The organism is Kribbibacterium absianum, from assembly GCF_030067705.1.
GTDB lineage: Bacteria > Actinomycetota > Coriobacteriia > Coriobacteriales > Atopobiaceae > Kribbibacterium > Kribbibacterium absianum.
Genome location: NZ_JASJEX010000003.1, coordinates 1 through 56,810, shown reverse-complemented (window position 1 = coordinate 56,810; position 56,810 = coordinate 1). Strand labels below are relative to the sequence as shown.

Here is a 56,810-nt window from a genome sequence, read left to right as displayed (position 1 = left end):
GTAGGGGCTGTCCCTGCGGGCATAGCGGCGGAAGAGCTCCGGGGTGATGGTGCGGTGCCGGTGCACCATGCGCATGCCGCGCTGGATGGCGAGGTCGTCGAACGCGAGGACGTCCGGGCGCCCCAGCGAGAAGAGCAAGAGCATCTCCGCCGTCCAGCGGCCGATGCCCTTGAGCTGGGTGAGCCGCTCCACCACGTCCTCGTCCGACAGCCCTGCGAGCGCATCGAGGTCCAACCGTCCGGACGCCACCTCGTCGGCGACGCCGAGCAGGTACGAGGCCTTACGTCCCGAGAGGCCGACTTCGCGAAGGCCCTCCTCGCCGAGCGCGAGCACCGTCCGAGGCGCGACCGCACCGTCGCAGGCCTCCTGCAGGCGCCCCCAGACAGTGGCGAGCGCCGCATTGGACACCTGCTGGGCCGTGATGTTCCTCGCGATGCCGCGGAAGAGGTCCGGCTCCATCTCGCGCTCGAGGGGGCCCAGGCGCTCGATGATCGGCGCCAGGTGCTTGTCGGATGCGGAGAGGGCGGCCATGGCCTCGGGCGACGTGCGGAACGTGACGGACATGGCGACCTCCGCGAAAAGGAAAGGGGCGCCGTTGCCGGCGCCCCTGAACAGTCCTGGTCGGGTTGACTGGATTTGAACCAGCGACCTCTCGGTCCCGAACCGAGCGCTCTACCAAGCTGAGCCACAACCCGGACAGAGCGGAATTCTAGCACGGTTGCGGCGAATGGGAAGCGACGACTTGGAATCCGTCCACGAAGCCCCCAAGCGATGGAGCGGAGACGCCCCCCTGCGTCCCTACAACGTGCGGACGGCCTCGGACCACCATCCCTGGGACCGCGCGGCGGCGGCCACGGCGGCCGCGTCCTCGTCGCAGGCGCAGAGGGCCGCCACGCAGCTACCAGAACCGCACAGCAGCGGCTTCACCACGCGCGGCTGTGTGGCGAGCCACGCGAACGCCTCCCCCACCGCCGGACAACACCGCTCGGCTGCCTCCGTGAGGTTGTTGGCCGTGGCCGCGATGACCGCAGGCGCATCGAGCGCCTCCAAAGCCGAGACGAGCGGCTCCAAGGGCGCGGCCTGGCGGGGCTCCTCGTCGAACGCGCGGTAGCACTCCTTGGTGGGCGCCCCGGGCCCGGGTGCGCGCACGAGCGCCATGGCCAGCTCCGGGCACTCGAAGGACCGCTCGGGCACGTCGCCGTAGCCTCCCAGCAGGAGCGTCTCCCCTCCCGTGAGGAAGAACGGCACGTCGGCGCCGAGACTTCGCGCCACCTCTTGGGCATCCGGGCCCAGCGGGTCCTTGCCCCACAGTGTGCAGAGCCCGCGAATCACGGCTGCCGCATCGCTCGAGCCACCGCCGAGCCCGGCCTCGCTGGGAATCCGCTTGTCGAGCACGATGGACACCTTGAGCCGGCGCCTGAACGTCTCCGCCATGGCCTCGGCGGCCCGCCAGGCGAGGTTCTGCGCCTGGGGGCACGGGGCGTCCGGCGTGCAGGTCAGCGACGGCTCCTTGGTCTCCTGGATGGTCACCGTGTCATGGAGGGAGAGCCCCGCCATCAGCGACGTGGCCAGGTGCTTGCCGCGCTCGGTCCTCGGCGAGACGCCCAAATAGAGGTTCACTTTCGCCGGCGCAGTGACGCGGATCAAACGGCCCATGGCGGCTCCTTCTCGGATGGGACGGTTCCCGAGGCTAACGATACCCGTCGCACAGAAAACGGCCCCGGGACAAGTCCCGGGGCCGGTCCCTGACGCTCTCTGGTCTGGGCTACTCTTCCGTGGCGAAATCGAAGAGGGGCTCGCCGGACTCGGTATCGAAGAGCTCGACGGTGCCGGTCAGCACGTCCACGTACTGGTAGCTCTGGCGCGCCTTGCGGCCACGGCGCTCTTCCACCTCGACCATGAAGAGCGACGGGTGGGCGCTCACCACAACGCCGGTGCGCTCAACGATGCGCGAGCGGCCCATGTTGGCGCGGACGCGCACGCGAGAGCCCGTGAGCCCCCGCAGCTCCTCGTGAATCTGGTCGACGCGGTTGACGGAGGGGATCTCGTTCTCCAATTGCCTCAACTCCCATCGCCGGCGTAAAATCCGGCCAATGATGAATATGCAACGCACTACGTTACACCCTTTTTGTCCGAAAGAAAAGCCCCGAGCGGAGGACGGAGGGATCCCGGCGGCTCTGCGGTCGCGAGAGCAACGGCTGCGAGCCTCGGGCGCGGCGTCCCGTGACCCCAGCGAGGTCGCGTGGCACCATTCGAGGGACGCGAACGAGAGGAGCGAGATGCACGAGGAACGACAGGCGCGCGTGCGGAAGAACCTGCAGGCGATGGGACTGACCCAGATGCTGGTGGTGGACCCGGCCGCCGTGATGTACCTGACCGGATACGAGAACGACCCGATGGAGCGGTTCCAGGCGCTGTTTGTGCCCGTCGAGGGCGAGCCCACGCTGATCTTGAACCGGCTGTTCCCCGACCCGAATGCCTGGGAGCATCCGGTGACAGTGCTGGCGGACACCGACGACGTGGTGGCACCGGTCGCCAAGCTGTGCGACGCGGACGCGCCCTTGGGCGTGGACAAGGCGCTGCCGGCCAAGTGGCTGCTGCCCCTGATGGACGCGCAGGCCGCCTCGGGGTACGTGCTCGCCTCCTCCGCCGTCGACGACGCCCGCGCGCTCAAGTCGCCGGCGGAGCAGGACGCGATGCGCCGCGCGAGCGCGCTCAACGACCAAGGGATGGCATGGCTGCGCGAGCAGGTGCGCCCCGGTGTGACCGAGCGCGAGGTGGCGGCGGCACTCGAAGGCCGGTACCAAGAGCTTGGCGCGGAGGGCAACTCCTTCGCGCCCATCGTGAGCTTTGGCGCCAACGCGGCCGACCCGCACCACGAGCCGGACGACACGGTGCTGGAGCCGGGCATGTGCGCGCTCTTCGACGTGGGCTGCCGCGCCGATGGCTACTGCGCGGACATGACCCGCACGTTCCACCTCGGCGAGCCGGACGAGGAGTTCCGCCGCGTGTACGAGCTAGTGCGCGAGGCCAACGAGGCCGCCGAGGCCCTCGTGGCCCCCGGCGTGGAGCTGGCCAAGCTGGACCGGGCCGCGCGCGACGTGATCGAGCGGGGCGGCTACGGCGAGCACTTCACGCACCGGCTCGGGCATTTCATCGGCGCCGAGGTTCACGAGCCGGGCGACGTGTCGTCGAACAACCACGCCGTGTGCGAGCCGGGCATGTGTTTCTCCATCGAGCCGGGCGTATACCTGCCGGGGCGCTTCGGCGTGCGCATCGAGGACCTCGTGCTCGTGACGGACGACGGCTGCGAGGTGCTCAACCGCTACCCCAAGGAGCTCCAGGTCGTCCAACCATTGGTCCCTTGATTGGCACCACCTGCCAACAATCGAAATCAGTACCGTAAGAAATACTTCATCATCTGGTTCGAACGCCATCCCATTGCTGTGGGTTAGCGCCTCCGTGCGGAGACGCGCCGAGCGGCGCGTCGACCTTGGGCGGTATCGGCCCGTAACGGTGCATACGAGACCTGGTGGGTGAAATGGAGAATCACGCGATACGGAAGTCGGCGCTCACGGGTGCCTGCGCCCTCGTTGTCATGGGCTCGTTGAGCTTCGCGCGGTCATGGCTCCTCGGCTCGTGGATCGGCGGCGCGGGCGCTGCGAATCCCATCGCATCGGCCTTCTCTCCAGGAAACGCGTCGCTGTCCACATCGGGGGCCGCCCTCCTGGTCCTCCTCGTCCTCCCGTTCTCCTCCCTGCTCTTTGGTTACGAGGCGGGGCGTCTTGCGCGCAATGCCCTGCACAGGGGGGCGCTCAGGCGTCCATGGGCCGCAGTCCTGGCTCCGGCGTCGGTCGTGCCCTGGCTTGTGGTGGTCGGCCTGGCCTGGGCAGGGGGAATCGGATGCGACCCCGTCATCCAGGTGGCCACGGGAATACCCCTTGCCTTCCCCTGGCTCTTCGTCCTGGTCGGAGTCAGTCTCGGCATGGCCGCGCGCGAACAGCGCTAGACAGTGAAGGAGCGGGGCGCTCGGGTTTTCCGAGCGCCCCGCTCCGTTGTGCAACCTCAGGGAGAAGAAACGGCCGAGAGGGCCGTCGCTCTCGTCACTCCCCCTGGCAGAGGGAGAGGGCCTCGGCGTCCGCCACCACCCAGCAGTTGGTGTGCAGCTGCAGGATCGACGCCGGGCACTGCGGCGTCACGGCGCCCTCGATCATGTCATGGACGGCCTGGGCCTTGTCGGCGCCGGTGGCCGCCACCACGATCATGCGGGCCTGCATGATCGTCTGGACGCCCATCGTGTAGGCCTGGCGCGGCACGTCGTCCGGGTTGTCGAACAGGCGGCTGTTGGCCTCGATGGTGGAGGGCGTCAGGTCCACGCACTGCGTGCCCTTGGAGAAGGCGTCGGCCGGCTCGTTGAAGCCGATGTGGCCGTTGCGACCGATGCCGAGCAGCTGCAGGTCCACGTAGCCGGCGTCCTTCACCAGCTGGTCGTAGCTCTTGCAGGCGTGCTCGACGTCCAGGTCGGTGCCGTCGGGGACATGGGTGTTGTCCTTGTCGATGTCGATGTGGTCGAAGAACTGGTGGTTCATGAAGTAGCGGTAGCTCTGGGGGTCGTCCCCGGAGAGGCCGCGGTACTCGTCCAGGTTGTAGGTGGAGACCTCGGCGAAGTCCACGTCGCCCTTGTGGTACCAGTCGATGAGCTGCTTGTAGGCGCCGATGGGCGTGGTGCCCGTGGCGAGGCCCAGCACGCTCTTGGGCTTCAAGATCACCTGAGCAGAGATAAGGTTGGCAACCTTACGGCTCATGTCGTCGTAGTCCTTCGCGTGGATGATCTTCATGGCGTCCTCTCCTGTGGCCGTGTTCCGTTGTGCCGTCTCGTTCACAGTAGGCCCGGACAGCGACGCGGCACGGCGACGAGTGGCCCCCGCCGCCGAAAAGCCACGGACAACGGCCAAAAGACATACCAAAGTCGCAGGTAGTCAGTGGTTTCTGTGGCCGGAGCGCTAGTCTGCCAGCTGTGCCGCCAGGGCCTCGAGCGCATGGAAGCGATGGCTGATGGCGTTCTTCTCGCCGGGTGTGAGCTGGGCCATGGTCTTGCCGGGCGCGTCGTCGGGCAGGAAGAGCGGGTCGTAGCCAAAGCCGCCGGTGCCCCGGGGCTCAAAGCCGACGGAGCCCTCGCAGTCGCCCTCGCCCGCGAGCACGGGCCCCGCGTTGTCCACGAGCACCACACAGCTGTGGAAGCGAGCGCGGCGCCCCTCCGCAGGGACGTCCCGCAGCTGGTCGAGGAGCTTGGCGTTGTTGGCCGCGTCGTCGCCGTGGACGCCCGCCCATCGGGCCGAGAGCACGCCGGGGGCGCCGTCGAGCGCGTCCACCACGAGGCCGGAGTCGTCGGCCACCGCTGTGAGGCCGGTCGCGTCCGCGGCAGCCGCCGCTTTGATGAGCGCGTTGTCATAGAACGTGGCGCCGTTCTCCTCGGGGTCCTCGTAGCCGGGCAGGTCGAGGTCGCCGAGCGCGACAAAGGTCACGTCCTCCATCACAGGGCCGAGGATGGCCTCGATCTCGGTGACCTTGTGGGCGTTGCCGGTGGCGACGACGACGGTGGACTCGGGGTCGAGCGTCTCGACGGAGATCTTCTGAGACATACAGATCCAATCAAACGAGGAATGGGACAGCAAGGGGTTCCAGCGTCGTGCCGCTACTTGGGGAAATGGGTCACCTGCCGCTGGAGGTCGCAGAGGGTCTCGATGCCGCCCTGGCCGAGGTCGAGCAGCCGGTCGAGCTGTTGGCGGTCGAACGTGATCCGCTCGCCGGTCCCCTGCACCTCGACGATGCGCCCGTCGGCCGTGCCCACGAGGTTGAGGTCCACCTCCGCGTGGCTGTCCTCCGGGTAGTCCAGGTCGAGGAGCGCCCGTCCGTCCACGATGCCGATGGACACGGCCGCCACCTGGCCCGTCAGGGGCATGCGGTCGATGCGGCCGGCGTCGCGCCACGCGGCCAGCGCGTCATAGAGAGCGACCCAGGCGCCCGTGATCGAGGCGGTGCGCGTGCCGCCGTCGGCCTGGATCACGTCGCAGTCCACGGTCACCGTGACCTCGCCCAGCGACTTCATGTCCACGACGGCGCGGAGCGAGCGGCCGACAAGGCGCTCGATCTCCATGGAGCGCCCCTTGCGGCGCAGGCCCTCGCGCTTCTCGCGGCGCCCCGTGGCGGCGGGCAGCATCGCGTACTCGGCGGTGACCCACCCGAGGTGCGACGCCTTGCGCCAGCCGGGCACTCCCTCCTCGATGGTGGCGGCGCAGAGCACCTTGGTGTCGCCGAACTCGGCCATGCAACTGCCGAGGGCGTTCTTCATGACCCGGCGGGTGAGGGTGACGGGGCGGAGCTTGTCCGGCGATCGGCCGTCGTGGCGAAGATCGGAGAAGGGCATGGGGGTTCCTCTCGATGGCGTGTGGTCTCGCATGATACGCCCGGAGACGGGGCTGCTTTTGGTGACGATGCGTCTCCGCAGAGCGCCGTGCGGCACATGCCAGCCTTGCGGCGAGCGCCTATACTGGGCGGACCGAGCGAGAGAGGAGGCCCCGTGCCGAGCAAGCCCGCGCCCATGGACCCGTCGCAACAGGCTGCACTGGACTCCATTCTCTCCGGCGAGAACGTCTTTCTGACGGGAGGCGCCGGCGCGGGCAAGTCCCATGTGATCGACGAGGCGCGCCGGCAGCTCAAGCGCCACGGCAAGAGCGTCGTGGTCTGCGCCCCCACCGGCGTGGCCGCACTGAACGTGCGCGGCTCCACCGTGCACCGGGCGTTCCAACTGGGGCTCGGCGTGCGCCAACCGGGGCGCGCCCGCGTGGTGCCCACGCTGGAGAACGCCGACGCCGTCATCATCGACGAGGTGTCGATGCTGCGCGTGGACGCGTTCGACGCCGTCTGCGAGAGCCTTGAGAAGATGCGCCGAACCCCACAGCTCGTGGTGGTGGGAGACCTCTGCCAGCTGCCGCCGGTGGTGACGGGCGCGGACCGCGACGCGCTCCTCGACGCCTACGAGGCCCTGTGGCGCGGCCCCTACTGCTTCCAGGGGCTTCACTGGGACGCCTGGGGCTTCCACCCGCACGTGCTGCGGGAACAGCACCGCCAGTCCGACGGCGGGTTCCTCCGGGCGCTCAACCAGGTGCGCCACGGCAACGAGCTGGGCCTGGGGTGGATCGCGCAGGAGTCGTCGCCGGACGAGCTGGAGGGCGCGCCCTACCTCGCCGCCTACAACAAGGTGGTCGACGCCAAGAACGCGGCGGAACTCCGACGGTTGCCCGGACGCGAGCGCACCTACGAGGCCGTGCGCAAGGGCTCGGTGGGCAAGGTGGGCCCCGCGGCGGACGTCCTGACCCTCAAGGTGGGCGCGCGCGTGGTCTTCCTCAAGAACGACCCCGAAGGCCGGTGGGTGAACGGCACGCTGGGGACCGTCGCAAACCTGGGGCCGAAGTCCGTGACCGTGGACAAGGACGACGGCGAGACCGTGCGCGTGGAGGTCGCCACCTGGGAGTCCATCGACTACGAGAAGGAGCCCGGCACCGGCAAGCTCAAGGAGCGCGTCGCCGGCACGTTCAAGCAGCTGCCGCTGCGGCTCGCCTGGGCCATGACCATCCACAAGGCCCAGGGGCTCACCTTGGACAAGATGAACCTCGACCCCGCCTGCTTCGAGACCGGCCAGCTCTACGTGGCGCTCTCGCGCGTGCGCGAGGCGGGCGACCTGCATCTCGTGCGCCCGCTGCAGCCCAGCTACCTGCGCTTCGACCCGGCCGTGGAGGCGTTCCACCAGCAGGTCTGGCAGCAATGCCGCGACTGGCCGGACGGCGACCGCGCGACACGGCGCCCCAGCTGGCCCGAGGTGCGAGGGTCCATCGAGACGAGGAGAGCCGCCGCGACGCTGGGGCAGGCCGGGTTGCTGTAGTCGGTTTTGGAATTCGGTTTTTGCCTCAGATGACACGAATTATCGTAGAATCGTGTCACTTCCGTCATGAATCGAGCAATGGGAGCGCCCATGAAACGAAAACTCATGACCGTGGTGCGCCGCTGGAAGGAAGAGGGCTGCTCGCGCCCGCTGCTCATCAAAGGGGTGCGCCGCTGCGGCAAGACCTACCTTGCCGAGGAGGCCGGGCGCTCCCTCTTCGACGACGACTGGGTCAAGCTGGACTTCCAGACGGACCTCGCACGGATGGACGCCGTTTTCGCTGGTCCGACCAGCGACGTCGAGGGTATCCTGCGCAGAATCAGCGATTATGCCGGCCGCGCCGTCACCCCTGCGACGCTCCTCATCTTCGACGAGGTCCAGCTGTCGGAGCGCGCCCTCAACTCGCTGCGGTTCTTCTCCGGAACCGGGCAGCCAATCATCGCCACGGGCAGCCTCTTTGGCGTGACCCTCAAGAGGCGCGAGCTGCCGTTCCCCTCCGGTGTGCAGCAAGAGGAGCTCCATCCTCTGGATTTCGAGGAGTTCCTCTGGGCCTACGACCAGTGCCCCATGGCAGAGGCCATCCGCGAGCATGCCCGGAGTCTCGAGCCCTACGTCCTCCATGACCGAGCCCTGGAGCTCTTCGACCGCTGGACCGTCGTGGGGGGCATGCCCCGCCCGGTCCTCGCCTCCCTCAGCAACCAAGGCTTTGAGCCCGTGCGGGAACAGCAACGGGAAATCGTCGACACCTACGTTTCGGACATGACGGACCCCGAGAACGGCATCAGCGGAGCCGCCGCGCTCCGGGTCTGGAAGAGTGCCCCCCAACAACTCGTGCGCTCCTCCACGAAGAAGTTCAAGTACGCCGATGTGGAGCGGGGAGGACGTCGCTCCCGCCTCTTGGAGCCTCTGGAGTGGCTCGAGGCCGCCGGCATCGTGAGCCAGCAGAACCTGACACATGACACCTCGGCGCCGCTCACGCCGGCCGGCGATGAGGACGGGTCGTTCTTCAAAGTGTTCGTCGCGGACACGGGCATCATGTTCCACCAGTTCGGGATCGGGGCCGAGACCTACCTGGACCCCAACGTGCGCCCGTTGCTCTCTGCGGACTTCCGAGGGGGGCTGGCGGAGAATGCGACCATGCAGGCCTTCGAGGCCAACGGCATCGAAACGTTCTACTGGACCCCAGGAAAGTCCGGCGGTTCGGGAGAGCTGGATTTCGTGTATCAGGACCGGCTCGCACGCGTTGTGCCCGTGGAGGTCAAGTCCGGGCGCAATGTGGGCGCGCGGACGCTGAAGCGCTTCATGACAGAGGCGCGCTCTCCCTACGCCGTGCGGCTCTCGACGAAGCAGTTCGGACGCTCCGTCGACGAGAAGACCGGCATGGAGCTCCGGTCGCTCCCGCTGTACGCCGCCTTTTGCCTCGGCACGGACGCCGTCTGACCCTACTCCCCCACGCGCTCTAGGAACGCGCGGGTGCGCTCCTCGCGCGGGTGGTTGATGACCTGGTCAGCGGGGCCCTGCTCCACGATGACGCCGCCGTCCATGAAGACGACGCGGTCGGCCACGTCGCGGGCGAACGCCATCTCGTGGGTCACGATCACCATCGTCATGTCCTCGGCAGCGAGGCCGCGGATGACCTTGAGCACCTCGGCCGTGAGCTCCGGGTCCAGGGCGCTCGTGGGCTCGTCGAAGAAGAGCACGTCCGGGTGCAGCGCGAGGGCCCGGGCGATGGCCACGCGTTGCTGCTGGCCGCCGGAGAGCTCGCAGGGCACCTTCCCCTCCTCGGCCGCCAGCCCCATCTTCGCAAGAAGCGCCCGTGCCTCTTGCTCGGCCTCGGTCTTGTCGCGGCCCTGCACGGCCACGGGGGCGTCCGCCACGTTGCGCAGCACCGTCCAGTGCGGGAACAGGTTGAAGTTCTGGAACACGAGGCCGAAGCGGGAGCGGGCGTCCTTCAGCACCGAGGGGCCGGCGTACACGGCGACGCCCCGCTCGTCCTGCTCGGCGACGGCGAGGTCCCCGAAGGCCAAAGAGCCCCCGTCGAGACGTTCCAGCAGCGTGCAGCAGCGCAGCAGGGTGGACTTGCCGCCACCGGATGGTCCGATGACGGCAACCACCTCGCCCTTCTTCACGTCGAGCGAGATGTCCCGCAGCACCTCGTTGTCGCCGAAGCTCTTGCGCGCGTTGCCGAGCGAGAGGAGCGTGGGGTTCTCGGCCATGGGTCCCTCCAGACAGGACGGGGCGGGGACGCCGTGCCCCCGCCCCGAGCAAGTTCTAATCGTGATAATAGGCCAGCTGCTTCTCCACCCGGGTGAGCGCCATCTCCACGATGAAGTTGAACACCCAGTAGATGAGGGCGGCGATGGCGTAGGGCACCATCGACACCTGGCTCGCGGCAAGGGCCTTGGCCTGGCTGAACATCTCCATGATGCCGAGGACGAACGCCAGGGAGGTGTCCTTCACGAGCGTGATGACCTCGTTGCCGATGGCCGGCAGGACGCGCTTGACCACCTGCGGCAGCACGATGCGCGTGAAGGCCTGGGCCCGGGTGTAGCCGAGCACCTCGGCGGCCTCGTGCTGGCCGCGCGCGATGGACTGGAGGCCGGAGCGGTAGATCTCCGCGAAGTACGCCGCATAGTTGATGATGAAGCCGATGCCGCAGGCCCAGTACTTCCAGTCCGGCCCCATGTTGAGGTGGAACAGGTAGTAGGGCCCGAACATGATGGCCATGAGCTGCAGCATGAGCGGCGTGCCGCGCATGACCGAGATGTAGATCCGGGCGATCCAGGCGAGCCACTTGTGCTTGCTCATGCGCGCGAGCGCCACCGGGACGCCGAGGGGCAGCGCGCCCACCAGCGTCACGACAAAGATCTCGAGCGTGAAGAGCAGGCCCGAGAACAGGAGCTCGAGCATCACGGAGAATTCCACTGGATCGCCCTCCTTAAGGCCGCGCTACTCGAGCACCCAGTTGTCGTAGGACATGCCCTGGTCGGCGTACTTCTCGCAGAGCTCCTTGACGGTGCCGTCGCGGTCGAGCTCCTTGAGCGCGGCGTTGACGGCGTCGGCGGTCGCGGTGTCGCCCTTGGCGAAGCCCACGGCGTAGTGCTCGCTGGAGAGGGCGCCGAGCGTGCGGAACTCGTCCGGCTTGGCGGCCATCTGATAGTCCGCGATGGAGAGGTCGCAGGCCACGGCGTCGACCATGCCGCTCTCCAGCTGCATGAACGCGTTGTTGTAGTCGCCGATGGTCTGCAGCTCCTTGAAGGTGCCGGCGAGGTCCGCCTGGTCGCCCTGCAGCACGTCGAGGGCGGCGGAGTCCACCTGGGTGAGCACCGTCTTGCCGGCGAGGTCCTCCATGGACTTGATGTCGCTGTCGGCCTTCACGACCACGACCTGCTCGTTGAGCATGTAGGGCTCCGAGAAAGTGTAGTCGTCCTCGCGGCCCTCCATCGTGAAGCCGTTCCAGATGCAGTTGATCTGCCCGGAGCCGAGCAGCGCGTCCTTGGCGTCCCAGTCGATGGGCTCCAGCTGGACCTCCCATCCGTTCTTGTCGCAGACGGCCTGAGCCAGATCCAGGTCGAAGCCGGTGTAGGAGCCGTCGTCGCCCACGTAGCCGTAGGGCGGGTAGCCGGCGTCGAAGCCCACGATCAGCGTCCCGGTGGAGGCGGCGCCGGTCGCGCCGTCGCTCGACGCGGAGTCACTGGCGCCGGTGGTCTTGGCATCCGTCGAGGCGCCGGTGGTGCCGCCGCAACCGGCGAGCAACGCGGTCAGGGCGAAGGCGGACGTGGCACCAAAGAACTGACGACGGGTCTGCATGGTTCCCCCTTTGTGTCGGGTGCCCCGGACCGCTCTCCTCGGTTCGGGGCACTTTAGCGCGCTAAATCGCTTGCGGTCTCCTATTGTGGGGTGTGCAGGCACCCGCTTTCGGCCGTTGCAGGATTGTTTTATGGGGACGAAATCTCGGTGCCCGGCGAGAGGCCCCCGAACGAGCCCTCGGCTGCGCCAACGTCGAAAGGAACCCCATGGACCTCCTCCCCCTCCTCCGCGACCGCTACTCCGTGCGCGCGTTCTCCGACCGCCCCGTCGAGCCGGAGACGCTCGACCGTGTGCTTTCGGTCGCCGGCATCTCCCCCACCGCCCGCAACAAGCAGCCCCAGCGCCTCTACGTGCTGGAGAGCGACGAGGCGCGCGCGAAGATCGCCGAGCTGTCGCCCTGCACCTTTGGCGCGCCGGTGGTGCTCATGATGTGCTTCGACCGCTCGGAGGCCTCCGACTCTAAGCTCAACCCTGGCTACGATTTCGGCGAGATGGACGCCTCCATCTGCCTGGACCAGGTCATGCTGGCCGCGTGGGCCGAGGGCCTCGGCAGCTGCTGGGTGGGGATGTTCTCGCAGGAAGAGGTGCGCGTCGCGTTCGACCTGCCGGAGTCCTACCATGTGGCAGCGCTGATGCCGCTCGGTTACCCGGCCGAGGACGCCCACCCCGGCCCGATGCACGAGAAGAGCCGTCCGCTGGGCGAGCTGGTCACACGGCTGTAGGGGGCGAGACGTCCCCCGCACCGGCCGGGCGTCGTCGCCGGGACGGGATGTCATCGCCGAGGAGAAGGGGCACGGGCACGCGGGCCCGGCGTATCCTGTGCGCGCTCAGCGACCAAGGAGGCATCCCATGTCCGTGACCCACGGGGTTCCCGGCACGATCGTCTACCGCGTGGGCGACGGCGCCTACGTCAACCTCACCAACCGCTGCCCAAGCGCGTGCACCTTCTGCCTCCGACAGACCTGCGACGCGGTGGGGCGGGCCGACAGCCTGTGGCTCACGCGAGACGTGACGGCCGAGGAGGCCGTCCAGGCGTTGGACGCCTTTGACGACGAGGGCTTCACGGTGGCCGACGCCTCCGAGGTGGTCTTCTGTGGGTTCGGAGAGCCCACGGAGAACCTTTCGTCACTCCTGGCGGCGGCCGCCCACGTGAAGGAACGCTGGCACAAGCGCGTGCGCGTGAACACGAACGGCCAAGGCTCGCTCGTCAACGGTCGGGACATCACACCCGAGCTGGCGACCTGCGTCGACGAGGTCTCGGTGAGCCTCAACCATCCGGACCCGGCCCGGTACCAAGAGCTCGTCCGCAGCTCGTTCGGCGACGAGGCCTTCCCGGCACTGCTCGAGTTCGTCCGTCGCGCTCGCGAGAACGGCATGGAGGCCACCCTCACCACCGTCGCCACCACGATCACTGCCGAGGAGGAGGCCCGGTGCGCCGAGCCCTGCGCCGAGCTCGGGGCCCGCCACCGTATCCACCCGTTCGTGGACTGACCTCCCCCAACGCCGAAAACTAGGAACCGACCGCCTCCGGCGCCTCCGCGCCGCTCACCCGACGAGGCCGCCACAAGCGCCCCTCTCGGAAGGCCGTCCCCTCCAGCGTCAACAGCGCCCGCTTGTGAGCCAGCCCGCCGCTGTAGCCGGTGATGTCCCCGTGGGACCCCAGGACGCGATGACAGGGAACCACGATGCAGACCGGGTTCCTCCCCAGCGCTTGCCCCACAGCCTGCGCTGCCATGCGCGGAATGCCCCGGCGCTCCGCGAGCGTCCGTGCGATGTCCCCATAGGTTCGCGTCTCCCCGTAAGGAATCGCGAGCAGCTCCTCCCACACCTCCTGCTGGAACGGCGTCCCCACAAGGTCAAGGGCCGGCGTGAAGCCCGGATCGGCCCCTGCGCAATAGGCGTCGAGCCATGCGACCACGTCCGCCAGCACCGGGTCCTCAATCGTGGCCGGATCCACCGCCTGTGCGTCGCCCCAGTGGTCGCAGCCCTCCCACGGGTCTTCTCCCGGCTCGCCGCGGGCCAGGAACCAGAGCGCCTCGAGCCCACGCTCCGTGCACCGAATCCCCAGTGGCCCCAGAGGAGACTGGTACACCCACGTGGGCACGGTCCTCTCGGCCCCTTGCTCCACCGGTGCCCACACCCGCGCGAGGCGCTGCCCCCACACCGGCGGGGCGGCCGGCGCCAAGAAGCCGGGGCGCGCGCCCTCCATCAGTTCCTGCAGGTCCTCCAGGTACTCCCGCTCGAACGTCGTGGCCTCGTACTCCAGCGTCCCCTCCATGCCGTGCTCCTCCGGTCGTGTGCCCTGTGTCCCTAGAATACACAAACACATGTTCTTTTGCCCTCGTGGTAAAGGCAGAACTAGTGTTTCATAATCCCCTCACAGAACGACCGGGGCCGACGCGTCGCGTCACGAAAAAAGGCCGCCGGGCAACCCCGACGGCCTTCGAGCGACCCGCCCCCGTCACAACAGGTACGTGGCCACGCCGGCCCAAATGACCAGACCGAGCAGTGCGAGGCACACCGTGTTCGAGAGCCACGCGGGCATCTTCTCGAGCGCCCAATCGACCGCCGGATAGATCAGGTAGAGGTAGACGACGGCGACCACGGCGATGACCAGGTCGTTCACGAGCCATCCCTGACCAAGGATGTTGAGCGGCAGCACCGAGTTGTCCCAATAGGGGTAGACGCCCAGCTCGTTGGGCTGGTTGATGATGAGGCCGATGACCGTCTCGAGCACGGCGGCGATGACCGTCGCGTACACGAACACCTCGGCGAGCGCGCCGGCCTTGGTCTTGCTCCGGCTCGCGATCGCGTCCTTGAACGGCTCCAGCACGAAGGTCATGGCCACGGCGCCGATGCCGTAGACCCAGTAGGGCGTGAACCACGGCTCGTGCCAGACGGAGTAGTCCGGGTCGACGATGCCGAACTGGCTCATGAACGTGCAGTAGGGGATCTCGAGCCAATGGCCGATCCAGGCGCAGACGCAGAAGCACACCACCATGCAGCGCCAGAACTCCCAGGTGAGAACCGAGATGCGCCCCTCCTTGTCATGGACAAGGAGGTTCGTCCATCGCCAGCGGGGCCGGATGCCGAGCGAGCGCTCGGTGGCCTCCTCGGCCTCATGGGCCTCCTCGCGCTCCTGGATGGCGTCGATCCGGGCCGCCCACCCGGCAAAGACGCGAAGAACCGCGTCGACCTTGTCGGCGAGCCAGCTCAAGGCCCGCGCGACCACGTTTTCCTGTTGAACCGCATGCGCCATGGTGCCGCTTCCCTCCGGAGCCACTTCGATTTCTGTCTATGCCCAGAAGGACTCCTTAGTAATGAGCGGCCGTGGCCTCAAGAGGACTTCGCACGCGATCAACTTCTGTCCGATAAGGCTGAAAACGCGACGATTCGATCCCTATTGTTTCACTTTATGAACGAAAAAGCACCGTCCCTTCCTTTCGTCGAACCACACTGGGGTGATGGGTCCGGCCTGAAATCGATGGCACCCGCCGGGAATCACACGGTAATACGCATTGGCACAAGTCGATTCAGCCTGGCTCCACACTTTCGCTCTTACCGTTCACGGACGTGTTTTGACCATTCGCCGACGCGGTATAGACTCCTCCGTAAGCTCACGACAACGAGGAGGTTTCGTCATGCTGAGCATTTACGTCAAGGGCATCATCGCCGGCCTCATCTCCATCGAGGAGGTCCCGCCCATGCTGCGCGACAAGGTCGAGCACCTGCTGCAGGCCTGCGCGATCTAGCCCGCCCCATGCGGTCCCGCGCCCTCACGACGCGCGGCGACCCCGTTCTTGCATCCCACCGAGGCCCCGGACGAGTCGGCGTCCGGGGCCTTTTCTATGGACGCCCGCAAGGTCGCTCCGTTTTGGCCCCTCGCTCGCACGCGTCCACGGTTTTCAGACACGGTCAAAAGAACCCCTATCATAGGAAGTCCCCAAGACGCTAAGAGAAAGGCTCCCATTCATGGTCCAGAGGGTCTACGTGGAGAAGAAGCCCGGCCACGACGTGCACGCTCGGGCGCTCGCCGAGGAGCTGCGCGAGGTGGTGGGCATCACGGGGCTGGAAACGCTGCGCGTGTTCAACCGCTACGACGTGGAGGGCATCGACGAGGGGCTCTTCTCGGAGTGCGTCCCCTGCGTCTTTGCCGAGCCGCAGACCGACCGCGCGACGGCCGAGCTCCCCGACCTGGGCGGCGCGGCCGTCTTTGCTGTGGAGCCGCTACCCGGGCAGTTCGACCAGCGGGCGGACTCAGCGGCACAGTGCGTGCAGCTCATCAGCCAGGGCGAGCTGCCCACCGTCCTGACGGCCACGGTGTACGCCTTGGACGGTGACCTCTCCGAGCAGGACGTCGACACCGTCAAGGCCTACGTGATCAACCCCGTGGAGTGTCGCGAGGCGTCGCTCGAGAAGCCCGAGACACTCGCCGTCGACTATCCCGAGCCCGAGGCGGTCGAGGTGCTCGAGGGCTTCCGCGACCTCGACGACGCAGGCCTGGCGGCGCTCCTTGCCGACCGCGGGCTCGCGATGGACCTCGACGACCTGCGCTTCTGCCAGGCGCACTTCCGTGACGAGGGGCGCGACCCCACCATCACCGAGGTGCGCGTCGCGGACACCTATTGGTCCGACCACTGCCGCCACACCACCTTTGGCACCGAGCTGGACGCGGTGACCTTCGACGACCCTGGCCTGCAGAAGGCCTGGGACCGCTACCTGCAGCTTCGCCGCGAGCTCGGCCGCGAGGACAAGCCCGTGACCCTCATGGACCTCGGGACGCTCGGCGCGCGCTACCTCAAGGCGACGGGACGGCTCTCGGACCTCGACGAGTCCGACGAGATCAACGCCTGCACCATCCGCTGCACGGTGGACGTGGACGGCGAGGACCAGGACTGGCTCTACCTCTTCAAGAACGAGACCCACAACCACCCGACGGAGATCGAGCCCTTCGGCGGCGCAGCCACCTGCATCGGCGGCGCGATCCGCGACCCGCTCTCGGGTCGCAGCTACGTGTACCAGGCCATGCGCGTGACCGGCGCGGCGGACCCAACGGTGCCCGTCTCGGAGACCCTTCCGGACAAGCTGCCCCAGCGCAAGCTCGTGACCGGCGCGGCCGAGGGGTACTCCAGCTACGGCAACCAGATCGGGTTGGCCACGGGACAGGTGTCGGAGCTGTACCACCCCGGCTATGCGGCCAAGCGCATGGAGATCGGCGCCGTGGTGGGCGCCGCCCCCGCCGCGAACGTGCGCCGCGAGGAGCCCGCGCCCGGCGACGTCGTCGTGCTGCTGGGCGGGCGCACGGGACGCGACGGCATCGGAGGCGCCACCGGCAGCTCCAAGGCCCATAGCCACGAGTCACTCGACACCTGCGGCGCAGAGGTGCAGAAGGGCAACGCGCCGGTGGAGCGCAAGCTGCAGCGGCTGTTCCGGCGCCCCGAGGCCTGCCGCCTCATCAAGCGGTGCAACGACTTCGGCGCCGGCGGCGTCGCGGTAGCGATCGGCGAGCTGGCCGACGGCCTTGCGATCGACCTCGACCGCGTGCCCAAGAAGTACGAGGGGCTCGACGGCACCGAGCTGGCCATCTCCGAGAGCCAGGAGCGGATGGCCGTGGCGCTCGCGCCGGAGGACGTGGACGCGTTCTGCGCGCTGGCGGCCGAGGAGAACCTCGAGGCCACGCCCGTCGCGACCGTCACGGGCGACTCGCCCGCGAACGCCGGCGCCCCGTACGTCACGATGACCTGGCGCGGCGAGCCCATCGTGCGGCTGTCCCGCGCGTTCCTCGCGTCCAACGGCGCGCCGAAGCACCAGGTGGCGCACGTGGAGGCCGGCTCGGCCTACGAGCCGGACGCGCCGTGGGCCGACCGCTCGCTGGGGTTCCCGGACCGCATGGCGGCGCTCGTTAGCGACCTCAACGTGGCCTGCAACCGCGGGCTGGCCGAGCGGTTCGACTCCACGATCGGCGCCGGCACCGTCGTGATGCCCTTCGGCGGCGCCGAGCAGCTCACCCCGCCCATGGCCATGGTGGCGAAGCTGCCGGTGGACGGCGAGACCGAGACCTGCTCGGCGATGGCCTGGGGCTTCAACCCGTTCCTGACCGAGGCCGACCCCTACACGGGCGCGTACCTCGCCGTGGTGGAGTCGCTCGCACGCCTCGTAGCCGCCGGCTTCCGCCGCGAGGACGCGCACCTCACGTTCCAGGAGTACTTCGAGCGGCTGCGCGACGTCCCCGAGCGCTGGGGCAAGCCGGTGGCGGCGGTGCTCGGCGCGCTGATGGCACAGGTTGACCTCGGCGTGGGCGCCATCGGCGGCAAGGACTCCATGAGCGGGTCCTTCGAGGAGCTGGACGTGCCGCCGACGCTCGTCTCGTTCGCGACGGCGCTCGGGCCGATCGGGCGTGTGACGTCCCCCGAGTTCAAGGGGGCCGGTCACCGGGTGCTCTCCGTGACGCCGGCCCGGCATCACGAGGGCGCTGGCTCGCAGGGGCTTATCGCCGAGCCGGCCGACCAGATCGCGGCCATGGCGTACGTGGAGCAGCTCGTGGGCGACGGCGCGGCGCTCGCCGTCGCGACCCCCGGCTATGGCGGCACCGCCGAGGCGGTCTTCAAGATGTGCCTCGGCAACGGCGTCGGGATCGAGTTCTCGCCGGAGTTCGCCGCGTCGCACGGAATCGACGCGCTGTTCGCGCCCGCATACGGCACGTTCATGGTGGAGCTGGCACCGGGCGCGGAGCTTCCCGAAGCGCCCGACGGCGTCTTGACCGGCGTCATTGCGACCACGACCGAGCGCCCCGCCATCGTCTTGGGCGACGACCAGGTGGAGCTGGGCGCCCTCCGCGAGGCCTGGGAGCGGCCGCTCGAAGGCGTGTTCCCCTACCGCACCGCCGCAGACGAGGCGCTGCCGGACGACCCGCTCGTCACGTACACGGGCGGCGTCGGCGCCACCTATCATGGCCCCGCGCTGCTCGGCGAGAACGGCGGCAAGCCCCGAGTGGCCATTCCGGCCTTCCCGGGCACCAACTGCGAGCTGGACTCCGCCCGGGCCTTCGAGCGGGCCGGCGCCGTGGCCGAGACGCTCGTGATTCGCAACCTGACGGCCGCGGACGTGACCGCCAGCGCACAGGCCCTCGTGGACCTCATCGACCGCTCCCAGATCCTCATGCTGCCGGGGGGCTTCTCGGGAGGCGATGAGCCGGACGGCTCTGCGAAGTTCATCACGGCGTTCTTCCGCGCCCCCGAGGTCACCGAGGCCGTTCGGCGCCTGCTCAACGAGCGCGATGGCCTCATCCTCGGCATTTGCAACGGGTTCCAGGCGCTCGTGAAGCTGGGGCTCGTCCCCTACGGTGACATTCGCCCGATGGACGAGACGTGCCCCACGCTCACGCACAACGACATCGGCCGGCACCAGAGCCGCCTCGTGCGCACGCGCGTCGACTCCAACCTGTCACCGTGGCTGTCCCGGTGCGAGGTGGGCGACGTGCACACCGTGGCGATCAGCCACGGCGAGGGCCGGTTCGTTGCGCCGGAGCCGTTGCTGCAACAGATGGCCGAGCGCGGCCAGGTCTGCACGCAGTACGTGGGCGCCGACGGGCTCCCGTCCCAGGACCTGGCGGTCAACCCCAACGGCAGCGCCTGGGCCATCGAGGGCATCTGCAGCCCGGACGGCCGCGTGTTCGGCAAGATGGGCCACAGCGAGCGTTCGGGCGCGGGCCTGTACAAGAACGTGCCCGGTGCCCGGTACCAGCCCATCTTCGAGGGCGGCGTGGCCTACTTCGCGTGACACAAAAAGGCCTCGGGGGCCGGGACGCGGCGAGACCGTCGCCGTCCCGGCCCCCAGGCCTTCGATGCCGTCACTCGTTGCTGCCGGGCCGTATCTCGGCCGCGAAGTCGCTGATGAACCTGAGGCCGTTCTCCGGCGCCGGCGTCTGCGGGAACCAGTACTTCCACGCGCCCCACCGATGGGCGCCCGAGACGTCGCGCACGTCCGCGAACGCGTCACGCGGCACAAAGGTCCTGCTCGGACGTCCGTCCCGGTCCAGAAGCGCGACGCCGCCCTCGCCCAAGGCCTGCTCACAGAAGCTCAGGCAGTTGTAGGTGATGAGGTCGTACTCGCCCGGGTCGGCCTTCTTGGCCTCGGCGAACGCGCGGATGGGCTCGTAGGCGGCCCGGTCGCACCACATCGCGAGCGCCACGTCCATGTGCTCGTTCCAATAGTTGCCCGGGTTGCCGTGGACGATCCAGCCGCTGTCCCGCACGATGCGCTCGAACGGTTCCGGCGCCTCCAGGCACGCCATAAGACCTGGGCCCTTAAGCGCGTTGCCGTGGCGATAGTAGGAGTAGGTCATGATGTCGCCGCCCACGGGCCCCAGGCCGAGCACCGCATGGCCCTCGTCGTAGGCGGCCTGCTCGTTGAAGAACACGAACAGGTTGTAGGAGCCGGCAGGGGCGGGCACCTGGAGCTCCGGCGGGATCGTGTCCTTGAGCTGCGCCGCGTGGGCGCGGTCGAGCGCGACGCGCGTGGTCTCCTTCATGAGCTCGTTCACGGACTCCCCCTTCGTGGCGACCCCCTGTTTGACGGAGAGGTCTATGCCCGTTGAAAAGGGCGCGAACCCGGAACACGGCCACTGCCATGCCTGTCGATTCGGGACCGGGGCACGACCAGCGCGCATAGAGAACGCCCGGGCCGCGAAACCTCGCGACCCGGGCGTCGGCACATGCCCTGAGAGAGCGGCTACTCGGTGACGGCGGCCTCCACCGCGGCCTCCTCGGCCTCGGCGTTCAAGACCTCGGCGGTCGCCTCGGCGGCCTCAGCGGTGCCCTGGGCGGCGGCCAGCTCGGCCTCCTTCTTGGCAGCCTCAGCAGCGGCCTTCTTGGCGTATGCCTCGGCCTTGGCGGCCTTCTTGGCGGCCTTCTCGGCGGCCTTGGCCTCGTGGGCGGCCCGCTGCTCGGCGTCCTTCTTGGCGCGCGCCTCCTTCTTCTTGGCCTCGCGCTCGAGCTGAGCCTGGGCGGCGCCACCGAACTTGTCAGCGAAGCGCTGGACACGGCCGCCGGTGTCGACGAGCTTCTGGGTGCCGGTGTAGAACGGGTGGCACTGGTCGCAGAGGTCGAGCGTCATGGTCGGGACCGTGGCGCGGGTGGTCCAGGTGTTGCCGCAGGAGCAGCGAACCGTGCACTCCATGTACTCAGGATGGATGTTCTTCTTCATGCAGGACTCCTCTTGTAGGCCCTGGTTTCCGACCAGGGCAAGGGGCGCCTCGGTTTCCGACCGAGACGAAACAGCCTTTGCATGATAGCACGGCTCATCCGTCGGGCCGAGAAGACCCGAACGCCCTGCACTCCTGTGGTCCTGTGATGAAGTGGCGGCGCCGAACGCCGGCTCGCGGCACCCTAAAGGGGCTGAGTTCGCAGACTCTCGATCCCACCGGAGGAGCCATGTTCCTGTCCGTCGATGTGGGCAACACCCAGACCACGCTCGGCCTCGTGAACGAGGACGGCTGCGTCGTGCACCACTGGCGCACCAAGACCGACCGTCTCGACACGGCCGACGAGATCACTGCCCGGCTGCTCGGCCTCTTCACCGCAAGCGGCCGGGACTTCGACGACGTGGACGCCGTGGCCGTCGCCTGCGTGGTGCCGGACCTGCTCCACGCCTGGCGCACCTGCCTCACGCGCCTCGACCGCGCGCCCCTCATGGTGTCGTCCGGAGCCGGCGCGCCCATCCCCGTCGCCCTCCCCCACCCCGAGGCAGTGGGCGCGGACCGCATCGCCAACGCCGTCGAGGCGCGGCGGCTGTACGGGGCGCCGGCCATCGTCGTGGACTTTGGGACCGCGACCAACATCGACGTGGTGGACCCGCGCGGCGCCTTTGTGGGCGGCGTCATCGCGCCCGGCATCATGCTCTCGGCGAGCGCGCTGTTCTCGCGGGCGTCGAAGCTCTCGGGCGTGCCCATCGAGATGCCGGAGCGCACCATCGGCGACTCGTCGGAGCACGCGCTCCAGAGCGGCATCGTGATCGGCACCGCCGCGATGGCGGAGGGGCTCGTGGCGCGCATCAAGGACGAGCTGGGCGTCGAGGAGTGCCCCGTCATCGCCACCGGCGGGCTCGCGCGCACCGTGTCGATGGCGTGCCGCTGCTTCACGTCCGTGGACGCCGACCTCACGCTCCGCGGCATCCACCAGCTCTGGAGGGCCCAGCGCTAGGAGCCGCCCCGGCGTGCCCGGTCGTGCGGCTGTCCCTACTCCGCCGGCACCAGCGTCGCGGAGCCGGGCGCCAGCTCTGTCTCGGCCACGGGCACGTCCCCGCTCGGTTGGCTCTGGATCGTCACGCGGCCCCAGCCGTCAATGCCCGCCAGCCGCCCGGACACGATCGTGTCGCCGCTCGGGGCGATCGCGTCCACGCCCTGCCCCATCAGCTCCATCGCGTCGAAATAGTCCGAGAGGAACGGCCCCCAGGGGCCCGCCGCCGCGCCGTCCGGCATCGCCTGGGCCCACCGCTCGATGGCTGCGGCGACGGCGTCACGCGCCGCGTCCACAGGCCAGCCCTCCGGCAGCTCGGCCCGCACGTCCACCACGACGCCCTCGTCGTAGCGTGCGCCCGCACGCACAGCGAAGGCCTCACCGCTCCAGACGACGTCCGACGGCCAGCGCACCTGCGCCCCGTCCTGCATCGACGCCAGCGCAAGCGCTGCGCACGGCCCGATCGCGTCCAGGAACCCCATCGCGACGTTCGGCCGCACCTCACAGATCAGCTCGCTCATCTAGAAGCCCCCTCGCCCGCTACTCCCACTCGATGACGCCCAGGTCCTCTCGGACGATACCCACCCGGTGCTCGCGGTCGTTCACCGCGATGCCGGCATGGCGCAGGTAGCGGGCCGGGTCGTGCACGAGGTCCTCCATCGGGAACAGCACGAAGTCGCGCTCGTGCATCCGCGGGTGGGGCAGCTTCAGGCGCGAGCCGGCGTGGAACTCGTCCTCCATGAAGAGGAGGTCGCAGTCGATGGTGCGGGGGCCGTGGCCGTCCATGCCCTCCGGGCGCTCGCGGCCCAGGGCGCTCTCGATCTGGAGCAGCTGGCCGAGCAGGACCTCCGGCGTGAGCTCGGTGCGCACCTCCACCACGGCGTTGGCCACCGGGGAGTCGACGCCGTAGGCCGGGTCGCTCTCGTAGGCGTGGCTCACGCCGGTCACCGCGGTGAGCGGGATCTCGCTGATCAAGGCCACCGCGCGGGACAGGTAGTCGAGCCGGTCGCCCACGTTGGAGCCGAGCCCCACGAAGGCGCGCTTCTGGGACGGGTGCGCGATGGCCCAGTAGCTGTCCACCGCCTGCGCCACCGAGGCCACGTCGTGCACGCGCAGCACGCGGGCGCCCGCCTCGGCCGCAGCAAGGCACACGCCGATGGTGGCGGCGTCGCGCCCGGTGGGTTCCTGCACGCCCGACAGCGCGCCGACGAACCGCTTGCGCGACACCGCGCACATCACGGCGTACCCCATCGAGGAGAGCTGCGACGTGGCCCGCTGGATCACGACGTCCTCGTCGGCAAGCTTGCCAAAGCCGGGGCCCGGGTCCAGACAGATGCGGTCGTGGGCCACGCCCGCGCGCATCAGCGTCCGGGCGCGGTCACCGAGGAACCCCATCACGCGGCGCATGATCGGCGCGCTCTCGGGGGTCGGGAAGCGCCGTTGCCCCGCCAGCCGCACCGTGGGGCTCGAGGTGGCGCGGACGGCGCGGGCCATCACGGCGTCCAGGCGCTCCTGAGAGGCGTCGGCGCCCTTCTCGGCAACGGCGGGATCCGGCCCCGCCGGCAGCTCACGGGAGCGGGGGTCGCTGTCGAGCAGGACGGACCGGCGCGTGGGATGGTCGGACACCTCGCCCGCGTGCACCACGACACAGCCGCACTGCGTGTCGGCCGCCACCTGCACCATCTCGGGGTCGGTGAAGCCGGTCACGTCGTTCAGGATCTGCACGCCGAGGCGCACGCACATGCGCGCGACGGCCGCGTGGCGCGTGTCGATGGACACGAGCGCGCCCTCGTCGAGCAGCGCCCGCACCACAGGGACGACACGCTTGGCCTCGTCGTCGGGAGACACCGCGGTGAAGCCAGGGCGCGTGGACTCGCCGCCCACGTCGATGATGTCCGCTCCCGCGTCGAGCAGTGCCAGCCCGTGGCTCACGGCGTCGTCCACGTCCTTGAACGCCCCGCCGTCCGAGAAGGAGTCCGGCGTCACGTTGAGCACGCCCATGATCCGAGGACGCGCGAGCGCCAACTCGCGGTTGCCGCACTGCCATGTGGCGAAGTCCTGGTTGAGCATCGTTCCCCCTAGCCGGCATGGGACGTGGACGAGAAAAACCACCCGGGCATCGTTGATGCCCCGTTCCGGACATCGCTGCGCAGGTGCACAGGCACCACGCAGTATAGGGCACCCGCTGCGGACGGCGCGAGCGCCCGCCCTCGGGCGGAGCTGCTAGCATGGGCTTTTTCGGCGAAGAGGAGGTACCCGTGGCCATCGACGACGTCGCCCTCTGCTTCGAGGGTGGGGGGATGCGGGCCTCGTACACCGGCGCGTTCTCCAAGGCGATCCTCGAGGCGGGGCTCCGGTTCCCCTACGTGTGCGGCATCAGCGCCGGCTCGAGCCTCACCTACAACCACGTGGCGCGCGACTGGCGGCGCAGCCGGCTGCAGTTCGTGGAATCGGCCGAGGACCCCCAGTTCGGCGGCGTGGGCCACTGGCTCCATGGCGACGGCTACTTCAACAGCGACTATCTCTACGAGGGGTGCATCGAGGACGGCTCGGTCGCGTTCGACTGGGCGACCTTCTGCGCGAACCCCGCCGAGGCGGCGAGCCAGAGCTTCGGCGCCAAGAGCGGCCGCTCCTACCGCTGGCACAAGGAGGACCTGCCGGACGCCGTCTCCATGGCGGACCACGCCCGCGCCAGCTCCACGCTGCCGGTGATGATGAACCCCATCTCGCTCGCCGGCGAGCCTATGTACGACGGCGGCCTCGGCGAGGGCGCCGGCCTCCCCCACGTGATCGCGCTCGCTGACGGCTGGGAGCACCTCGTGCTCATCGCCACGCGGCCGGCCGGCTATCGCAAAGAGCCCACGTCCGAGTTCTCCAAGCGGGCCTTCTCCCGGCTGTACCACGAGTGGCCGCGCGTGCGAGAGGCGCTCATCACTCGCAACGAGCGCTACAACGAGGCCCAGGACCAGCTCGAGGAGCTGGAGCGCCAGGGCCGCGCGCTCGTGATCCGTCCCGACGCGATGCCGGTGAAGAACTCCACGCTCAAGGTGGCGGAGCTGGAACAGGCCTGGGCCCTGGGCGAGGAGCAGGCGGCCCGCGAGCTGGACCGCATCATCGACTTCTGCGGATGAGCCAGAATCCGGCACGTTGTGACTCGCGCCCCAAGCGCCCGCCGAGAACCCCACAGGCGGAAGGGCCCGTTGCCGACAGGCCAACAGCCGTCACGGTTTTCCTGCGCAGGTTGCCCACACCGACCCCGCCTCCCGTTTGGCACCAAGTCCCTTCGGTACAAACCCGGTCGAACTGTCCATACCTGCTGCCACAGTGGAATCGGGCGCCGTCCTTCTCGCCGGCGCCGCGAGAGGGAGGCACCCATGAGCCAGAAGCTCGTCTCGTGGAACGTCAACGGCATCCGCGCCATCCTGCGCAAGGACTTCATGTCGTTCTTCAACGAGCAGGACGCCGACGTCTTCGGCGTCCAGGAGACCCGTTGCCAGGAAGGCGAGGTGGAGCTGGAGCTCCCCGGCTACCACCAGGCCTGGTCCTATGCCGAAAAGAAAGGCTACTCCGGCACCGCGGTCTTCTCGAAGGAGAAGCCCATCCAGGTGATCCACAAGACCGGGCTCGAGGTGGCCGACAAGGAGGGCCGCATCTGCGGGTGCGAGTTCGACAAGTACTGGTTCATCTCCGTGTACTCCCCCAACTCCCAGGACCAGCTGCAGCGGCTGCCGATCCGCGAGGAATGGGACGCGCACCTGACCAAGCTGGTGGACGACCTGGCCAAGGACAAGCCCGTCGTCCTCTGCGGCGACTTCAACGTGGCCCACGAGCCCATCGACCTCGCGCACCCCGAGGACAACGAGGGCCATGCCGGCTTCACCGACGCCGAGCGCGAGGACTTCACCCGCCTTCTGGACCCCGGCTTTGTGGACACCTATCGCTACCTGCACCCGGACAAAGGCGGCGTCTACACCTGGTGGAGCTACCGCGAGCGCGGACGCCAGAGCAACTCCGGCTGGCGTCTGGACTACTTCCTCGTGAGCGAGGCGCTCAAGGGCGACATCGAGGCGGCGAACATCCTCGACAACGTGATGGGGTCCGACCACGCCCCGATCACGCTGGAGCTCGCCATCTAGCGACTTCGCACGCCGCCAGTCGAGAGGGCCCTGCGAGCATTGCGCCCGCAGGGCCCTCTTTGCTCCGGCCCGCTTCGCGCGCCCACGTCGCTGGCGAATCCCGCACAAGGCCGAATCACCCGCCTGGATGCGTGACCTACAGCCCTTCCACCGGCCCCACGCCCTGCTCGACGGCCTCCAAGAACGCCGCCGCGCTCCTCGTCGCCACCAGCTCCTGCGGGAAGTGAATCTCCTCCAGCATCGCCAGCGCGTGCGGGGCCTTTCCCACGTCATAGCTGATGTGCGCGTCGGTGTTCACAGCTATGGGAACGCCCTCCTCGGCACAGCGCTCGGCGATGGTGCGGCACAGCGCGGGAATGTCGTCGCTAAAGAAGGGGCTGGCCGCCAGCTCGAGGCTGTGCTCGTTGACCTCGATGAGCTTGTGCAACTCCTTGGCGGCGCGCACCACTGTCTCGACCTCGAACGGAACGCCCGCGCGGCCGATGTGTCCCAGGGTCAGCACCTTGGGGTTCTCCAGCGCGGCCACATAGAGCGCAGTGCCCTGAGCAAGGGTGGCGGTGTCCGGCAGCCGGCGCCCATGCACCGAGGCCACCAGGTAATCACAGGAGCGCAGACAGAAACCGAAGAAGTCCGACCCCTCCAAGGGATTGCCGTCCAAGCCCCAGGCGGTCTCGCCCTGGCCGAATAGCCGGCCCGACAGGTCCATGATGTCCACCTCGGCCGCCCGCAGCAGGGTCACGCCGTGCCATCGCCTGGGCCACACGGCCTCGTTGCCGAAATGCTGGTGGGCGCGAAAGTCTCCACAGGGAGCGATCATGGCCGAGAAGTGGTCGGCCACGCCCAGCAGCTCGAGCCCCGCGTCCGCCGCCGCCCGCACGTCCTCCTCGAGTGTCGAATAGGCATGCCGAGAGAAAATCGTGTGGACGTGGGTGTCGCAGAGGTTCTGGAGCATCGAAGAGCCTTTCAGCCGAGGTTGTGCCCAGTGTAGCGGACGAAATGACGCGCCCCGAGCCGCATTTGGTTGAACAACTTGCTGCCGAAGTATACCGGCGGCAAACTGGGCAGCAACTTGTGAAACCAACCGCGCGGAACCGGGGTTCTCGGCCCATAGAACCGCAGGTCGCGGCAATCTGCAAGGCGCGAGAGGCGGGTTTTGCTCGGGATGGTTTCACTAGTTGCTGCCGAAGAGCACCGGCGGAGATTCGGCAGCAAGTAATGAAACCAACTGCAGGGGCATCTACAAGCCCAACTGTCCTCTACCGATAGCTCTGCGCCAGCGCGCGCCAGGCCGGCATCGAGCGCTCGATGGTCTCGCGCGCCACGCAGTAGCCCACGCGCACCCAGCCGTCGCAGCCAAAGCTCGTCGACGGCACGGGCAGCAGCTCCAGGGCCCTCGCCCGCCGGAAGAACGCCTCGCAGTCCGACTCCAGCGCCTGGACCCACAGGTAGAACGCACCGTCCGGCTCCACATAGGTGTAACCGGCCTCGGCCAGGCCGCTCGTCAGGAGGTCGCGGTTCTCGGCATAGGCCGCCACGTCGGCCGGCACGTCCACGCAGGCCTCGATCACCCGCTGGAACAGAGCCGGCGCGCAGACGAAGCCCAGCGCACGCGCCGCCCCGGCCACCGCCGTGAAGACCTCGGCGCCCTCTGGGTTCGTGGGGGGCACGAGCACCCAGCCCACGCGCTCGCCGGGCAGCGACAGGCTCTTGGAGTAGGAGTAGCAGACGACGGTGCGGTCGTAGATGCTCGGGACCCACGGCACGTCGCAGCCGTAGACGATCTCGCGGTAGGGCTCGTCGGACACCAGGTAGATGGCCGTGCCGAGACGCTCCTCGGCGTCCTTGAGCACCTGCGCCAGCCCGCGCAGCGACTCCTCCGTGTACACCACGCCCACGGGGTTGTTGGGCGAGTTGATCACAACGGCCTTGGTGCGCTCCGTGACGGCCGCGGCCAGCGCGTCGAGGTCCGGCTGGAAGCTCGGACGCGCGGCGGGCACCTCGATGCAGGTGGCCCCGGCGCACTCGATCCACACCTTGTACTCGGGGAAGTAGGGGCTGATGACGACGACCTCGTCGCCCGGGTTCACGAGCGCACGGAACGTGCAGCTCAGCGACGCGGCAGCCCCCACCGTCATGAAGACGTGCTCTCCCGAGTAGGCGGTGCCAAAGCGGCGGTTGAGGGACTCCGCCACCGCCTGACGACAGCTCGGCAGCCCCGGTGCGGGCGTGTAGCCGTGAAGCTCCTGAGGCGGCAGTGCCAGGCAGCGGCGGATCGCATCGGTCACTTGCTGCGGAGCGGGGACGCTCGGGTTGCCGAGCGAGAAGTCGAACACGTTCCCCGCGCCCACCTCTGCCTTTCGAGCGCTCGCATAGGCGGCGATCTCGCGGATAGAGGACTTCTGGGCGCCGTAGTCGTACATGACCTGGTTCAGGCTCATCGCTCGCTCCTTCGATTGGCTGTAGGGGCCACCGTACCCTCACGCGGGACGCGCTCCACCAGCAGTCCACGGATTGTCACTGGTTGGACCCCGAGCAACTCGCGCCGAATCATGCTCGCGCCTATACTTGGGCTTTGAGCAGGTGCGCCGCGCCGGTGTGCATTGTTTCGTCCTCCTATTGCATAGCGCACGGATCGAGCACGCCCCGCGCAGCGAGCCGACCTTCAGAAGGGCCCACCATGTCCCACGGCGGCAGTGCGAACACCAACAGCCGCGGCCCGCGGCGCACATCGAACGCCACACCGCTGGTCGGTGGCCGCGCCGCGCCGTCGAGCTCCCCGCAGCGCAGCCAACCGCCCCACGGCGCCACGCCGCTGGTCGGCGGTCGCACCCAACGTCGAGGGGCCTCGCAACCCGCCGGCCGTGCGCCTCGCCGAACGACGCCAATGCCACGGAATCCCCGCTACCACGGGCGCCGGCGATCCCGTTGGAGCCGGACGCCCCGGCTTTGGGTGGGCGTGCTCGCCGTGGTGCTCATGGCCGCAGCCCTCACGGCCGCCTTCGTGAACCCGAACCGGAACGAGGCCAGGGAGGTCGTCGAGGAGGCCGGCAGCGGAGCCGGGGCCGAGGAGGACAAGGCGCCCGTCTTCGCAACCGCGACCTCGGACTCCGGCATCACCGTGGGCGCTCTGGAGGGCGTCACCGACACCGCGGCCTTCCAGTCCTTGGAGTCGGCGGTCGAGTCCCTTGAGGCCGACGACATCACGGTGGGCATCTACCTTCAGGACCTCTCGACCCCGGACACCCTGACGCTCAACGCCGACCGTCCGTTCTATCCGGCCAGCTCCATCAAGGTCGCCGCGAGCACGATGGCCATGGAGACGGACGGGGGCTCCTCGGTGGGCACCGACACCGTCTACAACTGCCTCGTCTATTCCGACAACGCCAGCTACGCGAGCATCGTCTCCACGTACGGGCGGGGAAACCTGGCCCAGTGGCTCACCGAGAACGGCGCCCCCGACGCAGCGGCGGCAGTGGAGGACAACTACCCCTGGATAAGCCCGGCCGAGCTCGGCGCCCTATGGACGTCCGCCGAGCAGTTCCTCGCGACCGACACCGACGCGAGCGAGACCCTCGGGATCTATCTGGGCGAGACCGAGCACTCCGTTGCCGGCGACCTGCTCCGCAGCGACGAGGTCACCGTGCAGAGCAAGCCCGGCTGGTACCCGGCGGACTCCTACGATTGCCCCGCGACCGTCGACGCGGGCATCGTCACCAAGTCGGGCAGCTCCTACGTGTTCGTCGTGATGACCGACGCCGATGAGGACTTCGACGCCATCAAGCCGCTGGTCTCCGCCCTCGACGCCGTGCACGACGAGATGGTGGCAGAGCGACAGGCGGCGTGAACCGCCGGCGGGCGTGAGCCCTGATCGACGCTCGCCAAAGAAAAACGCCAGCGCGGCGCGCTGGCGTTGTGCCGACCTCTCACGACCGAGCCGGGCTCAGAGCCCCGCCTTCTCGTCGTCGTCCAGATCCGCGTCGACGGGCTTGTCGCCCTCGGCGACTGCCTTCTCGTCCGCCGTCTCCCCGAGCGTCGCGTCCGGCTCGTCGATGGCCTCGTCGTCCGCCTTCTCGGCCTTCTCCACGGCCACGTCGCCCGCCGGCGGCTCCGGCTCGCCCAGCTCGGCCTTGGCCTCGTTGGCGGCCTCCTCCGGGTGGTCCTTCAGGTACTGGGCCCACGTGCCGTCGAGCAGCGCCTGCATGGCCTCGCCCTCGACGGTCTCGCGCTCGAGCAGCACCTCGGCCATGGTCTCGATCTGCTCCCTATGGGTGGTGAGGATCTCCTTGGCCTTCTCGTGGGCCTGGCGCATGATGCGGCTCACCTCGCCGTCGATGCGGAGCGCTGTCTCGGGCGAGTAGTCCTGCTTGTCGGCGTAGTCACGGCCGAGGAAGACCTCGTGCTGGGCCTCGCCGAAGACCTGTGTGCCGAGCACCTTGGACATGCCGTAGCGGGTGACCATCTCGCGGGCGAGCTTGGTGGCGCGCTCGAGGTCGTTGCTCGCGCCCGACGTGATGTCGCTGCAGTACAGCTCCTCGGCGGTACGGCCGCCAAGGAGGACGGCGATCTGGTCGAGCATCGACTGGCGCGTCTGCAGGAAGTGGTCCTCCTCGGGCAGCGACAGCGTGTAGCCCAGGGCCTGGCCGCGCGGGATGATCGTGATCTTGTGCACCGGGTCGGAGTTCTCGAGGTAGTGGCCCACAAGGGCGTGGCCGGACTCGTGGAACGCGATGGTCTTGCGCTCCCACTCGGAGACGACGCGGCTCTTGCGCTCGGGGCCGGCGATCACGCGCTCCATGGCCTCCTCGATCTCGGCCATGCCGATGGCGCCCTTGTTGCGGCGGGCGGCGAGCAGCGCGGCCTCGTTCATCAGGTTCGCCAGGTCGGCGCCCGTGAAGCCCGGGGTCAGCTTCGCCAGGGCGCCGTACTCCACGTCCGGTTCCAGCGGCTTGTTGGCGCCATGCACCTGGAGGATCTTCTCGCGGCCGCCCACGTCCGGGCGGTCCACCGTGATCTGACGGTCGAAACGGCCGGGACGGAGCAGGGCAGGGTCGAGCACGTCGGGGCGGTTGGTGGCGGCGATGAGGATCACCGTGGCGTTGCCCTCGAAGCCGTCCATCTCCACGAGCAGCTGGTTGAGCGTCTGCTCGCGCTCGTCGTGACCGCCGCCGAGGCCGGCGCCGCGCTGACGGCCGACGGCGTCGATCTCGTCGATGAAGATGATCGCGGGGGCGGCCGCCTTGGCCTGCTTGAAGAGGTCGCGCACGCGGCTCGCGCCGACGCCGACGAACATCTCGACGAAGTCGGAGCCGGAGATGGAGAAGAACGGCACGTTGGCCTCGCCGGCGACGGCCTTCGCGAGCAGCGTCTTGCCGGTGCCCGGAGGGCCCATCAGAAGCACGCCGTGAGGGATCTTCGCGCCCATGCGCTGGAAGCGCTCGGGGTTCACGAGGAAGTCGCGGATCTCCTGAATCTCGGCCACGGCCTCGTCGATGCCGGCCACGTCCTTGAACTTGACCTGCGGGCGCGTCTCCTCGGTGGTCTTGGCCTTGGTCTTGCCGAACTGCATCGCCGAGTTGTTCTGGCCCTGGTTGCGGTTCATGATCACAAACATCGCGATGACCAGCAGGACCGTCGGCACGATGCTGATCAGGAAGCTGATGCCGAGGGACGACGAGCTCATGTCCACCGTGAAGTCGGTGTCCGGGTGCGCCGCCATGAGCTCCTCGAGGCTGTCGGAGCCGGCGTAGGTGCTCGAGAACCGGGAGAGCTTCTCCGTGTTGCCCACGTCGGACTTGCTCGCCCAGTAGGTACCGGAAAGGGCGCCGGAGTCCTTGGTCCAGGTGACGGCCTTCACGCGACCGTCCTTCACCGCCGCGACGAACTCGCTCGTGGAGAGGGCGGTGGTGGCGGAGGAGCTCGTGGTGGCCGGCGCGGAGTCGGCAGTCGCCGTCGCCTCAGTGCCCGCCGTGCTCGTCGCGGGGGTCTTGGTGCCCACCGACCCGATCGACCAGAACAGGTAGGCGCCGCAGAGCACTAAGAGCAGGATGTAGAGCAGGTTGGTGCGGCTGTTGGGGTCCTTGCCCCCTTTACCGGGGCGGTTCGACCCTCTGGGGCCGGATGTGGTGGCCATCTCTCACTCCTCTTGGGACCCAGCTCCCCCGCGGGTCACAGATAGCATTCGGGCTTGAGCACGCCGATGTAGGGCAAATTACGGTACCTCTCGGCATAGTCCAGACCGTACCCAACGAGGAACTCGTTGGGCACATGGGCGCCCACATAATGGGGGGACACCGCAGATTCCCTATCTTCCAGATCCTTGACGAGGAAGGCGGCCACAGCGACGGAAGCGGGGTTCCGGGACTTGAGCAGGCGGATCAGATAGGAGAGCGTCAGCCCGGAGTCCAGGATGTCCTCGACGATGATCACGTGGCGCCCCTCGATGCGCGTGTCGAGGTCCTTCAGAATGCGCACGACGCCCGAGCTCGTGGTGCCGTCGCCGTAGCTGGAGACGGCCATGAAGTCCATCGTGATGGGCGTCTTGATCTGGCGCACGAGGTCGGCCGTCACGATGGCGGCCCCCTTCAAGACGCAAATGACGAGCGGGTTCTTGTCGGCGTAGTCCCGGGTGATCTGTGCTCCGAGCCCGGCCACGATCTCCGCGATCTGGTCCTCGGAAAGAACCACCTTCTCGATGTCGGGATGCAGTTCCACGATAGCGCCCCCTCTCGGCCCTCGAGGGGCCGCACGCGTTCCCTTCGATAACGCCCCATGGTACCAGCCTTCAGACACCTTGAGAGGCAACCCCGGCAACCCTGTCGATCCGACAAGAGACGTCGTCGGCGACCGCCGGCATCACCGGCCGCGCTCGTCCACGAGCGTGAGCAGGGCGACCGCGCGGGTGCCGGGCGTGACCCTGGCCCGTTCGTCGGCGCGCACGCCGACCACCCACACCGCGGCTCCGGTGGGGCCCGTGCGCACCATCGGCACCCGACTGCGCTCACGGGCGGGCACGCGGGCTTCGGCGAGCAGCTCGCTCACGCGCTTCGACTGCCCGTGCATGCCCAAGGGGCAGAGCACGTCGCCGGCCTTGGGCGCGTCGACCCACAGCCGGCCGCCCTCGGGGGCCACGCCGCAGGCCTCGGCATCCAGCATCACGGAGAGGCCCTCATGCTCCAGGCCGTGGGCGCGAGCCAGCGCCGGCGCGTTGTCGGCCGGCGCCACCGGCACGAGCGACGCCACGAGCGAGCGCCCGTCGCCCAGGTCCAGCGCGCCCGGCACCTCGAGCCAGCCGGCGAAGGCCTTCTCGGCGTCGCGCCCCTTGATGCGCAGCGTGCCGTACTGCACCGACACGTCCACGCCGAGCGGCGCCGTGAACGAGCCCTCCCCCGCCGCCACAAGCTCGAGCAGCGCGTTCACGTGCTGGGCCTCGAGGCGCATCGTGGGCGCCACGTCGAGCAGCGCCGAGCGGGCCACGCGCCGGGCGATGGCGACGTCCATGGCCGCCAGGCGGTTGGCGTCGAGCACGCGCAGGCCCTCCTCGCTCGTGCGGGTGACCTCGCGATAGGCCCGCATCGCGACGGAGGTGAGGTAGGCGTCCTCGTCCGAGACGATCTCCACCGTCGACGCGACCGCCTCCACCACCCGGGGGTTCTCCTCGGCGGCCACCGGCAGGAGGCGGTGGCGCACATGGTTGCGCAGGTAGCGGACGTCCTGGTTGGTCTCGTCCTCGCGCCAGACGATGCCGTGCATGCGGAGCAGGTCGCAGAGGTCGCGGTGCCGCAGCTCCAGCAACGGGCGCACGATGCGGCCGCGCACCCGCGGGATCGAGCTGAGCCCTCGCGCGCCGGTGCCGCGGACCGCGTTCATGAAGAAGGTCTCGGCACGGTCGTCGGCCGTGTGGGCCGTGACGATGCGGGCGGCCGAACGCGGCGTGCCCCACTCCTCGCAGAGCCGGTCGGCGAGCGCCGCAGCCTCGGCATAGCGCACCTCACGGGCCACCTGCTCGAACGACTCGCCCGGCCGCGCATCGGCCAGTGCCGGCACGTCCACCGAGCGCACGGTCACCGGCACGCCCCAGCGCTCGGCCAGGCCGCGGACGAACTCCTCGTCCTCCTCGGCATCGAGGCCGCGCAGCCCGTGGTTCACATGGAGCACGTGGAGGCGCTCCCGGGCGATGTGGGCCTCGCCGCGTCCGTCGGCGATGTCGAGCGTCGACGTGCACGCCAGAAGAAGGAGCGCCGTGGAGTCGGCGCCGCCAGAGACCATGAGCACCACCGGCGCCCGGAGCGCGTCCGGCGCCGGCGTGGTCCGGAGGTCCTTGGCGTAGCGCCGAGCGACTGATGTCATGGCACGTCCCTTCTCGAAGGCGCCCGGGCGGGCCCGGCGCCAATCGGTGACGGAGGTAGTCTAGACGGCCCCGCGCCGGCCAAACGGCTACGGCTACAATGACAGGCCGTGATTCTGCGCGCCTACCTGCGAAAAGGAGGGTCGGTGTCCCCGCTTCTCAGACTTCATGTGCTCGCCTCGGGCTCCCAGGGCAACGCCTACCTGGTGGAGGGCCCGGAGGGGCTCGTGCTCGTGGACGACGGGCTGTCCCGTCGCGAGCTGCTGCGCCGCAGCGCGGAGCTGGGAGTGGACGCCGAGGCGGCGGCCTGTTGCATCGTCACGCACGAGCACACGGACCACACCAAGGGGCTGCCGGTCTGGGTCAAGCACTGGTCGGGGCAGCTGCTGGGCTCGTGGGGCACCGCGCACGCTCGCCCCTCGATGGAGTCGCTGCCGTTCGAGCCCGTGGAGCTGGGGACGAGCTTCTCGGCCGGAGGCATGACGGTGCGCACGTTCCCCACGAGCCATGACGTGCGGGAGCCGCTCGGCCTCGTCTTCTCCTGCGGGGACGACGCCGTCGGGATCTGCACCGACACGGGCGTGGTGACCGACGCCGCGATGGAGGCGCTGCACGGCGTGCGCGTGCTGGCCCTTGAGAGCAACCATGACACGACGATGCTCAAGAACGGCCCCTACCCTCGATACCTGCAGGAACGCGTCGGCGGCCGCTACGGGCACCTGTCAAACGCCCAGGCGGCGGAGGCGCTGCCGCGCCTTGTGACCGAGAGGACCGAGACGGTCGTCGCGATGCACATCTCGCAGAAGAACAACCGCCCGTCGCTCGCGGTGGCGGCTCTCGCGGGCGCCCTTGGCGCGACGGCGCCGGCCGCCTGTTGCGACTTCACCGCAGGCCGCGTGCGCGTGGTGGCCGCCGGCCAGGACCGCCCGATGACGGTGTAGGCCTCTCGTCTTCCGCGAAGCCGTCACAGGAGCCTTACACTCTGCGCCCCGTCGATACAACCGCCTAGAATGGCTTCCATATAACCATCCTGCCCGTGACCGGAGGGTGCCCATGGAGGACCTGGGACGCAACAAGCGCATCACCGGACTCGACCCGGTGGACTACGGCGACGAGCCCGAGACCGTCTCGGCGCCGCTCCCCCGCCGCGATCCGGCGGCCTGGGACCCCAATTTCGAGGGGAGCCTGCCGAGCAACCGCCAGCGCGCCGACGTCGTCACGATGTCCGGCGATCCTGCGGCCCACGCACGGGTGACCGAGCCGGGCGCCCAGTCCGCGCTCGACGTGAGCCTCAACCGAGAGCGCGAGGAAAACCCCGCGCCGGCCCCCCGCCACATCAAGAACCCGATGCCGGCGGAGGTGCGCGCGCCGCTGACACGCGAGCCCACGCCCCATCGCACACAGCCGCCCGTCGACCTCATGAGCGAGGACGACGAGGCCTCCGCGATCGACTACACCCATGAGAGCGACTACACCACGAGGCGCGGCTCGATGCTCTCCGGCGCCGGCTACCGGCGCAGCCGCTCGGACGAGCGCAGGTTCAAAGAGGGACTCAAGTACGGCCAGTACCTCGAGGTTCCCAAGGGGCGCCGCGACCTGTTCGCGACCAAGAAGCAGCAGCGCAACCGCCGGGTCGCGATTGCGTGCATCGCCGCAGTGGCCGTGGCGGTCGTGGTGTGGCTCATCGTCGCGCTGGCGACGGGATAGTCTCCGTTGCCCCGCATCGGGTCGTTTGGGGTCCGGCGCCTGCTCTCAGCCATCCCTGCGTAGATAGTGGGTAAACCGTTGCAGCATTTGCCCCGCATCAGCCCTCTCGCGCGGGAGAGTCGATGCGGGGCACGCACCGCGCCGGGTCACCACGGCTAGCCCCAGGGGTCCTCCTCGAAGAGCGGCTCGCGCACGGCCGGCCGGTCAGACCAGGGGTCGTAGCCGTCGTCGTCCTCGTTCTCCGGGCGCTCGAACTCGTCGCGCGCCGTCGCCTTCTCGTCCTCGGCCACCGTCATCCCTTCACGCAGAGCTGGTCGGCCGCGAGGGCCGCGAGGTTGTTGTCGTAGTCGCTCAGTTTGAGGCCATCGGCCTCGAGGTTCGCTTGCAACTGGCCGCTCGGCGCGGCGCACACCGCCGCCGAGATGCTCCCGCGGGCGTCCTTCCACACGCAGACCACCCACGAGACGTCGTCCTGCGTGCCGGCCTTGGACACAAAGTTCGCGTCCGTCGTCGAGACGCCGAGCGTCGAGGGGCTCGCGGTCGTCGTGGTGCCCCCGGTGGCCTTGAGGCCGCACGCGTTCATGAGGCTCGTGACGGTCGCCTGGTCCACCTTGAGCGTCACGCCGTCGGGCGCGCTCGTCTGGCTCAGCTCCAGGCGCACGCCCTGCACCTGCGCGCCGGCCGCCAGTGCGTCCGTGGCCCAGAACTGGAAGCCGCTGTAGGTGGCGAACGGGTTCGGCCCCACGACCACCACCGGATCGGCCTCGGCGCCCTCCCAGGTCATCTTCGCGACATCATTGTCCGACGTGCCGTAGAGGATCCGGTAGCCCTGCTCGCGCAGGTAGGCGGAGAGGTCCGCCGGGCGCGTCTCGAGATAGTCGACCACCGCGTACGGGCTCGCGGGATAGAGCGACGAGACGTACAGCTTGACCTTCTCGCCCTCCTTGAGCGACGCGCCTCCCGAAGGGTCGCTCGACACCACGGTGCCGGCCTTCTGGTCCGACGCCACGTACGAGGACTCGGGCGTCAGCCCTGCGCGCTGCACGGCCTCCTCGGCGTCCCGCTGGGTGAGGCCCACCACGTCCGGGACCGTGTACGGCTGTGCGACCACCAGCGTGACCAGGTCGTCCTTGCCCACCACGGAGCCGGCCGCGGGCGACACCGAGATCACCGTGCCCTCGTCCTCGTTGGAGTTCTGGTACTCGAGGCGCAGGTGGTCGATGGACCTCTCGGACAGCGCGGAGCGCGCGTCGTCGAGCGTCATGCCCTCGACGTCCGGCACCGTCCGCTCGACGCCCACCGCGATGGCCACCGCCGTCCCGCGGTCCACGCGCCGGGAACCGGCCGGGTCCTGCGAGACGACCTTGCCCACCGAGTCATCGCTGACCACGTCTTTGGTCTCCACCGAGAAGCCCGCGTCCTGCAACGCCGCCGTGGCCTCGACCACGGGCTCGCCCACGACGTCCGGGACCGTCACGCCGCCCCACAGCTCCATGCGCCAGGTCACGAAGCCGATGAGCAGCCCGAGGGCGGTCACGAAGACGACGATGGCGGCGATGAGGCCGAGACGTTTGGTGTGGGCGTCGCCCTCCACGGTGGGGCGCGGCGCACGACCGACCGGCCCCGTGCTGTCCCACATGCCGGTGTCCTCGAGGCCATCCAGCGCGGGGCGCGCGGTCTCCTGGGTCTCGCCGTCGTGCACGGGGCCAAGGGACGCGATGGCCTCCTCACGACCGTCGTCGGATGCCAGCTCGGTGGTCTCCCCCGGGACCACAGTGGGCGTGGCCGAGGAAGCGAGCCGCGCGGTCGGCGCCGCAGGCTCCTCGTCCCCGCTCGGCGCTTGGGGCTCCGCACAATCGGCTGCACCCTCGGGCGCCTCGTCGGCAGGGGCGGCCACGGCGCCCCCGTCCTCGACGCGGGGCACGGGCGCGCCGCACTCCACGCAGAACTTGGCGTCGTCCGGCAGCTCTTTGCCGCACCGCTCGCAGTGCATCGGCACCTCCTCGGGCCCGCTCTTCCACTGGGCTGATTCCCAGAGCAATCCTAACCTAGGCCGGCGCGCCCAATGAGAAAGGCCGGCCTTCCTGCGGGAAGACCGGCCTTGCAGCTCACAATATATCGATGGGTCGCGTTCTCGTTAGTCCACGATCTCCGGCTCCACCGGGACGTCCTCGGCGTCGTCGCTCACGTCCTCGCCGTCAAGGCGCGCGTAGAACTCGTCGGCCTCGTTCACGTCCACGAGCACGGTGTCGCCCTCGCGCACCTTGCCGTTGATCACGAGGGTGGCCACGTTGTCCACCACCTGGCGCTGAATCAGGCGCTTAAGCGGGCGCGCGCCGTAGACCGGGTCGAGGCCCTCGAGCGCCAGGGCCTGCACCGCAGAGGGCGACAGGCGCAGCTTGATGCGCTGCTTCTCGAGACGCTCGCGCACGTCCTTGAGCTGGATGTCGACGATCTTCTCGATGTCGTCGAGCATCAGCGCGTGGAACACCACCACGTCGTCGATGCGGTTCAGGAACTCCGGCTTGAACGTGGCGCGCAGGGCCTCGTTCACCTGCTCGGTGACCTCCTCCGGATGCGCGATCGCGTTGGCGCTCGCGATGTACTGCGAGCCCACGTTCGACGTCATGATGATGATCGTGTTCTTGAAGGACACGACGCGGCCCTGGCCGTCGGTCAGGCGACCGTCGTCGAGCACCTGCAAAAGGATGTTGAAGACGTCCGGGTTGGCCTTCTCCATCTCGTCGAGCAGGATCACGGAGTAGGGCCTGCGGCGCACGGCCTCGGTCAGCTGGCCGCCCTCGTCGTAGCCCACGTATCCCGGGGGCGCGCCGATGAGGCGCTGGACCGAGAACTTCTCCATGTACTCGGACATGTCGATGCGCACGAGGGCGTGCTCGTCGTCGAACAGATAGTCGGCGAGCGCCTTGGCCAGCTCGGTCTTGCCCACACCGGTGGGGCCGAGGAAGAAGAACGAGCCGATCGGGCGGTCGGGGTCGGACAGCCCGGCGCGGCTGCGGCGCACGGCGGCGGCCACGGCCTTGACGGCGTCGTCCTGGCCGATGACCCGCTTGTGCAGCTCCTCCTCGAGGTTGGCGAGCTTGTCCATCTCGCCCTGCATCATCTTGGTCACGGGCACGCCGGTCCAGCTGGAGACCACCTCGGCGATCTCGCCGGTGGTGACCTCCTCCTTGAGCATGCCGGAGTCCTGCTTGTCCATCAGGAGCTTCTCGGCCTCGTCGTACTGGCGCTGCAGGTCGGGGATCGTGGCGTAGCGGATCTCGGACGCCTTGGCGAGGTCGCCCGAGCGGGTCGCGACCTCCTCCTCGTGATGGGCCTCGTCCAGCTGGCGCTTGAGGTCCTGCACCTGGTCGATGACGCTCTTCTCGTTCTGCCACTGGGCCTTCATGCCGTCGAGCTTCTCGCGGGTGAGGGCGAGCTCCTTTCGCAGCTGCTCCAGGCGGTCCTTGGAGGCGGCGTCCTCCTCCTTCATGAGCGCCTGCTCCTCGATCTGCATCCGCGTGTAGCGACGGTCGAGCTGGTCGATCTCGGTGGGCATGGAGTCCAGCTCCATGCGCAGGCGGCTGGCGGCCTCGTCCACGAGGTCGATGGCCTTGTCCGGCAGGAAGCGGTCGGAGATGTAGCGGTTCGAGAGGTCGGCGGCCGAGACCAGCGCCGCATCGGTGATGCGCACGCCGTGGTGCATCTCGTACTTCTCCTTGAGGCCACGGAGGATCGAGATGGTGTCCTCGACCGTGGGCTCGGAGACGAAGACCGTCTGGAAACGGCGGGCCAGGGCGGCGTCCTTCTCGATGTACTTGCGGTACTCGTCGAGCGTCGTGGCGCCGATGGCGCGCAGCTCGCCGCGGGCCAGGGCCGGCTTCAGGATGTTGCCGGCGTCCATGGAGCCCTCGCTCGCGCCCGCGCCCACGATGGTGTGCAGCTCGTCGATGAACAGGATCACCTGGCCGTCGGACTTCTGCACCTCCTTGACCACGGACTTCAGGCGCTCCTCGAACTCGCCGCGGTACTTGGCGCCGGCCACAAGGGCGCTCATGTCCAGCTCGACGATGTCCTTGTCCTTGAGCGTGGAGGGCACGTCGCCGGCGACGATGCGCTCGGCCAGGCCCTCGACGATGGCGGTCTTGCCGACGCCCGGCTCGCCGATAAGGACGGGGTTGTTCTTGGTGCGGCGGGAGAGCACCTGGATGGTGCGGCGGATCTCCTCGGTGCGGCCGATCACCGGGTCCAGCTTGCCCATGCGGGCAAGCTCGGTGACGTTGCGCCCGTAGCGCTCGAGGGCCTCGAACTCCGGCTTGGAGTCCTGGCTCGTGACGCGCTCGTCGCCGCGCAGCTGGTCGTAGGTCTCCTCGACGCGCTTGGCGGTGAGGCCGTTGTTCTTGAGGATCTGGCCCGCCGCGCCCTTGTCCTCGCAGAGGGCCACGAGCAGGTGCTCGGTGGTGACGTAGGCGTCGCCCATCTTGGCGGCGAGCTTCTCGGCCTCGTTGAACACCTTGTCCAGCGAGCGCGAGATGCTCACCTGGGACAGGCCGGCGCCGGAGACCTTGGGCTCCTTGGCGATGGCGTCGGACGCCTCGGCCTCGACCAGGAGCGGCTTGGCGCCGACCTTCTCGATGATCGAGTCCAGGTTGCGCTCGCCGCAGCTCACGAGGGCCTTGAGCAAGTGCACGGGCTCACAGGTGGCCGCGTCCGCGTCGTTGGCGATGCCGAGCGCCGTTTGGAGCGCCTCTGCGGCCGTCACCGAGAGCTTGTTAACGTTCATGCGTGCCTCCTTTGATTTCACTTAGATTCAGACCAATTTCCGATATGAGGGGACAGCGATCCGACTGGGTCTATGCCCGCCGTGCAGGTCACGAGCGGTCTTGGCTCTTGGGACCCGCCAAAAGGCCATAGAGGCTCGTGCGGTCGTTCCCCTCGTAGGGCGCCAGCTCGGTGATGCGCACCCTGGTCTTGAGCTCGTGGACCTCGTCCTGCAGCTCGCGGACGCGGGCGCGGAGCTCGTCGATCTCGGCGTCCCGCTCCTCGGCGCGCTCGCGCATGTCGAGGATGCGGACCACGCCCGCGAGGTTGATGCCCTCGTCGGTGAGCTGGCCGATCAGGTTGAGCCGCTCGATGTCCGCCTGGGAGTAGAGCCGCGTGTTGCCGCGGGAACGCCCGGGGTTCACGAGCCCCTTCTGCTCGTAGACGCGCAGGGTCTGCGGGTGCATGCCGCACAGCTCGGCGGCCACGCTGATCATGTACAGCGGCTTGTTCCTGTCGCCCTTGTCGTGCCCTGCCATGGAGACCCCCTCCCCTGCTCTGCGCCGTTAGCGCTTCTTTGCTTCCTTCATCAGGTCCTTGCGGCAGTCGTGATGGTCGGCCGCCTGGGCCTCCTCGAGGGCCGCGCGCTCCTCTTTCGAGAGGCGCGTGGGCACGTCCACCTTGATCGTCACGTAGAGCGCGCCCTTGGCGCCCTTCTTCTTGACGTCCGGGGCTCCCAGCTCCTTGAAGCGGAAGACCTTGCCGTCCTGCGTGCCCTTGGGCACCTTGAGGCGCACGGTCTTGCCCTCGGGCGTCGGCACCTCGATCGTCGCGCCGAGCGTCGCCTCGTAGATGGAGACGGGCAGGTCCATGCGCACGTTGGCGCCGTCGCGCTTGAAGACCGGGTGCTCGGCCACCTTGGTGGTGATCACGAGGTCGCCGCGCTCGCCGCCGTTGGTGCCGAACTCGCCGCGCTTGCGGTACCGCAGCTTGCCGCCGTTGATGGCGCCGGCCGGGATCTTGACCGTCAGGGTCTGCTCCTCGCCGGTGGACGGCACCCGGTAGGTCACCTTGCGCTCGGCGCCCTCCAGCGACTCGGCGAAGGTGACGTCGATGGACATCGTGAGGTCGGAGCCCTTGGCGGGACGCGACGCGCGGGCGCCACCGGCGCCCCCGAAGATGGACGAGAAGTCGAAACCGCCGAAGCCGCCGTCGTCCCCGCCCCCGAAGATGTCCGAGAAGTCGAAGCCGCCCATGTCGTTGTAGGTGTAGGCGCGCCCGCGGCCGCCGTCGCCGCCGAAGTCGGCTCCGGGAATGCCGCCGAACATGAGCACCTGGTCGTACTCCTTGCGCTTCTCGGGATCGGAGAGCGTGTCGTAGGCCTCGGAGATCTCCTTGAACTTGGCCTCGTCGCCGCCGGTGTCCGGATGGTACTTCTGGGCCAGCTTGCGGAACGCCTTCTTGATCTCGTCCTGGGTCGCGTCGCGGCCCACGCCGAGCACGTCGTAAAAGTTCTTCTTCGCCATAGGGGCACCTCCTTCCTTAAGAGAGTGATGCGCCGGGCAGACCCAGGTGGCCGGCCCGGCGCTCGTGGTTTACTTGTCGCTCGGCTCGCCGTCGTCGGGCGCCTCGACCGGGCGCTTCGGGCCGCCGAACGTGACCGTCACCATCGCGGAGCGGATGACCTTGCCGCCCATGCGATACCCGCGCCGCAGCACCTGCGCCACGGAGTCGTCGTAGGCCTGCGCGTCCTCCACACGGCCGACGGCCTGGTCCTCGAGCGGGTCGAACGCCTCGCCGGCCGGGTCGATGACCTCGACGCCCTGACGCTCGAAGACCTCGAGGATCTTGTGGTACACGGCTTCGACGCCCATGGCCATCTCGGTGACCTGCGCGTCGTCGATCGTCTTCGCGTGGTCGATGGCGCGCTCGAGGTCGTCGACGGCGGGGAGCAGCTGCTCCACCATCTTCTCGGTGGCGCGGGCCTTCTCGGCCTCGCGCTCGTTCGCCGTGCGCTTGCGGAAGTTGTCCCAATCGGCCTGGAGCCGGGCAGTGCGGGCCTTGGCCTCGTCCGCCTCCACCTGCGCCTTCTCATAGGCCGCCTGGGCGTCCGACAGCTGCGCGAGCAGGTCGTCGCGCTCGGCCTTGGTCTTCTCGGCCTCGGCCTTGATGTCCTCGGCGGCGGCTTGCTCCCCCGCCTTGATGGCCGCCTCGACCATCTGGGGGTCCAGGTCGCCGTGGTTCTGGTTGTCCATCGAGCCTCCTCACAGGCAAAGCCTTGGGGAAGTCACCTCCCCCAAGGCTCGTCAGATCGCGTTACTGCTGTCAGAGACGCAGGGGGTTACTTGGACTCGTCCTCGCTGTCGTCGACGACCTCGTAGTCGGCGTCCACGACGTCCTCCTCGTCCTGAGCGGCCTGCTGGCCCTCGGGGGTCTGGGCGTTCGCGTAGACCACCTCGGCCAGCTTGTGGCCGATCTCCTGGAGCTTGTCGCCGCACCCCTTGATCTTGTCGATGTCGGTGCCCTCCATGGCCTGCTTGGTCTCCTCGATGACCTCGTCGGCGTCACGCTTGAGGTCGGCCGGCACCTTGTCGCCGAGGTCCTTGAGGGTCTCCTCGGTGGAGTAGCACAGGCTGTCGACCTGGTTGCGGGTCTCGATGTCGGCCTTGCGCTTCTTGTCCTCCTCGGCGTTGGCCTCGGCGTCCTTGACCATGCGGTCGACCTCGTCGTCGGACAGCGCGGTGGAGCCGGAGATCGTGATCTGCTGCTCCTTGCCGGTGCCGAGGTCCTTGGCGGAGACCTTCACGATGCCGTTGGCGTCGATGTCGAAGGTGACCTCGATCTTCGGGGTGCCGCGACGGGCCGCCGGGATGCCGGTCAGCTGGAAGCGGCCGAGGGACTTGTTGTCGGCGGCGAACTCGCGCTCGCCCTGGAGCACGTTGATCTCGACGGAGGTCTGGTTGTCGGCCGCGGTGGAGTAGATCTCGGTCTTGGAGGTCGGGATCGTGGTGTTGCGGTCGATCATCTTGGTCATCACGCCGCCCATGGTCTCGACGCCGAGGGACAGCGGGGTGACGTCGAGCAGCAGGATGCCGTCAACGTCGCCGGTGAGCACGCCGCCCTGGACGGCGGCACCGTCGGCGACGACCTCGTCCGGGTTCACGGACATGTTCGGCTTCTTGCCGGTGAGCTTCTGCACCAGCTCCTGCACGGCGGGCATGCGGGTGGAGCCGCCGACGAGGATGACCTCGTCCACCTGGTTGATGTTGAGGCCGGCGTCCTTCAGGGCCTTCTCCACCGGCGCCTTGCAGCGGTCGAGCAGGTCCTTGGTCAGGCGCTCGAACTCAGCGCGGGTCAGCGTGTAGGAGAGGTGCTTCGGGGTGTTGTCGACGCTCGTGATGAACGGCAGGTTGATCGTGGCCTGCTGCGCGGAGGAGAGCTCCTTCTTGGCGTTCTCCGCGGCCTCCTTGAGGCGCTGAAGGGCCATCGGGTCCTTGCGGATGTCGACGTTGGTCTCCTTGAGGAACTTGTCGGCGGCCCAGTCGATGATCCGCTGGTCCCAGTCGTCGCCGCCGAGGTGGTTGTCGCCGTTGGTGGCGAGCACCTCGGTCACGCCGTCGGCCAGCTCGAGCAACGACACGTCGAAGGTGCCACCGCCGAGGTCGAAGACCAAGATCTTCTGGTCGCCGTCGGCCTTCTCGAGACCGTAGGCCAGGGCGGCCGCGGTGGGCTCGTTGACGATGCGCTTGACCTCGAGGCCGGCGATCTTGCCGGCGTCCTTGGTGGCCTGGCGCTGGGCGTCGTTGAAGTAGGCCGGCACGGTGATGACGGCCTCGGTGATGGTCTCGCCCAGGTACTTCTCGGCGTCGGCCTTCATCTTGCCGAGGATCATCGCGCTGATCTGCTCGGGGGTGTAGTCGGTGCCCTCGATCTCGATGACGACGCGGCCGTCCTTGCCCGGCTTGACGTCGTACGGGACCGTCTTGATCTCGGACTCGACCTCGTCGTACTTGCGACCCATGAAACGCTTGATGGAGAACACGGTGTTCTCCGGGTTGGTCACGGCGCGGTTCTTGGCGGCCTTGCCCACGAGGCGCTCGCCGTCCGGGAGGAACGACACGACCGACGGGGTCGTGCGGTCGCCCTCAGCGTTGACGATGATCGTGGGCTCGCCGCCCTCGAGCACTGCCATAGCGGAGTTGGTGGTGCCGAGGTCGATGCCGAGGATCTTGTTGGCCATCTTTGCTTCCTTTCGTTCTCGCCATTCGTGCAGGCTTCGTGAGCACGTTGAGGGGGACGCCCTCAGGGTAGAGCCCCCTGCAAGCCACCGGGTCGGTGCGACCCTACACGGATGGGCTTATATCCTTTACGGAACATCCTACACATTATCTAAGTCACTTCGTGATAGATTTCCTCATCTCCACAACGTAAGGTTGTCCGACGTCCCGGAGCTGGGGTTTTGTCAAGGGGCGCGTCCTGCATTTACACAAGTCAATGACAGAACCCCTGGCTCGCAGCGGGGCGGACAGTTTAGAGTTAATACCGGCTTACTTGTGGGAGTATTGCCATCTAGCTGCTGCGATGGTTGGGCCGGGGTTCCGCGAAAGCGCTGCGGATGATCCTTGCAAACAGGACCCGGGATGGTACATTCACATCCATCGGGGCGCCCCTGGAGGAGGCGCCGACCCTACCAGCACGAGGAGATCATCATGGCCCATCCCGTAATCGACGCTGACGAGTGCATCTGCTGCGGAGTGTGCGTTGACGCGTGCCCGACCGACACCCTTGAGCTTGGCGACGACTCCGCCGTCGTTGCGAACGAGGAGAACTGCATCGCCTGCGGCGCCTGCCTTGAGGCCTGCCCGACCGGCGCCATCACCGAGATCGTCGAGGACTAGTCCCTCATCGGCATCCAAGCGTTGCATGAAGGCCCCCAGCGATGGGGGCCTTTTTCGTGTGGCGGAGCGGGGGGCGCCCAGGAGCCTTACCTCAGCCTCCGATACTTGGTCGCGCGACCCGCGCCGGTTTTTGCCACCAGCCCTCTGTCGATGAGCCGCTTCACCAGCACGTTGACCTTGGACTTGGAATAGCCCGTCTCGGCGCCAAGCTCGCTGAGGGGACGAGGCCTCGTGACGCGCAACAGGTCGTAGATGCGGCGCTCGTCCTCCGAGAGGTCGAGCCTCTCGGACAGCACGGGCAGCGTGACCACGATCGAGTTCTCCCGCACCGAGAAGGACGGCTGCGCGGCACTGCCCTCGTAGGCCTGGAGGATCCTTCGCACGCCCGTGCCAAAGGCCTCGATGAGACGGAGCCGGAAGAACACTCCCGCCAGGATTGGGTTTCGCGGCACGGACAGCTCATCCCGAAGGTACTGGCTCTCAGTGATGCCCGCGGGCAATCCCCCTGGCGACGTCACCTCGATTCCCGTGTCATCCATGGCCACGCGCACGTTGGCCGGCATGTCCCATGTGCGATGCACGAGCGCGTTGGCCACTGCCTCACGGAACGCAGTCTCGGGGATCCGCTCGTGCGCAACACGACTCGAACCCTCGACCTGTTCGTAGACGTAATGGGTGTGGAAGATGCGAACGGCCGACTCATACTGCGACAAGAGGGACTGGCCGGCAAAGGCCGCCCGGTCAAGGATGATGCTGACCGTCTCGCCGAAATAGGCCATGTCGATGCCGGGAAACTGATTGCCGTCGGCCAAGAGCGCGCCGGCGTTGTTGTAAACGCCGTCGGGAGAGAGGAGGTTGAGCGTTTTGAGCGTGTCCTCGTCAAAACGCTCCAGACCGATTCGGTCCTTTGCCCATTCCTCTAGAACCGAGAAGCGCAGATTCTGGTCGGCGCTGGGCAGCCGCTCGAAAGAAAGACGCCGGCCTTCCAAGACGAGGCGGCTGAGAGCCAAGGCGTCGGCTTCCACAGTGGACGTATCGGCCCGCCGATACGCACGAGACCTGTAGTAATACGGCTTTGAGGCGCCAGGAGAGACCGTAAGCACGACGACGCCGTCCGAGCCGATGTCCAAGGCGTAGTCCGGCTGTGGATGAATCGAATCGTTGACCTTGTTTTCGATGGCCAGACAGGCGCCCGCAGGGTCTGCCAGAGGCATCGTCGTTCCGTCGTCCCGAACTCCGAAAAGGATCTTGCCCCCGTCGTAGTTGGCAAATGCGCTCACGGTCTTGAGGAATGAGTCCGACACACGCTCCTTGAACTCCAGGTTCCTGGCCTCTTTCACGGACGCTCCAATCGTAAGAACAATCGAAAACGCTTTCGATTGATTCTACGATTGGACTCCAATCGAATAGTCCACGGCCCCCTATCTCGAGAGCATCGAGGGGGCTGAACGGCCTGCCCGCAATCGAGCCCGTCTTGTATCGCCGACGGCCACCTTTCAGCACGGCCACCGGCCCGCAGCGCGCCTTATCGACCCTGTTACCGCACGGCCGGCCAGTCCCCACCAGCGCTACCCTGTGTTTTACCAACGTTTCAGGAGGACACCCATGGATATGAACACCGCCTGCATCCACGCCGGCTACCAGGCCGGCAACGGCGAGCCCCGCAACCTGCCCATCGCGCTATCGACGACCTTCCCCTACGACTCGACCGAAGAGGTGGCCCGGCTCTTCGACCTCACCGAGGACGGCTTCTTCTACAGCCGCATCGCCAACCCCACCTGCGACGCCTGCGAGAAGAAGATCGCCGCGCTCGAGGGCGGCGTGGGCGCGCTGCTCACCAGCTCCGGCCAGGCCGCGAACCTCATCGCGGTGCTCAACATCGCGTCCGCCGGCGACCACATCGTGGCGTCGTCCACGATTTATGGCGGGACGGTCAATCTGTTCTCGGTCACGCTCAAGCGCTTCGGCATCGACGTCACCTACGTGTCCCCGCGCTCCACGCCGGAGGAGCTGGCCGCCGCCGTGCGGCCCACCACCCGCGCGTTCTTTGGCGAGACGGTCGCCAACCCCGCGCTCGCCGTGCTCGACATCGAGAAGTTCGCCGCAGCGGCCCATGCCGCCGGCGTGCCGCTGATCGTCGACAACACGTTCCCGACGCCCGTGCTCTGCCGGCCCTTCGAGTGGGGCGCGGACATCGTCACGCACTCCACCACCAAGTACATGGACGGGCAGGCGCGCATCGTGGGCGGCGCGATCGTGGACTCGGGAAGGTTCGATTGGGCGGCGAGCGGCAGGTACCCCGAGCTCACCGAGCCGGACGAGAGCTACCACGGCGTCGTGTACACCCGCGACTTCGGGGCTGCGGCCTATATCGTGAAGGCCCGCGTGCAGCTGATGCGCGACCTCGGGGCGTATCCGCCGGCCACCAACGCGTTTTTGCTCAACGAGTCGCTGGAGACGCTGCCGCTGCGCATGGCCCAGCATGTGAAGAACGCCCGCGCCGTGGCCGCGTGGCTGCAAGGGCAGCCGGGCATCGCCGCGGTGCACTCCCCCGAGTTGGAGAGCGACCCCGACCACGGGCTGGCCGAGAAGTACCTGCCGAACGGTTGCTGCGGCGTCATCTCCTTTGAGATGGAGGGCGGCCGCGAGAAGGCAGCGGCGCTGCTCGACCACCTGAAGCTCGCGCGCATCGAGGTGCACGTGGCCGACTCCCAGACCTGCGTGCTGCATCCCGCCAGCTCGACCCACCGCCAGCTCACCGACGAGCAGCTGGCGGCCGCCGGCGTGGAGCCGGGCCTCGTGCGCCTGTCCTGCGGCCTGGAGTCCGCGGACGACATCATCGCGGACCTGGGTCAGGCGCTTGAGGCGGTCGCCTAACAGGGCCGTTTCGCGCTGCACTTCTGGGCGCGTCCGCGCGACAAAAGCCCCGGGAACTACAGTCCGAAACACTTGGGCTGTAGTTCCCGGGGCCTCTCTGGTGGAAAAGTGCAGCGCGAGCCAAACCGCTTCGGTCAAAGCAAAATGTCCACGCTCCAGCCGAGTGGAGCGTGGACAAATGGCTCTCTCCGAAGCGTCCAGGCGTGGACAAACGGCTTTGACCGAAGCGTCCGGAGACGTTAGGCCTCCGTCGGCATCTTCCACGCGTGATGGTCGGTGTGCAGCAGCTCCTCGGCCTTCTCGGACAGCGGCTCGCCGAAGAACTCGTCGTACACGGCCTTGATCTGCGGGTTCTCGTGGCTCCGGCGCAGGGGCATCTCGCGGTCGAGCTCCCACAGCACCTCGCCGCGCTCCTCGGCGCGCTCCTCGCCGTCGTGGATGGGCTGGCCACCGCCACCCACGCAGCCGCCGGGACAGGCCATGACCTCGATGAAGTCATAGGTGGCGTCACCGTTGTTCACGGCCTGGATGAGCTTCTCCGCATTGCCGAGCCCGTGGGCCACGGCCACGCGGACCGGCGTGCCGCCGAGGTCGAACGCGGCCTCCTTCCATCCGTCCTGGCCGCGGACGTCCTTGAACGCGTCGGCGTCGGCCTCGCGGCCGGTGGCAATCGCGTGCGCGGTGCGCAGCGCCGCCTCCATCACGCCGCCGGTGGCGCCGAAGATCACGCCGGCGCCGGTGTACGTGCCGAGCGGGTCGTCCAGCTCCACCTCCTCGAGCTGCTGCGGCACCACCATGCCGGCCTTGATCATACGGTCCAGCTCGCGGACGGTCAGGGACACGTCCACGTCCGGGTCGCCGCACGCGTCGCTCATCGCCGGGATGTCCACCTCGGATTTCTTGGCCAGGCAGGGCATGATCTCCACCGAGAAGATCTTGTGCGGGTCGATGCCGGCCTGCTCGGCGAAGTAGCTCTTGGTCACGGCGCCGAACATCTGGCCCGGGCTCTTGGAGGTGGACAGGTGGTCCACCATCTCCGGGTGGTGCGCCTTGCAGTAGCGGACCCAGCCGGGGCAGCAGCTCGTGAACATCGGCAGCTCGCCCGGGTGCTCGGCCACGTTCCTCAGCAGCTCGCTGCCCTCCTCCATGATGGTGAGGTCGGCCGAGAAGCTCGTGTCGAACACATAGTCCACGCCGAGCTGCTTGAGGCACGCGGCGAGCAGCTCCACCGTGGCCTCGTCGTGGGACAGGCCGAGCGGCTCCCCCCACGCGGCACGGACGGCCGGCGCGATCTGCACGACGACGGTGGTATCGGGGTCGGCGATGGCGTCGAAGACGCGCTCGGTGTCGTCGCGCTCGCGCAGCGCGCCCACCGGGCAGTGGGTGATGCACTGGCCGCAGAGGGCGCAGTCGGTCTCAGAGATCGGCGCGCCGCCGGTCACGCCCACGGCCGTGTGGCTCGAGCGGTTGATGAGGTCCCACACCCCGGTGTTCTGCATCCTGTCGCACACCTGGATGCAGCGCAGGCAGTGGATGCACTTGTCGGCGTCGCGGATGAGCGGGAAGTCCATGTCCCACTCGCGGTGCGTGAGGTCCACCTTGTAGGGCAGGCTCGTGACGCCGAGGTCGTTGGCCACGGTCTGCAGGCTGCAGTTGCCGGACCGCACGCAGCTGGTGCACGCGGTGTCGTGGCGCGAGAGCAGGAACTCGACGTTCGCCTTGCGGGCCTGGCGCACGCGCGGCGACGTGGTCTTGACCACCATGCCGTCGAGCGCCTCGTTGTTGCAGGAGGCCACCAGCTGGTCGATGCCCTCCACCTCGACGAGACACACGCGGCACGCGCCGATCTCGTTCAGGCCTTTGAGGTAGCAGAGGGTCGGCACCTTGACGCCGGCCGTGCGGCACGCCTCCAGAATGCTGGTGTGCTCGGGCACCGTGACCTCGCGCCCGTCGATGGTCAACGTCACCATTGGTGGATCCTCCCTCCGCGGAACGCGCCGAAGCCAAAGTGGTCGCAGCGCAGGCAGCGGCTCGCCTCCTGATGGGCCTCTTCCTCCGTGAGGCCGTGCTCCACCAGGTCGAAGTCGCAGGTACGGTCAGACGCCTCGCGCTCGGTCATCTCGCAACGGGCGCAGCTGGTCTTGCCCTTGAACTGCACCGGCGGCAGCTCCACGTCGCAGGACACCTCGTGGTTGAAGCCCAGGTAGTTGTCGATGTTGCCTGCGGCCACCTTGCCGGCGTTGACGGCGCGGATCACCGTCGCAGGCCCCGACTGGCAGTCGCCGCCGGCGAACACGCCCTCCACCTCGGCCACCGACCCGTCCTCGGCTGCCTGGATGCGCCCCCACTTGGTGGGGATGCCCTGGCTCGCGAAGTCGTCCGAGAGGATCTTCTGGCCGATGGCCACCGCGACGATGTCGCAGGGGATCACGACCTCCTCGGCGGCGGCGTCGCGCGGCGCCGGGCGCCCGCGCTTGAGGCCGCCGATGATCTGCGGCTGGACGCGGAGCCCCGTGACGACGCCGTCCTCGTTGGCCTCGATGGACACCGGGGCGTGGAGCTCGAGCAGCTCGCAGCCCTCGGCCTCGGCGCCGGCGATCTCCTCGTCCTGGGCCGTCATGTCCGCGACGCGACGGCGGTAGACGATCGTCACCTTCTCGGCGCCGCAGCGCACGGCGGAGCGGGCCACGTCCATGGCCACGTTGCCGCCGCCCACCACGCACACGCGCTTGCCCGTGAAGTCGGGGGGCATCTCGTCGCCCACGGCGCGGAGCATCTCGACGGCGCTGATCACACCCTGCGCGTCCTCGCCCGGCAGCCCGAGGCGGTTGTCGCCATGGGCGCCGATGGCCAGGTACACGGCGTCGAAGTCCTTGAGCTCGGCAAGGTCGTCGATCGGGTGCTCCAGCTCCACGTCGATGCCCGAGGAGAGGATCCAGCCGATCTCCTGCTCGAGCAGGTCGTGCGGCAGCCGGTAGTTGGGGATGCCGTAGCGGAGCATGCCGCCGAGGTGCTTGCGCGCCTCGAAGATCGTGACGTCGTGGCCCATGCCGCTGAGGTAGTGGGCGGCCGAGAGCCCGGCCGGGCCGCCGCCCACGACGGCGACGCGCTTGCCCGTGGCCTCGCAGGTCTCGGGCACGTAGTCCTGGTCCATGTGGTCCACGGCGTAGCGCTTGAGGCCGCGGATGTTCATCGGGTCGTCCACCATGCCGCGGCGGCAGTGCATCTCGCAGGGATGCTCGCACACGTAGCCACAGACGAGCGGCAGCGGGTTGTCCTTGCGGATGAGCTTGACGGCGTCGGTGTAGCGGCCCGCCTCCACGAGGCTGATGTAACCGGGGATGTCCACGCCCGCCGGGCAGCCCGACACGCAGGGCACGAGCTCGCTCTGCTTGAAGCCGCAGGCGTGGTTGTGCACATGGCTCTCGAAATCGTCGCGGAAGCCCCGGATCGCCGTGAGCGCCATGTCCGCCGCCTCGTAGCCGATGGCGCAGTCCGCGGACAGGTAGATGGAGCGGGCCGTGCGCTCGATGAGGTCGAGCGTGGCAGGGGTGGCGCGGTTCTCGAGCACCTCGTCAAAGAGGTCGTGCAGGGTGTTGAGACCCACGCGGCAGGGCGTGCATTTGCCGCAGCTCTGGGTGGCGCACATGGCGATGTACGCGGCGGTGAACTCCACCGGGCATGGGGCGAGCGAGCTGACGCTGAGCCGGTGCTCCAGCGCGGTGTGCAGGCCGTCCATCACGGCTTGTGCCTCGCTCCGCTCCATGACGTGCAAGCGGGCCATGCTGACTCCTTTCTTCTCATTCACGGCGCCGGCGCCCTCTCGCCCCGACGCGAATCGACACGGTTTCAAGTGTAGGAGATCTCAGGTTTGCTTCCGGCACCTGGCAGCTCGCAGAAAGCGCAGCCACTCCGGACGTCTTCATCTGTCTGATACACCAGTTTTAAGACTACAGGACTGAGCGCGCGTGAGACAGTCTTGAGAGACGAAAACGTCCCACCCCGCAGTTCACAGAGGGATGGGACGTTTTCGTCTCTTGGCTTTGTCTCACCGGGAGCCCGGCGCCTAGAACTCCGCGTTCCCCACGGTCCGGGGATGCGGCAGCACGTCGCGGATGTTGTCGATGCCGGTGAGGTACATCACCAGCCGCTCGAAGCCAAGGCCGAAGCCGGCGTGCTCGCAGGTGCCGTAGCGGCGCAGGTCCAGGTAGTACTTGTACTGCTCCTTGTCCATGCCGAGCGCCTCGATGCGCTCCTCGAGCAGCTCGAGCCGCTCCTCGCGCTGGGAGCCGCCGATGATCTCGCCGATGCCCGGCACCAGGCAGTCGCAGGCCGCCACGGTTCTGCCGTCGTCGTTGAGGCGCATGTAGAAGGCCTTGATCTGGGCCGGGTAGTCGGTCACGAAGGTCGGCCGCTTGAAGTGCTCCTCGGTGAGGTAGCGCTCGTGCTCGGTCTGGAGGTCGATGCCCCAGCTCACGGGGTACTCAAACGCATGGCCGTCGGCCTGCGCCTTCTCGAGGATCTCGATGGCCTCGGTGTACGTCACCCTTGCGAACTCGCTCGACGCCACGTGCTCCAGGCGCTCGACGAGGCCCTTGTCCACGAACTTGTTGAACATCTCCATCTCGTCCGGGCACCGGTCCATCACCTGGCGGATGACCACCTTGAGCATGGCCTCCGCGACGTCCATGTCGCCGTCCAGGTCGCAGAACGCCATCTCCGGCTCCACCATCCAGAACTCGGCGGCGTGCCGGCGCGTGTTGGAGTTCTCCGCGCGGAACGTGGGCCCAAAGGTGTAGACGTCGCCAAAGGACATCGCGAAGTTCTCCGCCTGCAGCTGGCCCGACACCGTGAGGCTCGCGGCATGGCCAAAGAAATCCTGGGCCCAGTCCACCGAGCCGTCCTCCAGGCGCGGCGGGTTCTCCACGTCGAGCGTCGTCACGCGGAACATCTCGCCGGCGCCCTCGGCGTCGCTTGTGGTGATGATCGGCGTCGTCACATAGACAAAGCCGCGCTCCTGGAAGAACTGGTGGATGGCGAAGGCCGCCACCGAGCGCACGCGGAACACGGCCCGGAAGAGATTGGTGCGGCTCCGCAGGTGCTGCTGCGTGCGCAGGAACTCCCGGGTGGCGCGCTTCTTCTGCATTGGATAGTCGGGCGCGGCAGGCCCCTCGACCACGATCCTCTCGGCCTTGAGCTCAAAGGGCTGCGGACGGTCCGGCGTGGCCTCGACGACCCCCTCGATCACGAGCGAGGAGCCCACGCCCACGCCGGCGACCTCGTCGTAATTCTCGACCGCGTCGCGATTCATCACGGCCTGGAGGTCCTTGAAGCAGCTGCCGTCGTTGAGCGTCACGAAGCCGAAGTTCTTCATGTCGCGCACCGAGCGCACCCAGCCGGCGACGGTCACCGGTCTGCCGGCGAACCCCTCGACGTCCTCGTAGATCTTCTCGATGGTGGTGCGCTGCATGGGTGGGCCTTTCTCTGCGAGCCGGCCCGTCTCACCGCGCCGGCTCCGGTTTGTGCGTAGGACTGCCCCAGTCTAGCCCCTTGTGCAAACTAGCTGAACCGCTCCATGGGTACCCGCTTTTACGTCCTACAAGAATCATCGATCCGACGGAGACCGCCATGGCGAAGAGATTCGACAACCAGACCATCAACCAGAGGGTGATTACCATCGTGGCGTTCATTTTCGCCCTCGCCTATGTGTTCTACTGCCTCATTTATTGGGGCGGCGCGTTGGCGTCCGAAGAGCCGATGGCGCTGCTCGCCATCTACATCCTGACGCCGCACTTCATCGCCACCGCCGTCGGCTGCGTGCTGACCGCCCTGGCGCTCTTCCTCGGCGTCAGCTGGTGGAACCTCGGCGCCGCCTTTGTCTACATCCTCGGCATCTGCTTCTTCCCGGCCTACTGGTTCTTCCTGATCGTGCCGTGCGTCCTGTCCTTTGCGGCGTTCTTCGTGATGCGCAAGCGCGAGAAGGCGGCCGAGCTCCCCTGCGAGGAAGCCGCCGAGGAGCGCGCCCAGAAGATCGCCGACAACCGCGACCAGGTCGTGACGGCGCTCGTCGACAAGGCCGACAACGAGGACTACGAGAAGGCGCCGGAGCAGCCCTCCCCCGCCGCGAGCGTCGCTTCTGCCCAGGAGGACGAGCTTGACGCCGCCGCTGCGGCCGCGAAGGCCGACACCGCGAAAGAGGCAGCCGAGCCCGCAGCCCCCGTGTGCGCAGCCGTGACCGAGGTCGAGACGGTCGTCGAGGAGCAGGACGCCGCCGACACCGCCAAGCAGGCTGCACAGGAGGCCACCGACAAAAAGGCCGGCTCCGAAAGCGCTACCGAGGTCGCGTTCGACGAGATCGTGGAGGAGAGCGCGGCGGACCTGGAGGACAAGCAGTAGCCCCCGCCCCATCGCCGTGCCATCTGCGCCCCGAGGCTCACCGAGCCCCGGGGCGTTCTTCATGCCCGTCCGTGCGAGGTGCCAGCCTCGTTCGGGTCCGCTCATTCGGCGACCGCCCGTTTGGCCGACGGGCCGCATCTCCCTACAATGGGCATTCAGCTGTTTTTGACAGGAGCCCTCTATGCCCATCAAAGTCGCCGACGGCCTTCCGGCCAAAGAGACCCTCCGCCAGGAGCGCATCTTCGCCCTTGAGGAAGAGGTGGCCACCCGCCAGGACATCCGCCCGCTCAAGGTGGTGGTCCTCAATCTGATGCCCACCAAGGTGGAGACGGAGACCCAGATCCTGCGCCTCATCTCCAAGAGCCCGCTCCAGGTGGAGGTCGACTTCATGCGCGTGACCAGCCATGAGTCGAAGCACACCTCCAAGACCCACCTGGAGACCTTCTACGAGCCCTTCTCCGCCTACGAGCCCGGCTACTACGACGGCCTGGTCATCACGGGCGCCCCGGTCGAGGAGATGCCCTTCGAAGAGGTCGATTACTGGGACGAGCTCGTGCGCATCATGGACTGGGCACAGACGCACGTCTTCAGCACCGTGTACCTCTGCTGGGGCGCGATGGCGGGGCTCTACCACCTTCACGGCGTCCAGAAGAAGCTCCTGGGCTCCAAGCTCTTCGGCGTCTTCCCCCAGCGCCTCTGCGACGAGTACAGTTTCCTCACCAACGGCTTCGACGAAGTCCACAACATGCCGCACTCGCGCCACGCCACACCGGACCCACACGCCATCGCACGGGACCCGACGCTCCAGGTCCTCTCCGAAGGGCTAAGCTCCGGACCGGCGCTCGTTGCCACGAGGGACTTCTCGGAGGTCTATGTGCTCGGGCACTTCGAGTACGGCAGGGACACGCTCGCGCAAGAGTACTGGCGCGACTTCCACGCAGGGCTCCCCATCCAGCTGCCGGAGAACTACTTCCCCCACAACAACCCAGAGGAACAGCCGATCTTCACCTGGCGTTCCCACGCGAACCTGCTCTGGCGCAACTGGCTCAACTACGTCTACCAGATGACGCCCTACAGCCTTGAGGACATCCCGGAAACCAAGGCGCGACTCGCCGCCGAGGCGGCCGACAACGGCGTCCCCGGCAAGTTCTAGACGCCGAGATAGGTCCAAAAGAAGACCCCTGGGCCGAAAGCCTCCCGAACCCTCGCCTGCTCACTGGCAGCCCGGATTCGGGAGGCTTCTTGTGAGCCCCCGAGGCAATCAGATTCAGGTGCACCCGGCGCACCAGGGCAGCGCTCGCGTCGGTGCGAGCGAGAAGCGCTAGGGTGTCGACCGAGCGCCACCCCAGAAGCCGCAGGCGTGCAAACCCCGGGAGACGGAGCCCCACGTGCGCTTTGGGTGTCAATCCAGTGACACCCCAGCAGCTCTTAGAGCGCAGAACCCGGGATCACGAGAGATGCGGTCGTTTTGGGTGTCACTTAAGCACCACCCCGTTGAACCTCGCGATGCGCAGCTCGCACTCGGCATCGGACAGAACCCCTCGATACATAGCAAAGGACCCCAATCCGAAGATTGAGGTCCTTCGAAGCGTCCCTCGCGGGCCGGCGGCGCCCTGCTCTCCCACAGCCTGACGCTGCAGTACCATCGGCGCTCGGGGCCTTAACTTCCGGGTTCGGCATGGGACCGGGTGTGCCACCCCCGCC

General features: G+C 68.3%; 48 protein-coding genes, 1 tRNA gene and 1 rRNA gene (1 of these 50 running past the window's edge). 17 read left to right on the top strand and 33 right to left on the bottom strand.

Annotation, left to right across the window (positions count from 1 at the left end):
* The 4 genes from vsr to QJ043_RS05890 form a co-directional block, all read right to left on the bottom strand.
* Positions 1-564 carry the 5' portion of a DNA mismatch endonuclease Vsr gene (gene vsr, locus QJ043_RS05905; RefSeq protein WP_283712741.1) on the bottom strand. Its footprint begins 558 nt before the window's first position, so 564 of the gene's 1,122 nt are visible here — the first part of the coding sequence; it begins with the start codon at positions 562-564; the stop codon falls past the left edge of the window.
* Between the two features lie 54 nt (positions 565-618).
* A tRNA-Pro gene (locus QJ043_RS05900) sits at positions 619-695 on the bottom strand.
* Between the two features lie 103 nt (positions 696-798).
* Positions 799-1,656, bottom strand: coding sequence for a 4-(cytidine 5'-diphospho)-2-C-methyl-D-erythritol kinase (gene ispE / locus QJ043_RS05895; RefSeq protein WP_283712740.1), 858 nt, complete (start codon positions 1,654-1,656; stop codon positions 799-801).
* 109 nt (positions 1,657-1,765) lie between these two features.
* Positions 1,766-2,056: a Veg family protein gene (locus tag QJ043_RS05890; protein ID WP_283712739.1), complete on the bottom strand. Its 291-nt coding sequence runs from the start codon at positions 2,054-2,056 to the stop codon at positions 1,766-1,768.
* A 223-nt stretch (positions 2,057-2,279) separates the two neighbouring features.
* Here QJ043_RS05890 and QJ043_RS05885 point away from each other — a divergent pair, with 223 nt between their 5' ends.
* Both QJ043_RS05885 and QJ043_RS05880 read left to right on the top strand, forming a co-directional pair.
* On the top strand, positions 2,280-3,368 hold the full coding sequence (locus tag QJ043_RS05885) for a M24 family metallopeptidase (protein ID WP_283712738.1): 1,089 nt from the start codon (positions 2,280-2,282) through the stop codon (positions 3,366-3,368).
* Positions 3,369-3,598: 230 nt separating this feature from the next.
* Entirely contained in the window at positions 3,599-4,009 is a 411-nt protein-coding gene (locus tag QJ043_RS05880) for a hypothetical protein (RefSeq protein WP_283722772.1), read from the top strand.
* 94 nt (positions 4,010-4,103) lie between these two features.
* Here QJ043_RS05880 and nagB read toward each other — a convergent pair whose 3' ends face one another.
* From nagB to rph, 3 genes are all read right to left on the bottom strand, one after another.
* The gene (nagB, locus tag QJ043_RS05875; protein ID WP_283712736.1) at positions 4,104-4,838 is read right to left on the bottom strand and encodes a glucosamine-6-phosphate deaminase; all 735 of its coding nucleotides are present in this window, start codon (positions 4,836-4,838) and stop codon (positions 4,104-4,106) included.
* 165 nt (positions 4,839-5,003) lie between these two features.
* On the bottom strand, positions 5,004-5,642 hold the full coding sequence (gene rdgB, locus QJ043_RS05870; protein ID WP_283712735.1) for an RdgB/HAM1 family non-canonical purine NTP pyrophosphatase: 639 nt from the start codon (positions 5,640-5,642) through the stop codon (positions 5,004-5,006).
* 53 nt (positions 5,643-5,695) lie between these two features.
* Positions 5,696-6,427, bottom strand: coding sequence for a ribonuclease PH (gene rph / locus QJ043_RS05865; protein ID WP_283712734.1), 732 nt, complete (start codon positions 6,425-6,427; stop codon positions 5,696-5,698).
* 153 nt (positions 6,428-6,580) lie between these two features.
* On the opposite strand from rph, the gene QJ043_RS05860 reads away from it, so the two are divergent.
* Together QJ043_RS05860 and QJ043_RS05855 are read left to right on the top strand one after the other, a co-directional pair.
* Positions 6,581-7,942: an ATP-dependent DNA helicase gene (locus tag QJ043_RS05860; protein WP_283712733.1), complete on the top strand. Its 1,362-nt coding sequence runs from the start codon at positions 6,581-6,583 to the stop codon at positions 7,940-7,942.
* 90 nt (positions 7,943-8,032) lie between these two features.
* Positions 8,033-9,382 carry an ATP-binding protein gene (locus QJ043_RS05855; protein ID WP_283712732.1) on the top strand — a complete coding sequence of 450 codons (1,350 nt, stop codon included), beginning with the start codon at positions 8,033-8,035 and terminating at the stop codon, positions 9,380-9,382.
* 2 nt (positions 9,383-9,384) lie between these two features.
* Here the strand turns inward: QJ043_RS05855 and QJ043_RS05850 are convergent, their stop codons facing one another.
* From QJ043_RS05850 to QJ043_RS05840, 3 genes are read right to left on the bottom strand one after another with little or no spacing between them, the layout of a single operon-like run.
* A complete protein-coding gene (locus QJ043_RS05850; protein ID WP_283712731.1) occupies positions 9,385-10,158 on the bottom strand; it encodes an amino acid ABC transporter ATP-binding protein in 774 nt (257 codons plus the stop codon).
* A 55-nt stretch (positions 10,159-10,213) separates the two neighbouring features.
* Positions 10,214-10,867, bottom strand: a complete 654-nt coding sequence (locus QJ043_RS05845; protein WP_283712730.1) for an amino acid ABC transporter permease — start codon at positions 10,865-10,867, stop codon at positions 10,214-10,216.
* A 24-nt stretch (positions 10,868-10,891) separates the two neighbouring features.
* On the bottom strand, positions 10,892-11,752 hold the full coding sequence (locus QJ043_RS05840) for a transporter substrate-binding domain-containing protein (protein ID WP_283712729.1): 861 nt from the start codon (positions 11,750-11,752) through the stop codon (positions 10,892-10,894).
* A 206-nt stretch (positions 11,753-11,958) separates the two neighbouring features.
* Here QJ043_RS05840 and QJ043_RS05835 point away from each other — a divergent pair, with 206 nt between their 5' ends.
* Both QJ043_RS05835 and QJ043_RS05830 read left to right on the top strand, forming a co-directional pair.
* Positions 11,959-12,474, top strand: a complete 516-nt coding sequence (locus QJ043_RS05835) for a nitroreductase family protein (protein WP_283712728.1) — start codon at positions 11,959-11,961, stop codon at positions 12,472-12,474.
* 127 nt (positions 12,475-12,601) lie between these two features.
* Positions 12,602-13,243 (top strand): TatD family nuclease-associated radical SAM protein, encoded by a 642-nt coding sequence (locus tag QJ043_RS05830; RefSeq protein WP_283712727.1) that lies wholly within the window; start codon positions 12,602-12,604, stop codon positions 13,241-13,243.
* Between the two features lie 19 nt (positions 13,244-13,262).
* On the opposite strand, the gene QJ043_RS05825 is transcribed toward QJ043_RS05830, so the two are convergent.
* Positions 13,263-14,030 carry a methylated-DNA--[protein]-cysteine S-methyltransferase gene (locus tag QJ043_RS05825; RefSeq protein ID WP_283712726.1) on the bottom strand — a complete coding sequence of 256 codons (768 nt, stop codon included), beginning with the start codon at positions 14,028-14,030 and terminating at the stop codon, positions 13,263-13,265.
* Between the two features lie 183 nt (positions 14,031-14,213).
* Positions 14,214-15,011 (bottom strand): putative ABC transporter permease, encoded by a 798-nt coding sequence (locus QJ043_RS05820; RefSeq protein ID WP_283712725.1) that lies wholly within the window; start codon positions 15,009-15,011, stop codon positions 14,214-14,216.
* 713 nt (positions 15,012-15,724) lie between these two features.
* Between QJ043_RS05820 and QJ043_RS05815 the strand changes: the two genes are divergently transcribed.
* On the top strand, positions 15,725-19,531 hold the full coding sequence (locus QJ043_RS05815) for a phosphoribosylformylglycinamidine synthase (RefSeq protein WP_283712724.1): 3,807 nt from the start codon (positions 15,725-15,727) through the stop codon (positions 19,529-19,531).
* A 70-nt stretch (positions 19,532-19,601) separates the two neighbouring features.
* On the opposite strand, the gene QJ043_RS05810 is transcribed toward QJ043_RS05815, so the two are convergent.
* On the bottom strand, positions 19,602-20,294 hold the full coding sequence (locus QJ043_RS05810) for a hypothetical protein (RefSeq protein WP_283712723.1): 693 nt from the start codon (positions 20,292-20,294) through the stop codon (positions 19,602-19,604).
* 188 nt (positions 20,295-20,482) lie between these two features.
* Positions 20,483-20,956: a 50S ribosomal protein L31 gene (gene rpmE / locus QJ043_RS05805; RefSeq protein WP_283712722.1), complete on the bottom strand. Its 474-nt coding sequence runs from the start codon at positions 20,954-20,956 to the stop codon at positions 20,483-20,485.
* 227 nt (positions 20,957-21,183) lie between these two features.
* Between rpmE and QJ043_RS05800 the strand changes: the two genes are divergently transcribed.
* Entirely contained in the window at positions 21,184-21,951 is a 768-nt protein-coding gene (locus QJ043_RS05800; RefSeq protein ID WP_283712721.1) for a type III pantothenate kinase, read from the top strand.
* A gap of 35 nt (positions 21,952-21,986) precedes the next feature.
* On the opposite strand, the gene QJ043_RS05795 is transcribed toward QJ043_RS05800, so the two are convergent.
* Both QJ043_RS05795 and folP read right to left on the bottom strand, forming a co-directional pair.
* Positions 21,987-22,508, bottom strand: a complete 522-nt coding sequence (locus QJ043_RS05795; protein ID WP_283712720.1) for a hypothetical protein — start codon at positions 22,506-22,508, stop codon at positions 21,987-21,989.
* 19 nt (positions 22,509-22,527) lie between these two features.
* Entirely contained in the window at positions 22,528-24,057 is a 1,530-nt protein-coding gene (gene folP / locus QJ043_RS05790; RefSeq protein ID WP_283712719.1) for a dihydropteroate synthase, read from the bottom strand.
* 188 nt (positions 24,058-24,245) lie between these two features.
* Here folP and QJ043_RS05785 point away from each other — a divergent pair, with 188 nt between their 5' ends.
* Both QJ043_RS05785 and QJ043_RS05780 read left to right on the top strand, forming a co-directional pair.
* Positions 24,246-25,118 carry a patatin-like phospholipase family protein gene (locus QJ043_RS05785; protein WP_283722770.1) on the top strand — a complete coding sequence of 291 codons (873 nt, stop codon included), beginning with the start codon at positions 24,246-24,248 and terminating at the stop codon, positions 25,116-25,118.
* A gap of 243 nt (positions 25,119-25,361) precedes the next feature.
* Positions 25,362-26,123, top strand: coding sequence for an exodeoxyribonuclease III (locus QJ043_RS05780; RefSeq protein WP_283712717.1), 762 nt, complete (start codon positions 25,362-25,364; stop codon positions 26,121-26,123).
* 136 nt (positions 26,124-26,259) lie between these two features.
* Here QJ043_RS05780 and QJ043_RS05775 read toward each other — a convergent pair whose 3' ends face one another.
* Together QJ043_RS05775 and QJ043_RS05770 are read right to left on the bottom strand one after the other, a co-directional pair.
* On the bottom strand, positions 26,260-27,075 hold the full coding sequence (locus tag QJ043_RS05775; protein WP_283712716.1) for a PHP domain-containing protein: 816 nt from the start codon (positions 27,073-27,075) through the stop codon (positions 26,260-26,262).
* 304 nt (positions 27,076-27,379) lie between these two features.
* The gene (locus tag QJ043_RS05770; RefSeq protein ID WP_283712715.1) at positions 27,380-28,561 is read right to left on the bottom strand and encodes a pyridoxal phosphate-dependent aminotransferase; all 1,182 of its coding nucleotides are present in this window, start codon (positions 28,559-28,561) and stop codon (positions 27,380-27,382) included.
* A 512-nt stretch (positions 28,562-29,073) separates the two neighbouring features.
* Between QJ043_RS05770 and QJ043_RS05765 the strand changes: the two genes are divergently transcribed.
* Positions 29,074-29,967, top strand: coding sequence for a serine hydrolase (locus tag QJ043_RS05765; RefSeq protein ID WP_283722768.1), 894 nt, complete (start codon positions 29,074-29,076; stop codon positions 29,965-29,967).
* Positions 29,968-30,063: 96 nt separating this feature from the next.
* Here the strand turns inward: QJ043_RS05765 and ftsH are convergent, their stop codons facing one another.
* From ftsH to tilS, 3 genes are all read right to left on the bottom strand, one after another.
* On the bottom strand, positions 30,064-32,253 hold the full coding sequence (ftsH, locus tag QJ043_RS05760) for an ATP-dependent zinc metalloprotease FtsH (protein WP_283712713.1): 2,190 nt from the start codon (positions 32,251-32,253) through the stop codon (positions 30,064-30,066).
* 35 nt (positions 32,254-32,288) lie between these two features.
* Positions 32,289-32,837, bottom strand: a complete 549-nt coding sequence (gene hpt / locus QJ043_RS05755; protein ID WP_283713138.1) for a hypoxanthine phosphoribosyltransferase — start codon at positions 32,835-32,837, stop codon at positions 32,289-32,291.
* Between the two features lie 138 nt (positions 32,838-32,975).
* Positions 32,976-34,469, bottom strand: a complete 1,494-nt coding sequence (gene tilS / locus QJ043_RS05750; RefSeq protein WP_283712712.1) for a tRNA lysidine(34) synthetase TilS — start codon at positions 34,467-34,469, stop codon at positions 32,976-32,978.
* 144 nt (positions 34,470-34,613) lie between these two features.
* Between tilS and QJ043_RS05745 the strand changes: the two genes are divergently transcribed.
* Positions 34,614-35,408 (top strand): MBL fold metallo-hydrolase, encoded by a 795-nt coding sequence (locus tag QJ043_RS05745; RefSeq protein ID WP_283712711.1) that lies wholly within the window; start codon positions 34,614-34,616, stop codon positions 35,406-35,408.
* Positions 35,409-35,520: 112 nt separating this feature from the next.
* Positions 35,521-36,174: a hypothetical protein gene (locus tag QJ043_RS05740; RefSeq protein WP_283712710.1), complete on the top strand. Its 654-nt coding sequence runs from the start codon at positions 35,521-35,523 to the stop codon at positions 36,172-36,174.
* 155 nt (positions 36,175-36,329) lie between these two features.
* On the opposite strand, the gene QJ043_RS05735 is transcribed toward QJ043_RS05740, so the two are convergent.
* The 7 genes from QJ043_RS05735 to dnaK all read right to left on the bottom strand — a co-directional run bounded on the left by QJ043_RS05735 (position 36,330) and on the right by dnaK (position 45,175).
* Entirely contained in the window at positions 36,330-36,464 is a 135-nt protein-coding gene (locus tag QJ043_RS05735) for a hypothetical protein (RefSeq protein WP_283712709.1), read from the bottom strand.
* Between the two features lie 2 nt (positions 36,465-36,466).
* Positions 36,467-38,167: a PASTA domain-containing protein gene (locus QJ043_RS05730; protein WP_283712708.1), complete on the bottom strand. Its 1,701-nt coding sequence runs from the start codon at positions 38,165-38,167 to the stop codon at positions 36,467-36,469.
* 144 nt (positions 38,168-38,311) lie between these two features.
* Positions 38,312-40,957 (bottom strand): ATP-dependent chaperone ClpB, encoded by a 2,646-nt coding sequence (gene clpB / locus QJ043_RS05725; RefSeq protein WP_283712707.1) that lies wholly within the window; start codon positions 40,955-40,957, stop codon positions 38,312-38,314.
* A gap of 88 nt (positions 40,958-41,045) precedes the next feature.
* Positions 41,046-41,474, bottom strand: a complete 429-nt coding sequence (locus tag QJ043_RS05720; protein ID WP_283712706.1) for a heat shock protein transcriptional repressor HspR — start codon at positions 41,472-41,474, stop codon at positions 41,046-41,048.
* Between the two features lie 27 nt (positions 41,475-41,501).
* Positions 41,502-42,461 carry a DnaJ C-terminal domain-containing protein gene (locus QJ043_RS05715; protein ID WP_283712705.1) on the bottom strand — a complete coding sequence of 320 codons (960 nt, stop codon included), beginning with the start codon at positions 42,459-42,461 and terminating at the stop codon, positions 41,502-41,504.
* Positions 42,462-42,530: 69 nt separating this feature from the next.
* Positions 42,531-43,190, bottom strand: a complete 660-nt coding sequence (locus QJ043_RS05710; protein ID WP_283712704.1) for a nucleotide exchange factor GrpE — start codon at positions 43,188-43,190, stop codon at positions 42,531-42,533.
* Positions 43,191-43,276: 86 nt separating this feature from the next.
* Entirely contained in the window at positions 43,277-45,175 is a 1,899-nt protein-coding gene (gene dnaK / locus QJ043_RS05705; protein ID WP_283712703.1) for a molecular chaperone DnaK, read from the bottom strand.
* A 469-nt stretch (positions 45,176-45,644) separates the two neighbouring features.
* Here dnaK and QJ043_RS05700 point away from each other — a divergent pair, with 469 nt between their 5' ends.
* Positions 45,645-45,833, top strand: coding sequence for an ATP-binding protein (locus QJ043_RS05700; RefSeq protein WP_283712702.1), 189 nt, complete (start codon positions 45,645-45,647; stop codon positions 45,831-45,833).
* 86 nt (positions 45,834-45,919) lie between these two features.
* On the opposite strand, the gene QJ043_RS05695 is transcribed toward QJ043_RS05700, so the two are convergent.
* Positions 45,920-47,173 (bottom strand): ATP-binding protein, encoded by a 1,254-nt coding sequence (locus QJ043_RS05695; protein ID WP_283712701.1) that lies wholly within the window; start codon positions 47,171-47,173, stop codon positions 45,920-45,922.
* A 265-nt stretch (positions 47,174-47,438) separates the two neighbouring features.
* Between QJ043_RS05695 and QJ043_RS05690 the strand changes: the two genes are divergently transcribed.
* Positions 47,439-48,710 (top strand): O-acetylhomoserine aminocarboxypropyltransferase/cysteine synthase family protein, encoded by a 1,272-nt coding sequence (locus QJ043_RS05690; protein ID WP_283712700.1) that lies wholly within the window; start codon positions 47,439-47,441, stop codon positions 48,708-48,710.
* Between the two features lie 239 nt (positions 48,711-48,949).
* On the opposite strand, the gene QJ043_RS05685 is transcribed toward QJ043_RS05690, so the two are convergent.
* The 3 genes from QJ043_RS05685 to asnS form a co-directional block, all read right to left on the bottom strand.
* Positions 48,950-50,680: a [FeFe] hydrogenase, group A gene (locus tag QJ043_RS05685; RefSeq protein ID WP_283712699.1), complete on the bottom strand. Its 1,731-nt coding sequence runs from the start codon at positions 50,678-50,680 to the stop codon at positions 48,950-48,952.
* Entirely contained in the window at positions 50,674-52,494 is a 1,821-nt protein-coding gene (locus QJ043_RS05680) for an NAD(P)-binding protein (RefSeq protein ID WP_283712698.1), read from the bottom strand. The genes QJ043_RS05685 and QJ043_RS05680 overlap by 7 nt, the downstream gene beginning before the upstream one ends.
* A 282-nt stretch (positions 52,495-52,776) precedes the next feature.
* Positions 52,777-54,180, bottom strand: coding sequence for an asparagine--tRNA ligase (gene asnS / locus QJ043_RS05675; protein WP_283712697.1), 1,404 nt, complete (start codon positions 54,178-54,180; stop codon positions 52,777-52,779).
* A gap of 158 nt (positions 54,181-54,338) precedes the next feature.
* On the opposite strand from asnS, the gene QJ043_RS05670 reads away from it, so the two are divergent.
* Positions 54,339-55,106: an MATE family efflux transporter gene (locus QJ043_RS05670; protein ID WP_283712696.1), complete on the top strand. Its 768-nt coding sequence runs from the start codon at positions 54,339-54,341 to the stop codon at positions 55,104-55,106.
* Between the two features lie 181 nt (positions 55,107-55,287).
* Positions 55,288-56,259 carry a homoserine O-succinyltransferase gene (locus QJ043_RS05665; protein ID WP_283712695.1) on the top strand — a complete coding sequence of 324 codons (972 nt, stop codon included), beginning with the start codon at positions 55,288-55,290 and terminating at the stop codon, positions 56,257-56,259.
* A 447-nt stretch (positions 56,260-56,706) separates the two neighbouring features.
* Here QJ043_RS05665 and rrf read toward each other — a convergent pair.
* Positions 56,707-56,810: ribosomal RNA gene (gene rrf, locus QJ043_RS05660) — 5S ribosomal RNA — on the bottom strand; the annotation flags it as partial.

Bases quoted from the DNA above. Each gene is read 5' to 3' on its own strand.
- ispE (WP_283712740.1), bottom strand. From the start codon at position 1,656: ATGGGCCGTTTGATCCGCGTCACTGCGCCGGCGAAAGTGAACCTCTAT.
- QJ043_RS05885 (WP_283712738.1), top strand. From the start codon at position 2,280: ATGCACGAGGAACGACAGGCGCGCGTGCGGAAGAACCTGCAGGCGATG.
- QJ043_RS05880 (WP_283722772.1), top strand. From the start codon at position 3,599: ATGGGCTCGTTGAGCTTCGCGCGGTCATGGCTCCTCGGCTCGTGGATC.
- nagB (WP_283712736.1), bottom strand. From the start codon at position 4,838: ATGAAGATCATCCACGCGAAGGACTACGACGACATGAGCCGTAAGGTT.
- rdgB (WP_283712735.1), bottom strand. From the start codon at position 5,642: ATGTCTCAGAAGATCTCCGTCGAGACGCTCGACCCCGAGTCCACCGTC.
- rph (WP_283712734.1), bottom strand. From the start codon at position 6,427: ATGCCCTTCTCCGATCTTCGCCACGACGGCCGATCGCCGGACAAGCTC.
- QJ043_RS05855 (WP_283712732.1), top strand. From the start codon at position 8,033: ATGAAACGAAAACTCATGACCGTGGTGCGCCGCTGGAAGGAAGAGGGC.
- QJ043_RS05850 (WP_283712731.1), bottom strand. From the start codon at position 10,158: ATGGCCGAGAACCCCACGCTCCTCTCGCTCGGCAACGCGCGCAAGAGC.
- QJ043_RS05840 (WP_283712729.1), bottom strand. From the start codon at position 11,752: ATGCAGACCCGTCGTCAGTTCTTTGGTGCCACGTCCGCCTTCGCCCTG.
- QJ043_RS05835 (WP_283712728.1), top strand. From the start codon at position 11,959: ATGGACCTCCTCCCCCTCCTCCGCGACCGCTACTCCGTGCGCGCGTTC.
- QJ043_RS05830 (WP_283712727.1), top strand. From the start codon at position 12,602: ATGTCCGTGACCCACGGGGTTCCCGGCACGATCGTCTACCGCGTGGGC.
- QJ043_RS05825 (WP_283712726.1), bottom strand. From the start codon at position 14,030: ATGGAGGGGACGCTGGAGTACGAGGCCACGACGTTCGAGCGGGAGTAC.
- QJ043_RS05820 (WP_283712725.1), bottom strand. From the start codon at position 15,011: ATGGCGCATGCGGTTCAACAGGAAAACGTGGTCGCGCGGGCCTTGAGC.
- QJ043_RS05815 (WP_283712724.1), top strand. From the start codon at position 15,725: ATGGTCCAGAGGGTCTACGTGGAGAAGAAGCCCGGCCACGACGTGCAC.
- rpmE (WP_283712722.1), bottom strand. From the start codon at position 20,956: ATGAAGAAGAACATCCATCCTGAGTACATGGAGTGCACGGTTCGCTGC.
- QJ043_RS05800 (WP_283712721.1), top strand. From the start codon at position 21,184: ATGTTCCTGTCCGTCGATGTGGGCAACACCCAGACCACGCTCGGCCTC.
- QJ043_RS05795 (WP_283712720.1), bottom strand. From the start codon at position 22,508: ATGAGCGAGCTGATCTGTGAGGTGCGGCCGAACGTCGCGATGGGGTTC.
- folP (WP_283712719.1), bottom strand. From the start codon at position 24,057: ATGCTCAACCAGGACTTCGCCACATGGCAGTGCGGCAACCGCGAGTTG.
- QJ043_RS05780 (WP_283712717.1), top strand. From the start codon at position 25,362: ATGAGCCAGAAGCTCGTCTCGTGGAACGTCAACGGCATCCGCGCCATC.
- QJ043_RS05775 (WP_283712716.1), bottom strand. From the start codon at position 27,075: ATGCTCCAGAACCTCTGCGACACCCACGTCCACACGATTTTCTCTCGG.
- QJ043_RS05770 (WP_283712715.1), bottom strand. From the start codon at position 28,561: ATGAGCCTGAACCAGGTCATGTACGACTACGGCGCCCAGAAGTCCTCT.
- ftsH (WP_283712713.1), bottom strand. From the start codon at position 32,253: ATGGCCACCACATCCGGCCCCAGAGGGTCGAACCGCCCCGGTAAAGGG.
- tilS (WP_283712712.1), bottom strand. From the start codon at position 34,469: ATGACATCAGTCGCTCGGCGCTACGCCAAGGACCTCCGGACCACGCCG.
- QJ043_RS05740 (WP_283712710.1), top strand. From the start codon at position 35,521: ATGGAGGACCTGGGACGCAACAAGCGCATCACCGGACTCGACCCGGTG.
- QJ043_RS05730 (WP_283712708.1), bottom strand. From the start codon at position 38,167: ATGCACTGCGAGCGGTGCGGCAAAGAGCTGCCGGACGACGCCAAGTTC.
- clpB (WP_283712707.1), bottom strand. From the start codon at position 40,957: ATGAACGTTAACAAGCTCTCGGTGACGGCCGCAGAGGCGCTCCAAACG.
- QJ043_RS05720 (WP_283712706.1), bottom strand. From the start codon at position 41,474: ATGGCAGGGCACGACAAGGGCGACAGGAACAAGCCGCTGTACATGATC.
- QJ043_RS05715 (WP_283712705.1), bottom strand. From the start codon at position 42,461: ATGGCGAAGAAGAACTTTTACGACGTGCTCGGCGTGGGCCGCGACGCG.
- QJ043_RS05710 (WP_283712704.1), bottom strand. From the start codon at position 43,190: ATGGACAACCAGAACCACGGCGACCTGGACCCCCAGATGGTCGAGGCG.
- dnaK (WP_283712703.1), bottom strand. From the start codon at position 45,175: ATGGCCAACAAGATCCTCGGCATCGACCTCGGCACCACCAACTCCGCT.
- QJ043_RS05700 (WP_283712702.1), top strand. From the start codon at position 45,645: ATGGCCCATCCCGTAATCGACGCTGACGAGTGCATCTGCTGCGGAGTG.
- QJ043_RS05690 (WP_283712700.1), top strand. From the start codon at position 47,439: ATGGATATGAACACCGCCTGCATCCACGCCGGCTACCAGGCCGGCAAC.
- QJ043_RS05685 (WP_283712699.1), bottom strand. From the start codon at position 50,680: ATGGTGACGTTGACCATCGACGGGCGCGAGGTCACGGTGCCCGAGCAC.
- QJ043_RS05680 (WP_283712698.1), bottom strand. From the start codon at position 52,494: ATGGCCCGCTTGCACGTCATGGAGCGGAGCGAGGCACAAGCCGTGATG.
- asnS (WP_283712697.1), bottom strand. From the start codon at position 54,180: ATGCAGCGCACCACCATCGAGAAGATCTACGAGGACGTCGAGGGGTTC.
- QJ043_RS05670 (WP_283712696.1), top strand. From the start codon at position 54,339: ATGGCGAAGAGATTCGACAACCAGACCATCAACCAGAGGGTGATTACC.
- QJ043_RS05665 (WP_283712695.1), top strand. From the start codon at position 55,288: ATGCCCATCAAAGTCGCCGACGGCCTTCCGGCCAAAGAGACCCTCCGC.